General features: G+C 32.0%; 56 protein-coding genes and 2 pseudogenes (2 of these 58 cut by a window edge). 48 read left to right on the top strand and 10 right to left on the bottom strand.

Annotation, left to right across the window (positions count from 1 at the left end; all coding sequences use genetic code 11):
* The 17 genes from ACF91D_RS18815 to hfq form a co-directional block, all read left to right on the top strand.
* Positions 1 to 230, top strand: the 3' end of a protein-coding gene (locus ACF91D_RS18815; RefSeq protein WP_069793430.1) for a poly-gamma-glutamate hydrolase family protein. It extends 391 nt beyond the left edge of the window; 230 of the gene's 621 nt are visible here — the last part of the coding sequence; its start codon lies beyond the left edge, outside the window; it ends in the stop codon at positions 228 to 230.
* A 75-nt stretch (positions 231 to 305) separates the two neighbouring features.
* Positions 306 to 695, top strand: coding sequence for an RrF2 family transcriptional regulator (locus tag ACF91D_RS18810; RefSeq protein WP_039066711.1), 390 nt, complete (start codon positions 306 to 308; stop codon positions 693 to 695).
* A gap of 65 nt (positions 696 to 760) precedes the next feature.
* Positions 761 to 1,657, top strand: coding sequence for an NAD(P)/FAD-dependent oxidoreductase (locus tag ACF91D_RS18805; protein ID WP_069793431.1), 897 nt, complete (start codon positions 761 to 763; stop codon positions 1,655 to 1,657).
* Between the two features lie 108 nt (positions 1,658 to 1,765).
* Positions 1,766 to 2,062, top strand: a complete 297-nt coding sequence (locus tag ACF91D_RS18800; RefSeq protein ID WP_039066708.1) for a thiamine-binding protein — start codon at positions 1,766 to 1,768, stop codon at positions 2,060 to 2,062.
* A 475-nt stretch (positions 2,063 to 2,537) separates the two neighbouring features.
* The gene (gene miaB, locus ACF91D_RS18795; RefSeq protein ID WP_039066706.1) at positions 2,538 to 4,079 is read left to right on the top strand and encodes a tRNA (N6-isopentenyl adenosine(37)-C2)-methylthiotransferase MiaB; all 1,542 of its coding nucleotides are present in this window, start codon (positions 2,538 to 2,540) and stop codon (positions 4,077 to 4,079) included.
* Positions 4,079 to 4,438: a YlbF/YmcA family competence regulator gene (locus tag ACF91D_RS18790; protein ID WP_069793432.1), complete on the top strand. Its 360-nt coding sequence runs from the start codon at positions 4,079 to 4,081 to the stop codon at positions 4,436 to 4,438. The genes miaB and ACF91D_RS18790 overlap by 1 nt, the downstream gene beginning before the upstream one ends.
* 41 nt (positions 4,439 to 4,479) lie before the next feature.
* Positions 4,480 to 4,968, top strand: coding sequence for an energy coupling factor transporter S component ThiW (gene thiW, locus ACF91D_RS18785; protein WP_039066704.1), 489 nt, complete (start codon positions 4,480 to 4,482; stop codon positions 4,966 to 4,968).
* Positions 4,969 to 5,403: 435 nt separating this feature from the next.
* Entirely contained in the window at positions 5,404 to 8,043 is a 2,640-nt protein-coding gene (mutS, locus tag ACF91D_RS18780; RefSeq protein WP_327620627.1) for a DNA mismatch repair protein MutS, read from the top strand.
* A 12-nt stretch (positions 8,044 to 8,055) separates the two neighbouring features.
* Positions 8,056 to 10,026, top strand: a complete 1,971-nt coding sequence (mutL, locus tag ACF91D_RS18775; RefSeq protein WP_327620626.1) for a DNA mismatch repair endonuclease MutL — start codon at positions 8,056 to 8,058, stop codon at positions 10,024 to 10,026.
* Positions 10,027 to 10,037: 11 nt separating this feature from the next.
* A complete protein-coding gene (locus tag ACF91D_RS18770; RefSeq protein ID WP_069793435.1) occupies positions 10,038 to 10,571 on the top strand; it encodes a glycerol-3-phosphate responsive antiterminator in 534 nt (177 codons plus the stop codon).
* A gap of 160 nt (positions 10,572 to 10,731) precedes the next feature.
* Positions 10,732 to 11,766: a S66 family peptidase gene (locus ACF91D_RS18765; RefSeq protein ID WP_392437527.1), complete on the top strand. Its 1,035-nt coding sequence runs from the start codon at positions 10,732 to 10,734 to the stop codon at positions 11,764 to 11,766.
* Between the two features lie 171 nt (positions 11,767 to 11,937).
* Positions 11,938 to 12,756 carry an MIP/aquaporin family protein gene (locus ACF91D_RS18760; protein WP_327620624.1) on the top strand — a complete coding sequence of 273 codons (819 nt, stop codon included), beginning with the start codon at positions 11,938 to 11,940 and terminating at the stop codon, positions 12,754 to 12,756.
* A gap of 181 nt (positions 12,757 to 12,937) precedes the next feature.
* Positions 12,938 to 14,440, top strand: coding sequence for a glycerol kinase GlpK (gene glpK, locus ACF91D_RS18755; protein ID WP_039066695.1), 1,503 nt, complete (start codon positions 12,938 to 12,940; stop codon positions 14,438 to 14,440).
* Positions 14,441 to 14,584: 144 nt separating this feature from the next.
* Positions 14,585 to 16,258 (top strand): glycerol-3-phosphate dehydrogenase/oxidase, encoded by a 1,674-nt coding sequence (locus tag ACF91D_RS18750; RefSeq protein WP_327620623.1) that lies wholly within the window; start codon positions 14,585 to 14,587, stop codon positions 16,256 to 16,258.
* Positions 16,259 to 16,452: 194 nt separating this feature from the next.
* On the top strand, positions 16,453 to 17,379 hold the full coding sequence (locus tag ACF91D_RS18745) for an alpha/beta hydrolase (protein WP_327620622.1): 927 nt from the start codon (positions 16,453 to 16,455) through the stop codon (positions 17,377 to 17,379).
* Positions 17,380 to 17,398: 19 nt separating this feature from the next.
* Positions 17,399 to 18,346, top strand: a complete 948-nt coding sequence (miaA, locus tag ACF91D_RS18740) for a tRNA (adenosine(37)-N6)-dimethylallyltransferase MiaA (protein ID WP_327620621.1) — start codon at positions 17,399 to 17,401, stop codon at positions 18,344 to 18,346.
* Between the two features lies 1 nt (position 18,347).
* Positions 18,348 to 18,572: an RNA chaperone Hfq gene (gene hfq, locus ACF91D_RS18735; RefSeq protein ID WP_039066690.1), complete on the top strand. Its 225-nt coding sequence runs from the start codon at positions 18,348 to 18,350 to the stop codon at positions 18,570 to 18,572.
* Between the two features lie 470 nt (positions 18,573 to 19,042).
* Here the strand turns inward: hfq and ACF91D_RS18730 are convergent, their stop codons facing one another.
* A complete protein-coding gene (locus tag ACF91D_RS18730; protein WP_039066688.1) occupies positions 19,043 to 19,516 on the bottom strand; it encodes a glutathione peroxidase in 474 nt (157 codons plus the stop codon).
* 104 nt (positions 19,517 to 19,620) lie between these two features.
* Here ACF91D_RS18730 and hflX point away from each other — a divergent pair, with 104 nt between their 5' ends.
* The 4 genes from hflX to glnA all read left to right on the top strand — a co-directional run bounded on the left by hflX (position 19,621) and on the right by glnA (position 24,102).
* A complete protein-coding gene (gene hflX / locus ACF91D_RS18725; protein ID WP_327620620.1) occupies positions 19,621 to 20,856 on the top strand; it encodes a GTPase HflX in 1,236 nt (411 codons plus the stop codon).
* Between the two features lie 16 nt (positions 20,857 to 20,872).
* The gene (locus tag ACF91D_RS18720) at positions 20,873 to 22,111 is read left to right on the top strand and encodes a methionine gamma-lyase family protein (RefSeq protein WP_327620619.1); all 1,239 of its coding nucleotides are present in this window, start codon (positions 20,873 to 20,875) and stop codon (positions 22,109 to 22,111) included.
* Between the two features lie 261 nt (positions 22,112 to 22,372).
* Positions 22,373 to 22,741: a MerR family transcriptional regulator gene (locus ACF91D_RS18715; RefSeq protein WP_069793440.1), complete on the top strand. Its 369-nt coding sequence runs from the start codon at positions 22,373 to 22,375 to the stop codon at positions 22,739 to 22,741.
* 20 nt (positions 22,742 to 22,761) lie between these two features.
* Positions 22,762 to 24,102 (top strand): type I glutamate--ammonia ligase, encoded by a 1,341-nt coding sequence (glnA, locus tag ACF91D_RS18710; protein WP_069793441.1) that lies wholly within the window; start codon positions 22,762 to 22,764, stop codon positions 24,100 to 24,102.
* Between the two features lie 1,067 nt (positions 24,103 to 25,169).
* Here glnA and ACF91D_RS18705 read toward each other — a convergent pair.
* The gene (locus ACF91D_RS18705) at positions 25,170 to 25,349 is read right to left on the bottom strand and encodes a hypothetical protein (protein WP_069793442.1); all 180 of its coding nucleotides are present in this window, start codon (positions 25,347 to 25,349) and stop codon (positions 25,170 to 25,172) included.
* A gap of 846 nt (positions 25,350 to 26,195) precedes the next feature.
* On the opposite strand from ACF91D_RS18705, the gene ACF91D_RS18700 reads away from it, so the two are divergent.
* The 10 genes and pseudogenes from ACF91D_RS18700 to ACF91D_RS18655 all read left to right on the top strand — a co-directional run.
* A complete protein-coding gene (locus ACF91D_RS18700) occupies positions 26,196 to 26,624 on the top strand; it encodes an Ohr family peroxiredoxin (protein ID WP_039066682.1) in 429 nt (142 codons plus the stop codon).
* Between the two features lie 1,020 nt (positions 26,625 to 27,644).
* Positions 27,645 to 27,842 (top strand): hypothetical protein, encoded by a 198-nt coding sequence (locus ACF91D_RS18695; protein WP_069793443.1) that lies wholly within the window; start codon positions 27,645 to 27,647, stop codon positions 27,840 to 27,842.
* A 286-nt stretch (positions 27,843 to 28,128) separates the two neighbouring features.
* A complete protein-coding gene (locus tag ACF91D_RS18690) occupies positions 28,129 to 28,989 on the top strand; it encodes a GyrI-like domain-containing protein (RefSeq protein ID WP_327620703.1) in 861 nt (286 codons plus the stop codon).
* Positions 28,990 to 29,409: 420 nt separating this feature from the next.
* Positions 29,410 to 30,663 carry an NAD(P)H-dependent oxidoreductase gene (locus ACF91D_RS18685; protein WP_327620618.1) on the top strand — a complete coding sequence of 418 codons (1,254 nt, stop codon included), beginning with the start codon at positions 29,410 to 29,412 and terminating at the stop codon, positions 30,661 to 30,663.
* Complete coding sequence (locus tag ACF91D_RS18680; RefSeq protein WP_119585580.1) at positions 30,660 to 30,980, top strand: transcriptional regulator GutM; 321 nt, start codon at positions 30,660 to 30,662, stop codon at positions 30,978 to 30,980. Before ACF91D_RS18685 ends, ACF91D_RS18680 begins: the two co-directional genes overlap by 4 nt.
* Positions 30,977 to 31,492 (top strand): PTS glucitol/sorbitol transporter subunit IIC, encoded by a 516-nt coding sequence (gene srlA, locus ACF91D_RS18675; protein ID WP_107549151.1) that lies wholly within the window; start codon positions 30,977 to 30,979, stop codon positions 31,490 to 31,492. The genes ACF91D_RS18680 and srlA overlap by 4 nt, the downstream gene beginning before the upstream one ends.
* Positions 31,493 to 31,519: 27 nt before the next feature.
* Entirely contained in the window at positions 31,520 to 32,518 is a 999-nt protein-coding gene (gene srlE / locus ACF91D_RS18670; RefSeq protein ID WP_327620617.1) for a PTS glucitol/sorbitol transporter subunit IIB, read from the top strand.
* A 12-nt stretch (positions 32,519 to 32,530) separates the two neighbouring features.
* Positions 32,531 to 32,881, top strand: coding sequence for a PTS glucitol/sorbitol transporter subunit IIA (locus tag ACF91D_RS18665; RefSeq protein ID WP_327620616.1), 351 nt, complete (start codon positions 32,531 to 32,533; stop codon positions 32,879 to 32,881).
* Positions 32,882 to 32,889: 8 nt separating this feature from the next.
* Positions 32,890 to 33,819, top strand: a complete 930-nt coding sequence (locus tag ACF91D_RS18660; protein WP_107549148.1) for a sugar-binding transcriptional regulator — start codon at positions 32,890 to 32,892, stop codon at positions 33,817 to 33,819.
* 185 nt (positions 33,820 to 34,004) lie between these two features.
* Positions 34,005 to 34,106, top strand: a pseudogene (locus ACF91D_RS18655) (DNA-binding response regulator); the annotation flags it as partial.
* A gap of 60 nt (positions 34,107 to 34,166) precedes the next feature.
* Here ACF91D_RS18655 and ACF91D_RS18650 read toward each other — a convergent pair.
* Positions 34,167 to 34,358 (bottom strand): hypothetical protein, encoded by a 192-nt coding sequence (locus ACF91D_RS18650; protein WP_039066671.1) that lies wholly within the window; start codon positions 34,356 to 34,358, stop codon positions 34,167 to 34,169.
* A gap of 278 nt (positions 34,359 to 34,636) precedes the next feature.
* On the opposite strand from ACF91D_RS18650, the gene nucI reads away from it, so the two are divergent.
* On the top strand, positions 34,637 to 35,173 hold the full coding sequence (nucI, locus tag ACF91D_RS18645; RefSeq protein WP_039066670.1) for a thermonuclease NucI: 537 nt from the start codon (positions 34,637 to 34,639) through the stop codon (positions 35,171 to 35,173).
* A gap of 356 nt (positions 35,174 to 35,529) precedes the next feature.
* Here the strand turns inward: nucI and ACF91D_RS18640 are convergent, their stop codons facing one another.
* Entirely contained in the window at positions 35,530 to 36,393 is an 864-nt protein-coding gene (locus ACF91D_RS18640; protein WP_039066668.1) for a hypothetical protein, read from the bottom strand.
* A gap of 286 nt (positions 36,394 to 36,679) precedes the next feature.
* Between ACF91D_RS18640 and ACF91D_RS18635 the strand changes: the two genes are divergently transcribed.
* Both ACF91D_RS18635 and ACF91D_RS18630 read left to right on the top strand, forming a co-directional pair.
* On the top strand, positions 36,680 to 37,135 hold the full coding sequence (locus ACF91D_RS18635) for a sugar phosphate isomerase family (RefSeq protein ID WP_392437521.1): 456 nt from the start codon (positions 36,680 to 36,682) through the stop codon (positions 37,133 to 37,135).
* A gap of 113 nt (positions 37,136 to 37,248) precedes the next feature.
* Complete coding sequence (locus ACF91D_RS18630) at positions 37,249 to 37,842, top strand: hypothetical protein (RefSeq protein WP_119605185.1); 594 nt, start codon at positions 37,249 to 37,251, stop codon at positions 37,840 to 37,842.
* A gap of 81 nt (positions 37,843 to 37,923) precedes the next feature.
* Here the strand turns inward: ACF91D_RS18630 and ACF91D_RS18625 are convergent, their stop codons facing one another.
* Positions 37,924 to 39,291 carry an aspartate kinase gene (locus tag ACF91D_RS18625; protein WP_327620614.1) on the bottom strand — a complete coding sequence of 456 codons (1,368 nt, stop codon included), beginning with the start codon at positions 39,289 to 39,291 and terminating at the stop codon, positions 37,924 to 37,926.
* Positions 39,292 to 39,479: 188 nt separating this feature from the next.
* Here ACF91D_RS18625 and ACF91D_RS18620 point away from each other — a divergent pair, with 188 nt between their 5' ends.
* From ACF91D_RS18620 to ACF91D_RS18605, 4 genes are read left to right on the top strand one after another with little or no spacing between them, the layout of a single operon-like run.
* Positions 39,480 to 40,760 carry a homoserine dehydrogenase gene (locus ACF91D_RS18620; RefSeq protein ID WP_101051434.1) on the top strand — a complete coding sequence of 427 codons (1,281 nt, stop codon included), beginning with the start codon at positions 39,480 to 39,482 and terminating at the stop codon, positions 40,758 to 40,760.
* Between the two features lie 5 nt (positions 40,761 to 40,765).
* Positions 40,766 to 41,827 (top strand): threonine synthase, encoded by a 1,062-nt coding sequence (thrC, locus tag ACF91D_RS18615; protein ID WP_039066663.1) that lies wholly within the window; start codon positions 40,766 to 40,768, stop codon positions 41,825 to 41,827.
* A 1-nt stretch (position 41,828) separates the two neighbouring features.
* Complete coding sequence (thrB, locus tag ACF91D_RS18610; RefSeq protein WP_107549100.1) at positions 41,829 to 42,749, top strand: homoserine kinase; 921 nt, start codon at positions 41,829 to 41,831, stop codon at positions 42,747 to 42,749.
* A gap of 44 nt (positions 42,750 to 42,793) precedes the next feature.
* Positions 42,794 to 43,600 (top strand): Cof-type HAD-IIB family hydrolase, encoded by an 807-nt coding sequence (locus ACF91D_RS18605; protein ID WP_039066660.1) that lies wholly within the window; start codon positions 42,794 to 42,796, stop codon positions 43,598 to 43,600.
* Here ACF91D_RS18605 and ACF91D_RS18600 read toward each other — a convergent pair.
* The 3 genes and pseudogenes from ACF91D_RS18600 to ACF91D_RS18590 all read right to left on the bottom strand — a co-directional run.
* Positions 43,592 to 44,326: pseudogene (locus tag ACF91D_RS18600) on the bottom strand (transposase); the annotation flags it as partial. The gene ACF91D_RS18605 and the pseudogene ACF91D_RS18600 overlap by 9 nt on opposite strands.
* 489 nt (positions 44,327 to 44,815) lie before the next feature.
* The gene (locus ACF91D_RS18595; protein ID WP_107549021.1) at positions 44,816 to 45,130 is read right to left on the bottom strand and encodes a hypothetical protein; all 315 of its coding nucleotides are present in this window, start codon (positions 45,128 to 45,130) and stop codon (positions 44,816 to 44,818) included.
* Positions 45,131 to 45,403: 273 nt separating this feature from the next.
* Entirely contained in the window at positions 45,404 to 46,852 is a 1,449-nt protein-coding gene (locus tag ACF91D_RS18590; RefSeq protein ID WP_119586205.1) for an amino acid permease, read from the bottom strand.
* A gap of 223 nt (positions 46,853 to 47,075) precedes the next feature.
* On the opposite strand from ACF91D_RS18590, the gene ACF91D_RS18585 reads away from it, so the two are divergent.
* Entirely contained in the window at positions 47,076 to 48,563 is a 1,488-nt protein-coding gene (locus ACF91D_RS18585; protein ID WP_039066654.1) for a catalase, read from the top strand.
* A gap of 403 nt (positions 48,564 to 48,966) precedes the next feature.
* On the opposite strand, the gene rpmG is transcribed toward ACF91D_RS18585, so the two are convergent.
* Positions 48,967 to 49,116 carry a 50S ribosomal protein L33 gene (gene rpmG / locus ACF91D_RS18580; RefSeq protein ID WP_017724369.1) on the bottom strand — a complete coding sequence of 50 codons (150 nt, stop codon included), beginning with the start codon at positions 49,114 to 49,116 and terminating at the stop codon, positions 48,967 to 48,969.
* A gap of 153 nt (positions 49,117 to 49,269) precedes the next feature.
* Between rpmG and rpsN the strand changes: the two genes are divergently transcribed.
* The 3 genes from rpsN to ACF91D_RS18565 all read left to right on the top strand — a co-directional run bounded on the left by rpsN (position 49,270) and on the right by ACF91D_RS18565 (position 51,741).
* Positions 49,270 to 49,539 carry a 30S ribosomal protein S14 gene (rpsN, locus tag ACF91D_RS18575; protein ID WP_017724370.1) on the top strand — a complete coding sequence of 90 codons (270 nt, stop codon included), beginning with the start codon at positions 49,270 to 49,272 and terminating at the stop codon, positions 49,537 to 49,539.
* Between the two features lie 190 nt (positions 49,540 to 49,729).
* Entirely contained in the window at positions 49,730 to 50,707 is a 978-nt protein-coding gene (guaC, locus tag ACF91D_RS18570) for a GMP reductase (RefSeq protein ID WP_101051439.1), read from the top strand.
* A 95-nt stretch (positions 50,708 to 50,802) separates the two neighbouring features.
* Positions 50,803 to 51,741, top strand: coding sequence for a CAP domain-containing protein (locus ACF91D_RS18565; RefSeq protein WP_392437519.1), 939 nt, complete (start codon positions 50,803 to 50,805; stop codon positions 51,739 to 51,741).
* A gap of 196 nt (positions 51,742 to 51,937) precedes the next feature.
* Here the strand turns inward: ACF91D_RS18565 and lexA are convergent, their stop codons facing one another.
* Positions 51,938 to 52,561 (bottom strand): transcriptional repressor LexA, encoded by a 624-nt coding sequence (gene lexA, locus ACF91D_RS18560; protein WP_039066651.1) that lies wholly within the window; start codon positions 52,559 to 52,561, stop codon positions 51,938 to 51,940.
* A gap of 142 nt (positions 52,562 to 52,703) precedes the next feature.
* Between lexA and sosA the strand changes: the two genes are divergently transcribed.
* The 6 genes from sosA to ACF91D_RS18530 form a co-directional block, all read left to right on the top strand.
* Positions 52,704 to 52,937, top strand: coding sequence for a DNA damage-induced cell division inhibitor SosA (gene sosA / locus ACF91D_RS18555; RefSeq protein WP_327620613.1), 234 nt, complete (start codon positions 52,704 to 52,706; stop codon positions 52,935 to 52,937).
* 123 nt (positions 52,938 to 53,060) lie between these two features.
* Positions 53,061 to 53,309 (top strand): DUF896 domain-containing protein, encoded by a 249-nt coding sequence (locus tag ACF91D_RS18550; RefSeq protein ID WP_039066647.1) that lies wholly within the window; start codon positions 53,061 to 53,063, stop codon positions 53,307 to 53,309.
* 76 nt (positions 53,310 to 53,385) lie between these two features.
* Complete coding sequence (gene tkt / locus ACF91D_RS18545) at positions 53,386 to 55,374, top strand: transketolase (RefSeq protein WP_039066646.1); 1,989 nt, start codon at positions 53,386 to 53,388, stop codon at positions 55,372 to 55,374.
* Between the two features lie 206 nt (positions 55,375 to 55,580).
* Positions 55,581 to 55,820 (top strand): YneF family protein, encoded by a 240-nt coding sequence (locus ACF91D_RS18540; RefSeq protein WP_039066645.1) that lies wholly within the window; start codon positions 55,581 to 55,583, stop codon positions 55,818 to 55,820.
* Between the two features lie 959 nt (positions 55,821 to 56,779).
* Complete coding sequence (locus ACF91D_RS18535) at positions 56,780 to 56,965, top strand: hypothetical protein (RefSeq protein WP_039066644.1); 186 nt, start codon at positions 56,780 to 56,782, stop codon at positions 56,963 to 56,965.
* A 244-nt stretch (positions 56,966 to 57,209) separates the two neighbouring features.
* A protein-coding gene (locus tag ACF91D_RS18530) for a CcdC family protein (RefSeq protein ID WP_039066643.1) crosses the window boundary here: on the top strand, positions 57,210 to 57,671 show its 5' portion. It continues 6 nt past the right edge of the window; 462 of the gene's 468 nt are visible here — the first part of the coding sequence; its start codon is at positions 57,210 to 57,212; its stop codon lies beyond the right edge, outside the window.

Below are 57,671 nucleotides of genomic sequence, written 5' to 3'. Positions count from 1 at the left end.
ATATAAGTGTAGAGCAAGCACCAGGACATATTTCAGGTGCTCATGATGATAATATTATTAATTGTTGTAAAACAGGTGCAGGCGTACAATTAGAGTTAACTCCTGGATTAAGAAAAATGTGTTTTGACAACCAAAAATTTAATAAAAAAAGTCGTGAAGATAAGCACAATTGGAGTCAATTTATGGATAGATTTACCACTGCGATTGTGAAATCGATACAGGGCGTTTAGTAACAGCCCTTGTAATTTATCGTTAATTAAGTTATTGTAGACTTAGAATATCTACAATTAGGAAGTTGATAAAATATGAAATGTTCTAAAGCGACAGACTATGCATTACATGCGCTACTATATATGATTAAAAGCGACGGTGAATCAAGAAGGATTCCAGTGCAAGATTTAGCAACAGTACTCAAAGTCTCAACCACATATTTATCTAAAATTTTGACACGCCTTGTAAAAGTTGGCATCATATCAGCTAGTAGTGGTGCAAAAGGTGGTTATCAATTAAAGAATGGTTGGGAACACGTTTCGATTTATGATGTGATTATTACTATTGACGGCAAGCAAAGCTTATTGGAAGATAGTTTTAATCATGCTAAAGAATGTCCAATTAAACAAATTATGGACGAGGCAGAGCATAGTTTAATTACCAATTTAGAAGATAAAACATTAAAGGACTTGGCTAATAGCTAAGTTCTTACATTTTAACTTAATTATAGATATTAAAAGTCTGTAAAAGTTGTAAAGGAGTGAGTCAAATGTATTATGATGTAATTATTATTGGCGGAGGACCAGCAGGATTGAATGCTGCACTAAATTTTGGTAGAGGTATGAAGCAAACGCTAGTTATAGATGCAAATAATCCAAGAAATAGAGTTACTAATGAGTCTCATAGTTATTTAACGCAAGATGGTGTTAAGCCAACCGAATTCAAAAGAAAAGCTAAAGCAGATGTAACTAAATATAAAGATGTTACTTACTTGGAAGAGCGTGTAGAAAAAGTAGAGAAAATAGATAAAGGATTTGAAGTTAAAACACAATTTCAAACATTTAATGCAAGACAAGTATTAGTAGCAACAGGTTTAAGAGAACAAAGTCCAGATATCGCTAATTTTAATGATTTTTATGGTCAAACAGTATTTTATTGCCCTTGGTGTGATGGTTACGAAATGCGTAATAAAAAACTTGCTGTTATTTATTCAGGTGAAATGATGGTTCATATGGTCAAACTGTTAAGTAACTTTTCACAAGACCTAGTCGTGTTTACAAATGGAGAAAAAGATATCCTTCAAGAAGACAAAGTATTGTTAGATAAAAAAGGGATTAATATCTATACAGAACCAATTGTAAGACTGGTAGGAAACGATGGACAGTTAAAGGGCATTGAGTTAAACGATGAGCAAATTATTTCGGTAGAAGGTGCATTTGCTAGAATGTATTGGGATACACAATTTGATTTCCTAGATCGATTAAATGTCATCCGAGACGAAGATGGTAAATTTGAAACGGATATGTTCGGTAAAACATCTGTTGAAGGTTTATATGTAGCTGGCGAAACTAAAGATAATTTTGCTGGTCAATTATTAGATTCAGCTGCTAATGGCGGTATGGTGGCAAAAATGATGATGATGCAACAGATAGAAGAAGATTTTTGATAAACTAGCACTATAATGTTTTAATATGTTTAATCACTTATAACTATGCCTTAAACTTATAATTTGATAAACTGACAATAAATTAAATGATTAAGGGGTTGTAATAACATGAATGATACTTTAATGAGTGTTCAGATTATTCCTAAAACCGCCAATGGAGAAGATGTTATTCCATATGTAGATGAAGCAATTAAAGTCATTGACGATTCAGGCTTAACGTATAGAGTGGGGCCTTTAGAAACCACTGTTCAAGGTGAAATGAATGAGTGCTTAATTTTAATTCAAAAATTAAACGAGCGTATGGTTGAATTAGAGATACCAAGTACAATAAGCCAAATTAAGTTTTATCATGTGCCAGAAGGAATTACTATTGAGACACTTACTGGAAAATACGACGAAGTCTAATATTTAATACTCGGAGATTACACTAAAAGATCAACTGCAAATACGGTATTTGTTTATAATGTGTAGTTATATTTAGCTGATGAAAATTAATTAGAATTACATTAATGCTCTGATTTATAAATAGAATGCATGTGACAAGTGAATTAGAACTTAATTATATTTAAGGGAGTAGGAAGCGGAGCCCAGACATAATCATTTAAGAAACATATGATTTCTGTCAGGAGTTCTTTCCCACTCCTTTATTTGTATTTTATAGCGTTTAATTTTAATTTGATGATTTTATTATTGAAAATATTGTGCAAAAGTGTGATTATTTGTTAGTCTTTTTGCACTTTTGAGTCAAATTTAATATAATGTAATAATGACTATGGATTAATTTATAGAACTTTGAACGTCAAGGTTGAAAAACAATATCTTGAGGGATATTTTAAAATACTTGTTCTTAGTTTTTATGATATAGAAAGGATTTTGTAGAGTGAATGAAGAACAAAGAAAAAGTACTTCTATAGATATTTTAGCGGAACGAGATAAAAAGGAAAAAGACTATAGCAAGTATTTTGAACACGTTTATCAACCGCCAAGTTTAAAAGAAGCGCGTAAACGTGGAAAAGAAGAAATTAATTATAACCGTGATTTTCAAATAGATGAGAAATATAGAAATATGGGGCAAGGAAAAACATTTTTAATTAAAACGTATGGCTGTCAGATGAATGCTCATGATACAGAGGTAATGGCTGGTATCTTAGGTGCATTAGGCTATACACCAACAGAAGATATTAATCAGGCAGACGTAATTTTAATTAATACATGTGCAATTCGTGAAAATGCAGAAAATAAAGTATTTAGTGAAATCGGTAACTTAAAACATTTAAAAAAAGAGAAACCAGAAACAGTTATTGGTGTATGTGGATGTATGTCTCAAGAAGAATCTGTCGTAAATAAAATCTTAAAATCCTATCAAAATGTAGATATGATTTTTGGAACGCATAATATTCATCGTTTACCAGAAATACTCGAAGAAGCTTATTTATCAAAAGCGATGGTAGTAGAAGTTTGGTCAAAAGAAGGCGATGTTATTGAAAACCTTCCAAAAGTAAGAGAAGGCAATATCAAAGCATGGGTAAATATTATGTATGGTTGTGATAAATTTTGTACATACTGTATCGTTCCATTCACAAGAGGTAAGGAACGTAGTAGACGACCAGAAGATATTATTGAGGAAGTAAGAGATTTAGCACGTCAAGGGTACCAAGAAATTACATTATTAGGCCAAAACGTGAATGCCTATGGTAAAGATATAGATGGTTTGGCATATGGATTAGGTGATTTGTTAGAGGATATCTCTAAAATTGATATTCCAAGAGTCAGATTTACAACGAGTCACCCTTGGGACTTTACAGATAGAATGATTGAGGTTATTGCTAACGGTGGAAATATCGTTCCTCATGTTCATCTTCCGGTTCAATCGGGTAACAATGCTGTTCTTAAAATTATGGGGCGTAAATATACACGCGAAAGTTACTTAGACTTAGTTAATCGTATCAAGTCAAGAATCCCTAATGTTGCTTTAACTACCGATATCATCGTTGGTTATCCAAATGAAACAGATGAACAATTCGAAGAAACATTAACGCTTTACGATGAAGTTGAATTTGAACATGCATATACGTATATTTATTCTCAAAGAGATGGTACGCCGGCAGCTAAAATGAAAGATAATGTACCTTTAGACGTGAAGAAAGATAGATTACAACAATTAAATAAAAAGGTTGCATACTATTCTGAACGTGCTATGCAACAATATGAAGGCCAAGTTGTACAAGTTTTATGTGAAGGCTCAAGTAAAAAAGATGATACAGTTTTAGCTGGTTACACTTCAAAAAACAAATTAGTCAACTTCAAAGCGCCTAAATCTATGATTGGCCAAATTGTAGATGTACAAGTAGATGAAGCGAAACAATTTTCTCTTAATGGTACATTTTTAAATGTAAGTAAACAAGCGATGGTGACACCATAATGTATGAAAAAGAAGAAATATTAGCTGAAGCGGATCGTATTAGTGAACGCATTAAAGCTTTAGATACAGTTAAAGAATATCATAACGTTGAATCGCAAATACATCAAAACAAAAATATAGAACAGCGAATGAAAGAATTAAAGAAAAACCAAAAGCAATCGGTTAATTTACAAAACTACGGTAAGACACAAGCATTAAAAGCTTCTGAGGATAAAATTCAGCATATTGAAGAAGATATTAATATTTTGCCTATTGTAGAAGAGTTTAGAGAATCACAGACCGAAGCTAATGATTTATTACAAATGATGATTAGTACCATGTCAGATCGTTTAAATCAACAACTAGAAGATAAAGATTAACAGAGATCGTGGTGGGACTTGTTGGAAAGGAAATGAGCCATATGAAGACGAGAAAGTTAACGCTAACTGCAATTTTTATTGCGATAAATGTTGTGTTAAGTAGTATTATTGTAATTCCATTAGGGCCAGTTAAAGCAGCGCCAATTCAGCATTTAGTTAATGTTTTGTGTGCTGTACTTGTAGGGCCATGGTTTGGTCTTGCGCAAGCTTTTATTTCATCTATCATACGTATGATTTTTGGTACAGGAAGTTTCTTTGCCTTTCCAGGAAGTATGGTAGGTGTGTTGCTTGCTAGTGGTTTCTATTTTTATCGTAAACATATCTTTATGGCGGCAGTGGGAGAAGTAATAGGTACAGGCATTATTGGTAGTATAATGTGCATACCATTAGCATGGATTTTAGGCTTTTCAAACTTTGCTGTTAAACCTTTAATGACAGCCTTTATTGTATCGAGTGTCATAGGTGCCATCATCAGCTATATCATTTTAATGATATTGAAAAGAAAAGGTATATTAAAAAAATATTTATAATCAATCTTAATAGATAAAGTTAAGGCACTTTGTTACTAATATGATTTTGAATTGATAGATTTGCTGCTTAAGTAGATCTACTAAATCAATCATTTACAAAGTTGTCTTAATTTTTTTGTGCTCATAAGTTTTAAAGCACAGAAAGATTTAGTTAATCAGTTGGAATCTATCTATTAATTTAATAAATAGGCGAAAATCGAAAACATATGTTAAAATTTAAGAGTTAAATTAACTAAATTAGTTAAAGAAAATGAGCGGGTATGATTAAAAAAATCAATGAAAAGTATTTCAAAATGCACGATATCACATGTATATTAGCTAATTAAATGTGCCTGACTATTGATGAAAATTAATCATTATTTTAATTTATAAACCAACATAATTTAAGTAAACACAAATACATAAGAATTAAAAAAAGGACTGTGACATATTAATATGACAAATCAAACGCCAATGATGCAACAATATTTAAAAATAAAATCGCAATATCAAGATTGTCTCTTATTTTTTAGATTAGGAGATTTTTACGAAATGTTTTTCGAAGATGCTAAAGTGGCATCTAGAGTATTAGAAATAACATTAACAAAACGTGACGCTAAAAAGGAAGACCCAATACCAATGTGTGGTGTGCCTTATCATTCTGCGGATGGTTATATTGAAACTTTGATTAGTAATGGATATAAGGTAGCTATTTGTGAACAAATGGAAGACCCTAGACAGACAAAAGGCATGGTCCGTCGTGAAGTAGTGCGTATAGTTACACCAGGTACAGTGATGGATCAAGGTGGCGTCGATGAAAAGCAAAACAACTATATATTAAGTTTTATTCAAGGTGCATCGTCATATGCGTTAAGTTATTGTGATGTATCTACGGGTGAATTGAAGGCTACTCATTTTGAAGATGAAGCAACATTAATTAATGAAATTACAACAATTAACCCTAATGAAATCGTTGTTAATGAAGAGATTGGTGAAACGTTAAAACGTCAAATTAGTTTAACCACCGAGACAATCACCGTGTTATCAGATATTTCTAATGCATCCTATGAAGTTAATAATATGACTCAAACACACTTGTTTAATGCAACACAACTATTATTAGATTATATCCACCATACGCAAAAAAGAGATCTATCACATATTGAAACGGTAATTAAATACGAAGCTATTGATTTTATGAAAATGGATTTCTACGCAAAACGTAATTTAGAATTGACCGAAAGCATACGGTTAAAAACTAAAAAAGGTACTTTATTATGGTTGATGGATGAAACTAAAACACCTATGGGTGCTAGACGCTTAAAGCAATGGATCGATCGTCCGCTTATTCAGAAATCACAAATTGAGTCCCGTTTAGACACAGTTGGTCAATTTATAAATCATTTTATTGAAAGAGACACTTTACGCAGTCATTTAAATCAAGTATATGATATTGAGAGATTAGTGGGACGTGTTAGCTATGGCAACGTCAATGCACGTGATTTAATTCAGCTGAAGCACTCAATTTCAGAAATCCCAAATATTAAACATTTATTAGAAGATTTCGACGAACAAATGACTGAACAGTTTAAAGCATTAGAACCTTTAGATGATTTACTAAGATTATTAGAAGAAAGTTTAAAAGAAGAACCACCGATTTCAGTTAAAGAAGGCGGCTTGTTTAAAGTTGGCTTTAACAATGAATTAGATGGTTATTTAGAAGCTTCAAAAAATGGAAAAACATGGTTAGCAGAATTACAAGCTAAAGAACGCGAAAGAACAGGCATTAAGTCACTGAAAATTAGTTTCAATAAAGTATTTGGCTACTTTATTGAAATCACAAGAGCTAACTTACAAGGTTTTGACCCGGCTGCTTATGGCTATCACAGAAAGCAAACACTTTCTAATGCCGAACGTTTTATTACAGATGAATTGAAAGAAAAAGAGGATATTATCTTAGGCGCTGAAGACAAAGCAATTGAATTAGAATATCAACTATTTGTACAGCTTAGGGAACAAATTAAATCATATACAGAACGATTACAAAAACAAGCAAAGGTTATATCTGAACTTGATTGTTTACAAAGTTTTGCAGAAATAGCTCAGAAATACAATTACGCACGACCTACTTTTAGTGAAGATAAAACGTTAGAGCTTATTAATTCAAGACATCCAGTAGTAGAGCGCGTGATGGATCATAATGACTACGTGCCAAATGATTGTACGCTAAATCAGGATGCATTTATATATTTGATTACTGGTCCAAACATGTCGGGTAAATCAACATATATGAGACAAGTGGCTATTATTAGTATCATGGCTCAGATGGGTGCTTATGTGCCTTGCGAATCGGCAACGTTACCTGTTTTTGATCAGATTTTCACTAGAATTGGAGCGGCAGATGACCTAGTTTCAGGTAAAAGTACTTTTATGGTTGAAATGCTAGAAGCACAAAAAGCACTTGCTCATGCTACTGCAGATAGCCTGATTATTTTTGATGAAATAGGGCGTGGGACATCTACTTATGATGGTTTGGCATTAGCTCAAGCCATGATTGAATATGTTGCACATACTTCAAATGCTAAGACGTTATTTTCAACACATTACCATGAATTGACTACGCTAGATCAGTCGTTGTCATGTCTGAAAAATGTACACGTTGCAGCAAATGAATATAATGGTGAATTGATATTCCTTCATAAGGTGAAAGATGGTGCAGTTGATGATAGTTACGGTATACAAGTAGCTAAATTAGCAAACTTACCAGATGCAGTAATTGATAGAGCTCAAGTGATATTAGATGCTTTTGAACAAAGTAATAAACAAGATACTACAGTAGAATTAGAAAATAGTAGCGACGAGTCATTTAAACATTCAGTAAGTGAATCTCAAGCAACATATGAAGAGCAAACACCAAAAGTTAAATCATCTACTAATGAAGAGCAAAGTCAATTTGAACAGGCGGCATTTGATTTATTCGATACATCTGCAAAACAAAGTGAAGTTGAAAATGAAATTAAGACATTGAACTTATCTAATATGACGCCTATAGAAGCACTTGTGAAACTAAGTGAATTACAAAGACAATTGAAATAGAGGTGAAGTCAAATGGGTAAAATTAAAGAGTTACAGACATCATTAGCAAATAAAATTGCTGCTGGAGAAGTTGTTGAACGTCCAGGATCAGTAGTTAAAGAATTATTAGAGAATGCCATTGATGCCCAAGCGACCGAAATCAATATAGAAGTAGTGCAGTCTGGTGTTGAGTCTATACGTGTAGTGGATAATGGTACAGGAATTGCGATTGAGGATTTAGGTCTCGTATTTCATCGCCATGCTACGAGTAAATTAGATCAAGATGATGATTTGTTCCATATACGTACGTTAGGTTTCCGAGGAGAAGCCTTAGCAAGTATATCTTCAGTGTCGAAAGTGACACTGAAGACTTGTACAGATAATGAAGAAGGGCAAGAAATTTATGTTGAAAATGGTGAAATCCTTAATCAAAAACCAGCAAAAGCTAAACGTGGTACAGATATTTTAGTTGAATCACTATTTTATAATACACCTGCACGTCTCAAATATATTAAAAGTTTATATACTGAATTAGGTAAAATAACGGATATTGTGAATCGTATGGCAATGAGTCATTCTGATATACGTATTTCATTGATTTCTGATGGTAAAACTATCATTAAAACAAATGGCTCTGGCCGTACAAATGAAGTTATGGCTGAAATATATGGTATGAAAGTAGCTAAAGATTTAGTTCATATTACTGGAGATACGAGTGATTACCATTTAGAAGGTTATGTCGCAAAACCTGAACACTCTAGAAGTAATAAACATTATATTTCTATTTTTATAAATGGTAGATATATTAAAAACTTTTTACTTAATAAGGCAATTCAGGAAGGCTATCATACGCTATTGATGATTGGTCGATTCCCTATTTGTTACATTAATATAGAAATGGACCCTATATTAGTAGATGTCAATGTACATCCGACTAAATTAGAAGTAAGACTTTCTAAAGAAGACCAACTCTTTGAGTTAATAGTTGAAAAAATACGTGAGGCGTTTCAAGATCGTATTTTGATTCCGCAAAATGATATGGATAAAATCACTAAGAAAAATAAAGTGTTAGATAAGTTTGAACAACAAAAAATGGACTTTGAAAAGCGTAAACAACATCAGCATGAATTGCAGCAACAATCTCGCTATGATGAGATACAAGGTGATGAAATTAGTGAACCACAATCTGAAATGCAAACAAGATACAATACCAATCACACACAAAATGATGAGGTTCAATCAACCATACAAGAAACGGATTTTAATAATGATGATTATGTAAAATCGCAAAGAGCGTTATTAAATGAAATGGAAACTTTTGAACAACAATCAACGCTCCCTCATAACGACCAAGCTGACACTTTTGATCAAGGTATCGCAAACCAAGATATTAAAGGTAGTGTTAGTAAAGATGCCTCAAGACGTGTCCCTTATATGGAAGTTGTTGGCCAAGTACATGGCACATATATAATTGCCCAAAATGAACAAGGTATGTATATGATAGATCAACATGCTGCTCAAGAACGAATTAAATATGAGTATTTCAGAGATAAAATTGGCGAAGTATCAAATGAAATTCAAAATTTATTAATTCCTTTAACGTTCCACTTTTCTAAAGACGAACTGATGATTATCAACCAACATAAAGAAGAATTAGATAAAGTTGGCGTGCATTTGGAACCATTTGGTGGTAATGATTATATAGTAGATAGCTATCCAGTTTGGTTCCCAGCGTCTGAAGCGGAAGAAATTATAAAAGATATGATTGAATATGTATTGGAACATAAAAAAGTTAACGTTAAAAAAATACGTGAAGAAGCTGCAATCATGATGAGTTGTAAGCAATCCATTAAAGCCAATCATTATTTGAAAAATAATGAAATGGCTGATTTAGTTAACCAATTAAGAGAAACTGAAGATCCCTTTACTTGTCCACACGGTAGGCCGATTATTATAAACTTTTCAAACTATGAATTAGAGCGACTGTTCAAACGAATTATCTAGGAGGTTAGTGGATGAAGCCACATATTTTACCAGCTATTCGATCAATGAAAGACTTGGAGAAAATGATGCAAACAGATTATAAAGAATGCGTGTTACTAGATACACATATTGGACATGTTAAAAGCATCATGGAATTACTTAAGAAGAATAAAATTGAGACGTATATGCATATCGATTTAATTAAAGGTATGAGCCATGATGAGTTTGCATGCGAATATATCATACAAAATTATCATCCTAAAGGTATTGTTTCTACAAAAACAAAAGTAATCAATAAAGCGAAATCATTAAATACAACAACTGTTTTTCGAGTGTTTATATTAGATAGTCACGCTTTATCTCGAAGTATTGAGCTAATTAAACGCGTAGAACCTGATTATGTCGAAGTTTTACCTGGAATAGCCACTAAAGCAATTCAAATTATTAATGAAGAAACTAATACTTCTGTAATAGCTGGAGGATTGATTAATAAATTAGATGAAGTTGAAGTCGCGGTCGAAAACGGTGCTAAGTACATTACTACAAGTGATAGACATTTATGGTAAGGTGATATTGTTTTAATTAATTTAAGTTAAAACAATTGTGAATCATATTTTCAAAAATTAATAGATTAAATTTAAAAGCTAGCCATTTAAGCATAAGATAACCTCACTGCTGTATTAAATGAGCTAGCTTTTTATAGATTTATTAAAAGGGGAATAGATTATGATAAAACCGCAAAAGTTAAAACGTGGTGATACGGTTGCTATTGTATCTCTGTCGTCAGGTATCGCAGGTGATGATGTGATTCTATGGCGAACGTATCAAGGAATCCAAAGATTACAAGAAGTTTTCGATTTGAAAGTGAAAATAATGCCACATGCGTTAAAAGGTAATGCGTATATACGACAGCATCCTGAACTGCGTGCCGCAGATTTAAATGAGGCAATAAAAGATGAAGAAGTTAAAGCAATTATAAGTTGTATTGGCGGAGACGATGCGATTAGAATATGGCCCTATGTAGATTGTGAAGCAATCCAATACTATCCGAAAATTTTCACGGGGTATTCAGACTCAACAACCATACATATGATGTTTTATAAAATGGGAGTGATTAGTTTTTATGGTCCAGCCTTATTAACGGATTTTGCAGAGAATATGAGTATGGATTGTTATACGATAAAGGATATAGAAAAGAATTGGTTTAACACCGAGCCAATTGGTGAAGTGGTACCAGCGAAATACATTAGACCCTATGGATTAAGTTGGAACATTGAAAATAAAACAATTGCGAGATCAACTGTTCAACAACATGGCTATGAATTGCTTCAAGGACAAGATAAAATCAAAGGACATTTAATTGGCGGGAATTTAGAAACGCTCGTAGACATTAAAGAAACGGAATTATTTCCAAAATTAAATGATTTTGAACAGGCTATTTTATTTTTAGAAACTTCGGAAGATATGCCCTTGCCTACTGAATTTAGAGAGATGTTGTTTCAATTATTTGAAAAAGGTGTGTTTCATAGAATTAACGGTATAATATTCGGTAAACCGTTTAACAATACCTATTATGAACAATATAAAGACGTAATATTGACTTTTTTCAATATAGACCCGTTTAAGCAACTGCCTATATTATATAATTTGTCATTTGGTCATAACGAACCAAAACATATGTTACCTTATGGCGTTCAAGCAGAAATTAACTGTGAAACGAAACAATTTTTTATTACTGAAAATGCTGTTACTGATGATTAATTTGTGACAAGATTTTAACAAAATGTTTGACAACGCTTACAAAAACGTTGTAAGATGAATTCAAGTTAATAATTAGAACAGAGATGGGAGATTTCTACAGTAATTAAACCGGTGGTTCGCAACTGGCTATAATTGTAGGGGTCTCTCTATCTATTTTTAGGAGGAGTCTCTATGAGTGTATATTTTGCTGAATTCTTGGGAACAGCAATATTAGTATTATTTGGGGGTGGCGTTTGTGCCAACGTCAATTTGAAAAAAAGTGCTGGTAACGGTGCGGATTGGATTGTTATTGCATTAGGTTGGGGTCTTGCAGTTACAATGGGTGTCTATGCTACTGGTAATATTTCAGGCGCACATCTTAATCCTGCAGTAACACTTGCATTTGCTATGGACGGTGCTTTAAGTTGGAGCATGGTACCGGGATATATTATTTGCCAAATTCTAGGTGGTATCGTTGGTGGTATCGTTGTTTGGTTAATGTACTTAGCACATTGGAAACAAACAGAAGATCAAGGCGCAAAATTAGGAGTATTCTCAACTGCACCTGCAATTAAAAACTATTTTGCCAACTTCTTGAGTGAAATTATTGGTACTGCTGCCCTAACATTAGGATTACTGTTTATTGGTATGAATAAAATAGCTGATGGATTGAATCCATTAATCGTTGGTAGTTTAATTATTGCAATCGGTCTAAGTTTAGGTGGGCCAACAGGTTATGCAATTAACCCAGCACGTGACTTAGGTCCTCGTATTGCACACGCGATATTACCAATCGCTGGTAAAGGTAATTCAAATTGGGGTTATGCAATTGTACCTGTTTTAGGCCCAGTTACGGGCGGTATGATTGGTGCAGTAATCTATAGACTATTTTATAAAGGTGCATTTGATATGATGTCAGTTGTAGCAATAGTCTTATTAATAGTTACAATCGTACTTGGGGTTGTGTTAAATAAATCTAAAAGTGCAAAAGGTATCGAATCGGTTTATTAATTAAGTTTCAACAGTCCTGTTTATAAGTTAAAATATAAACAGGCTTTATAATATACAATATTAAGTAATAAAAGCATGTTTGTTGAGAATGATATTTGGCAATGTGTAAAGTAGATATGTCAACGTCAAAATTTACATATACTATGTGAAAAGCGAACATGATAAAAGGGAGATTATAATTATGGAAAAATATATCTTATCAATTGACCAAGGAACTACGAGTTCAAGAGCAATTCTTTTTGACCAAGATGGTAAAATCAAAGGTGTAGCACAACGCGAATTTAAACAATTCTTCCCTAAATCAGGTTGGGTAGAACATGATGCAAATGAAATTTGGACATCTGTTTTAGCGGTTATCGCGGAAGTTTTAAATGAAGAAAACGTCGGGGCAGACCAAATCGCTAGTATTGGTATTACTAACCAACGTGAAACAACAGTAGTATGGGATAAAGAAACATCACGTCCTATCTATCATGCAATTGTCTGGCAATCTCGTCAAACTCAAGGTATTTGCCAAGATTTAAAAGAACAAGGTCTAGAAGACAAATTCCGAGAAAAAACTGGTTTATTATTAGATCCTTACTTTGCAGGTACAAAAGTAAAATGGATTTTAGATAATGTTGAAGGCGCAAGAGAAAAAGCTGATAATGATGAACTATTGTTTGGAACAATCGATTCATGGTTAGTTTGGAAATTATCTGGCGGTAAAGCACATATTACAGATTACACAAATGCAAGTCGTACATTAATTTATAACATTCATGACTTAGAATGGGACCAAGAGTTACTTGATATCTTAGAAATTCCAAATTCCATGCTTCCTGAAGTAAAAGCATCAAGTGAAGTCTATGCAAATACTATTGATTACCATTTCTTTGGTAAAGAAGTACCGATTTCTGGTATTGCTGGTGACCAACAAGCTGCTTTATTCGGACAGGCTTGTTTTAACCGTGGTGACGTAAAAAACACTTACGGTACAGGCGGCTTCATGTTAATGAATACTGGCGAAGAAGCTGTTACATCTAAGAGTGGTTTGTTAACAACTATTGCATATGGAATAGATGGTAAAGTAAATTATGCACTTGAAGGTTCTATTTTCGTATCTGGTTCTGCAATCCAATGGTTACGTGATGGTCTTAGAATGATTAATTCTGCGCCTCAATCAGAAAATTACGCAGAACGTGTTGAATCTTCAGAAGGTGTATACGTCGTACCAGCATTTGTTGGTTTAGGCACACCTTATTGGGATGCGGAAGCACGAGGTGCAATCTTCGGCTTAACACGTGGTACAGAAAAAGAACACTTTATCCGTGCAACATTAGAATCATTATGTTATCAAACACGCGATGTGTTAGAAGCAATGGAAAAAGATTCTGCCATTACAGTGAATAATCTACGTGTCGATGGTGGCGCTGTAAAAAATAATTTCATTATGCAATTCCAAGCTGACTTATTAAATGTTGGCGTAGAACGTCCAGAAATTAATGAAACTACAGCTTTAGGTGCAGCTTACTTAGCAGGACTTGCGGTAGGATTCTGGGATAGTAAGGACGAAATTGCTAACCGTTGGAAGCTTGAAAAAGACTTTACTCCTAATATGGAAGAAAAAGAAAGAGAAAAATTATATAAAGGCTGGAAAAAAGCTGTAGAAGCAACGCAAGTCTTTAAATTAGAAGATGAATAAAAAAATAGACTAAAAGTTGTTATGTATGCTACAATAAGGGTAAGTTAATAATACAGAGATGAGAAATGAGAGATTCAGTTCGTACAATTATATATGTATGGGATGAGTCTCTCTTTTTTTATTATTTTAGGAGGCCTAGTTTTTATGAGTTTATCAACATTAAAAAGAGAACAGATCAAGAAAGATTTGAAAAATAAAGATTTTGACGTTGTAATTATTGGTGGCGGTATTACTGGAGCAGGTATTGCTTTAGATGCTAGTCAAAGAGGTATGAAAGTTGCTTTAGTAGAAATGCAAGATTTTGCACAAGGTACAAGTTCACGTTCTACTAAATTAGTACATGGTGGCTTACGTTACTTGAAACAACTCCAAGTTGGCGTTGTAGCAGAAACTGGTCGCGAACGTGCAATTGTATATGAAAATGGCCCACACGTGACAACACCTGAGCGTATGCTTTTACCAATGCATAAAGGTGGCTCAATGGGTAAATTTACTACTGCTATCGGTTTAACTATGTACGATAGATTAGCTGGTGTTAAAAAAGCAGAACGTAAAACAATGCTAAACGCTAAAGAAACTTTAGAAAAAGAACCACTTGTTAAAAAATCTGGCCTTAAAGGTGGGGGCTCTTATGTTGAGTACCGTACTGATGATGCACGTTTAACAATTGAAGTTATGAAACGCGCAGAAGAAAAAGGCGCAACAATTATTAACCATACAAAATCAATACATTTCACATATGATTCCAACGAACAAGTTAATGGTATTCAAGTAGAAGACCAAATTAACAATGAAACTTACCCTGTTAAAGCTAAAAAAGTTATCAATGCGAGTGGACCATGGGTAGACGAAGTACGTAGTGGCGACTATGCTAGAAATAATAAACAGTTACGTTTAACTAAAGGTGTTCATATTGTAATCGATCAATCTAAATTCCCATTAGGTCAAGCCGTTTATTTTGATACCGAAAAAGATGGTCGTATGATTTTTGCTATACCGCGTGAAGGTAAAGCTTATGTAGGTACTACAGATACATTCTACAACAACGATAAAGCTTCGCCACTTGCTACTCAAGAAGACAGAGACTACCTAATTGGTGCAATTAATTACATGTTCCCAGATGTAGATGTTAAAGATGAAGATATTGAATCATCATGGGCTGGAATTAGACCATTAATTCTAGAAGAAGGTAAAGACCCATCTGAAATTTCACGTAAGGATGAAGTTTGGGAAGGGAAATCTGGTCTTTTAACAATCGCTGGTGGTAAATTAACTGGTTACCGTCACATGGCATTAGAAATTGTAGACTTATTATCAAAACGCTTGAAAGAGCAATATGGTCTTAAATTTGCTAAATGTGCTACAAAACATTTACCAATTTCTGGTGGTGATGTTGGTGGCAGTAAAAACTTTGAACAATTCATTGACCAAAAAGTTAAAGAAGCTAAGTCATACCAAATAGATGAAGCAACAGCACGTCACTTTGCTTCTAAATATGGTTCTAACGTCGAAGAATTATTCAAAATAGCACAAACAGCCCAACATCAAGATACGGGATTGCCATTAGACATTTATACTGAATTAATTTATTCAATACAAAATGAAATGGTATATCGTCCAACAGACTTCTTTATTCGTCGTACAGGTAAACTTTATTTCAAAATTGATGACGTATTAAATTATAAAGAGCAAGTTATAGAAGTTATGAGTGACTTATTAGGATATACTAATATTCAAAAAGAAGCTTATACAAAAGAATTGCAAATTGCTATTGATGAAGCACAAACTGGTAACAAACAACCGGCTGTAAAAGAATAATTATCAATTATCTTGTGCTACAAAGTGTGAGAAGAAAGCAGCTACCGACTCTGATGAGTTGGTAGCTGTTTTTTATGCAATAGTCATTGTAACTAACGCCTTAACGCATAGCTTAGTATTTGATAACATAATATTTTGAGGGTATATTGTATAATATAATGAATATTAATCGTATGGTATGGGGGGCTAACGACATGAGTAAAAACGAATTTAAAATAACGGTTTCAGACGGGACAATGCTAGAAGTTAAATTGGATAAAGCTAAAAATGAAACGATTGGTATCGTACATTTACTACATGGTATGGCTGAGCATATGGATAGATACGATCTTCTTGTTGAATCGTTAAATCAGCAAGGTTACGATGTATTACGTCATAACCATAAAGGTCATGGTAAAGAGCTTGAAGAGAGTGATAGAGGACATATTGATAATATGTCTCAAGTAGCAGATGATACATATGAAATAGCACAAACAATGTGCGCGCATTATTATAATATTCCTTACATTGTAATCGGTCACTCTATGGGTTCAATTATTGCTCGCATTTTTGTTCAAAAATATCCTGATGCAGCACAAGGATTAATTTTATCAGGAACTACGCAATACCCTAAATTTAAAGCTGCATTACTAAGAATGATTTTGAAATTAATTACATTGCTTTCAGGAAAAAGACGTCGTTTAAATTGGCTAAATCGTATTATGTATAGAACATTTAACAAAGATATAGTTAATCAGCAAACAACAAGTGATTGGTTATCTAGTAATCCTGAAGAAGTGGAACAATTTATCAAAGATCCTTATACAGGTTTCTTGGTATCTAACCAATTAATCTACGAAACAATGAAACATATGTTACTGACAAGTAGTGGCAAAAATATGAAGAAGGTTAATCCAGACCTCCCAATTTTATTGATATCTGGTAAAGATGACCCGTTGAGTGAATATGGCAAAGGAATTAGAAAACTAGGCAATTTATATAAAAAAGCAGGAGTTAAGCATATTACAGTACACCTGTATAAAAATAAAAGACATGAAATACTATTTGAGCAAGATTATACAGAAACATGGCAACATATGTATGAGTGGATAGAGAGACAAATTTTAAAAAAGTACAAATAGATAAAGAGAGTTGATACGCGTGCAAAACGACAAACCATTTTTAATCGTATTAGTAGGGCCAACAGCTGTAGGTAAAACAGAATTTAGTATTGAATTAGCAAAAAAAGTGAATGGTGAGATTATTAGTGGTGATTCAATGCAAGTTTATAAACAAATGGATATTGGAACTGCTAAAATCACACAAGACGAAATGTCAGGTATCCCGCATCATATGATTGATATTTTAGAACCGGATGAAAACTTTTCCGCCTATGAATTTAAAAATAGAGCGCAAAGATTAATAAAAGAAATTACAGCCAGAGGGCATGTGCCTATTATTGCAGGGGGGACAGGACTGTATATTCAATCTCTTATCTATAATTATGATTTTGAAGATGAAACTATCTCTGAGCAGAAAAGCTTGGAAATTGAAGCGAAATTATCTGAGCTTGATCAACTTTCAAATGAGGAACTACATCAGTACTTGGCATCATTTGATGAGGTGTCAGCGCAGAACATACACCCAAATAATCGTAAAAGAGTTAGAAGAGCAATACAGTATTATTTAAAAACAAAAAAACTTTTAAGTTCTCGCAAGAAAGTGCAACAATTTACTGAAAATTATGATACATTATTATTAGGGATAGAAATGTCGCGTGACATATTATATCAAAGAATTAATAAACGCGTAGATATAATGTTGGAACGTGGATTAGTTAGTGAAGTGCAACAACTCGTTGACAATGGATATGAAACTAGTCAAAGTATGCAAGCGATAGGATATAAAGAAATTGTACCGGTCATCAAACAAGAATTGAGTTTGGATGAGGCAACTGAAAAATTAAAACAGCATTCTAGAAATTACGCTAAGCGACAAATGACCTGGTTTAAAAACAAGCTTGACGTGTTGTGGTTAGATAGAGAGAAAATGTCACTATCATTGATGTTAGAAGAGGTTTCAGTCCAAATACAGAAAAGGAGAACATAATATGAATACAACAGAGAACATCCAAGATAAATTCCTTGGGCAATTTAAGGCTGATCAGACAAAGGTAGTTGTTTTTTTAGTGAACGGTTTTCAAATGAAAGGTATTATCGAAGATTATGACAACTATTTAGTGTGCTTATTATCTCAAGGTAAACAGCATTTAATTTACAAACATGCTATAAGTACGTTTACAATTGACGATTCAAACACTAACGAAGAAGCATAAACACTACGTATTAAAAAAGCAAAATTTAATATGATACTTTATGTATAAGTAGAAGGACAGGGGTGTAAATATCTCTGTCTAAAGAATAAACGTCTGTTTCTATAAAAATATAATAGAAATTGGCGTTTATTTGTTTTTATGAAACTTTATAACGTTTTGACCATCGGAGAAAATTTATGAGTGAAAGGGCATGGGGGCAAATTATAAACTAAAGGCATGCGCGGTTATAATTATGAACTTATAAATAATAAGAGAGTTAAGCCGTTAAGGATTAACTCTCTTATTTTAAGGAGAGGTATTATTCATACCCCTGTCTCTAGTGTTATATCATAAGCATTAATTATTAAGTCTACATTAATAATTACTTTAAAGTTTAATTTATAAAACCGCATGATTAAAATGTGACATCATGTAATTATAATTATTAAAATATTAGTTTAATCGTTTAATTCTAGATATTTTGTATTGAATTAAAGTAGAGCTTCAATATCAGATTCAATTTGGTTTGGTTTTTTCTGTGGAGAGAAGCGGTTAACAACATTTCCTTTTTTATCAACTAAAAATTTTGTGAAATTCCATTTTATTTTTTCGTTGAACAACCCATTTTGCGCTTCTGTTAAAAATTTGAAAAGTGGATGTTGGTTATCTCCTTTAACATCTATTTTTTCATGCATTGGAAAAGAAACGCCATAGTTAATTTTACAGTTTTGTGTTGCTTCTTCTCCGCTACCAGGTTCTTGCCCGCCGAATTGGTTGCAAGGGAACCCTAAAACGATAAAATCTTGTTCTTTATATTTCTCGTATAATTCTTGTAAACCTTCAAACTGAGGTGTGAAACCACATTCACTAGCAGTATTCACAATCAGCATAACTTTATCTTTATAAGCATCTAATTGATACGATGTTCCATTTGGTTTTTTAACTTCTATATCATATATAGTCATTTTAATTCACCTCTTCTTATTAATTTAACACAATTTGAGTTTATAGTCTTTATATTGGCACTATGATAGAATGGCTAAGAAAACTTGGGAAAGAGGTGCATGTTATGACCCAATATCAAACGCATACAACTAAACAAAAATTAGAAACAGCAATATTGATTGGAGTTCATGCTCAAACAGACAATAATTATAATTTTGAATCTACGATGGAAGAGTTGGCATCTCTATCTAGAACATGTCGGTTGGATGTTCAAGAGCAATTTACTCAAAATAGAACAAATTTTGATAATAAGTACTACGTTGGTAAGGGTAAATTAGATGAGATAAAAGCATACGTTGAATTTCACGATATTGATGTTATCGTGGCAAATGATGAATTGACCACTGCGCAATCTAAGACACTTAATGGTAATTTAAACGTGAAAATTATTGATAGAACACAGCTTATATTAGAAATATTTGCTTTAAGAGCGCGTAGTAAAGAAGGAAAATTACAAGTAGAACTAGCTCAATTAGATTATTTAATGCCTAGATTACAAGGACATGGGCGTAGTTTGTCACGTTTAGGTGGCGGTATCGGTACAAGAGGTCCTGGTGAAACAAAGCTTGAAATGGATCGTCGACACATAAGGACAAGAATGAATGAAATCAAGCATCAGTTAGAAACCGTAGTAGAACATCGTGAACGTTATCGTAATAAACGTGAACAAAATCACGTTTTTCAAGTTGCGCTTGTTGGTTATACAAATGCTGGTAAATCATCATGGTTTAACGCGTTAGCTAAAGAAACAACATACGAAAAGAACTTATTGTTTGCAACGCTTGATCCTAAAACGAGACAAATTCAAATTAACGATGGCTTTAATCTCATTATTTCTGATACGGTTGGTTTTATACAAAAATTACCAACAACGCTCATTGCTGCTTTTAAATCTACTTTGGAAGAAGCCAAAAATGCAGACTTACTATTACATGTAGTAGATAGTAGTCATCCAGAATACAGAGGCCAATATGATACGGTGAACCAAATTATTGGTGATTTAGAAATGGGGCAAATCCCTCAAGCAATTATTTTTAATAAAAAAGATTTACACGAAGGGACATTGCCAACAACAAATAAACCACATGTGTTCGTTTCAAGTAAAGAACAAGAAGATGTAGAAAAGGTTAAAGAACTTTTATATAATGAAGTGAAAAAAGTATTAACTTATTATGAAGAGTATGTGCCTAGTTCAGATGCCGATCGTTTATATTACTTAAAACAACACACATTGGTATCTGAATTGAATTTTAATGACGCAACTGCGACTTATGAAGTGAAAGGCTATAAAAAAGAGTAGAAGGAAGTAATGATTAATGGAAGAGATGAAACAACTGATTGCAGAAACTGAAGAAACATTAATACCTTATTTTAAAAACATTGAAGATGTTGCCTATGAGAATCAAGAAAAGGTTTTAAATGCTTTTCATGCAGTCAAAGCAACAGAAAACGACTTACAAGGTACGACAGGTTATGGTTATGATGACATAGGTCGAGACCACCTTGAAGCAATTTATGCACACACTTTTAAAGCGGAAGATGCCATTGTAAGACCTCAAATTATTTCTGGTACGCACGCGATTACAATTGCCTTACAGAGTGTTTTGAAATATGGAGATGAACTTTTATATATTACAGGCGACCCATATGATACATTGTTAGAAGTAATTGGTATTAATGGTAATGGGATAGAAAGTTTAAAAGAACACGGTGTTGCATACAGTAAAGTGGATTTAAAACAAGGTGACATTGATATTGACGCTGTTTTAAATAATATTAAACCTCAAACTAAAGTCATTGCGATTCAACGTTCTAAAGGTTATGATCAACGACCATCTATTGATTTAGCAAAAATTGAAAGAGCTATTAATCAAATCAAAGCGAAACATCCGGAAGTGATTGTCTTTGTTGATAATTGTTATGGAGAATTTGTTGAGAAACGTGAACCTATTGAATGTGGTGCAGACTTAATAGCAGGATCGTTGATTAAAAATCCAGGAGGCGGGTTAGCCAAAATAGGCGGCTATATCGCAGGTAAAAAAACGTTAGTCGAAAGATGTGGTTATCGATTAACTGCGCCAGGAATAGGTAAAGAAGCAGGTGCTTCCTTAAATTCACTTCAAGAAATGTATCAAGGATTCTTTCTTGCACCTCACGTAGTGAGTCAAAGTTTAAAGGGCGCGTTCTTTACCAGTTTATTATTAGAAAAAATGGATATGCGTACGACACCACGTTATGATGTTGCTAGAACTGACTTAATACAAACTGTGTCATTTGATACAAAAGAGCAAATGATTCTATTTTGTCAAAGTATTCAACAAGCTTCTCCAATAAATGCACATTTCAGTCCAGAGCCTGCATACATGCCAGGCTATGAAGATGATGTAATTATGGCAGCAGGCACCTTTGTACAAGGATCTTCTATAGAATTATCAGCAGATGGTCCGATAAGACCACCATACGAAGTTTATGTGCAAGGTGGTTTAACATATGAACATGTTAAATTAGCTGTATCAAGAGCGGCACAAAAATTAAGAACGCAACAACTTGTATAGATAATAACTTTAACCATATATTTTATTTTGCGATGAACTGAAATTGAGCGTTAATTTTAGTAATCATAGATAAAATATATGGTGTTTTTTTGAAAAAATTTAAGGAATTTTCTAAAAATTTATTTGAGTAATGGATAGTGATAGTGTTGAGAGTAGTTATATCAACGGATTGGAGTATATGTTAGAAAACCTTACATATCTTTGAATTAATTTAGATATTATGCTAAATTTATTACAAGTTCAAAAATAGAGGTGATCGAATTGAAGTCAAATGATACATTAAGACGAAGTATGCCGGTTTTCCCTATGAGTGTTGTAACAAAATTAAGCGAATTGACTGCAAGGCAAATTCGTTACTATGAAACACATGAACTGCTTAAACCACATAGGTCAGAGGGGAACAAAAGACTTTTTTCATTAAATGATTTGGAACGACTTTTAGAAATTAAAAACTTGATTGAAAAAGGTTTTAATATAAAAGGAATTAAACAAATTATAAAAAATGATCAAGATCACCTTACTGATGATGAACAAGAAACAAGAAAACAAATGATAGTTGAAGCCACTCAGAAACCACAGCGAGAAGCAATTCCGATAAACCGTGGAGATTTATCACGTTTTATCAAATAAAATAATGGGGGACATTTACAATGCCAAAACGTTCATTTACCAAAGAAGATATTTATAAGTTTGCTAAAGAAGAAAATGTAAGATACCTAAGATTACAATTTACTGATATTTTAGGTGTTATTAAAAACGTTGAAGTACCAGTTAGCCAATTAGAAAAAGTTTTAGATAACGAAATGATGTTTGATGGTTCTTCAATTGAAGGATTTGTACGTATCGAAGAATCTGATATGTATTTATACCCAGATTTAGATACATGGGTTATTTTCCCATGGACTGCTGGACAAGGTAAAGTTGCTCGTTTAATTTGTGACGTGTATAAAACAGATGGTACACCGTTTGAAGGTGATCCTCGTGCGAACTTAAAGCGTGTATTAAATGAAATGAAAGATTTAGGGTTCTCAGAATTAAACTTAGGGCCTGAACCTGAATTTTTCTTATTTAAATTAGATGAAAAAGGTGAACCAACATTAGAATTAAATGATGATGGTGGATATTTTGACTTAGCGCCAACAGATTTAGGTGAGAATTGTCGTCGTGACATCGTATTAGAATTAGAAGACATGGGCTTTGATATTGAAGCGAGTCACCATGAAGTTGCACCAGGGCAACATGAAATTGACTTCAAATATGCAGATGCAATTACAGCATGTGATAATATCCAAACATTTAAACTTGTTGTAAAAACAATTGCACGTCAGCATAATCTACATGCAACGTTTATGCCAAAACCATTATTTGGTGTGAATGGTAGCGGAATGCACTTTAACATGTCATTGTTTAAAGGAAAAGAGAACGCGTTCTATGATCCAGATGGTGATATGCAAATGACTAAAGATGCATTCCACTTTGTTGCAGGTATCTTGAAAAATGCACGTGGATTTACAGGCGTATGTAACCCGCTAGTAAACTCTTATAAACGATTAGTTCCAGGTTATGAAGCACCTTGTTATATTGCATGGAGTGGTAAAAACCGTTCTCCATTAATCCGTGTACCATCATCTCGTGGATTATCCACACGTGTAGAAGTGCGCTCAGTCGACCCAGCAGCAAATCCATACTTAGCATTAGCAGCAATCTTACAAGCTGGTTTAGATGGTATTAAAAACAAATTAGAAGTACCAGAACCAGTTAACCAAAATATTTATGAAATGAACCGTGAAGAACGTGAAGCAGTTGGCATTGAAGATTTACCTTCAACTTTATATACAGCAATTAAAGCTATGAAGAACAACGAGCCAATCAAAGAAGCGCTTGGTAATCATATTTATAATCAATTCATAAATTCTAAATCAATTGAATGGGATTACTACAGAACTCAAGTTTCTGAATGGGAAAGAGAACAATATATGAAACAATACTAGGTGCTAAACAAAGGGGTTAAACACTAGGTATATAAACAACTCGTGTCATTCTAATAGGATGACACGAGTTGTTTTTTGCATCTATTTTTATTTTGTTGAGCGTTTATGGGGCAGGATGGGTGCAGAAAATTTTAAAATATTTCTTTAATACGTTTGTTGTAACCAAGAAAGTTAAAAATCAAGAAAAAATATTAAAAGACTTTAATATAAAATGAGGGGTATATGTAAATTAAGTAATAGACGGTGTAAATTGGGGAGTTAAGTATATTGGTAATAGATTTCCTGATGGCTAACCATAAGGCGCACAATATGAGATATTTTTTATTGAATTCAATAAAAATATTGGTGTGTTCATCCAAAAAGGCATGCCAAAGATTTTATTAATTATAAATGGCCGAAAAAATCCCAAGTTACTAAAGGAAAAAAACAAATACTAGGAACGATTTTTTATAAAATTAATATAAGTATAATGTTTGAAAAGAATTTGAAGAGCTATATTATAAATGCACTCCCGAATCTTATTCTCATTCAAACCTTTGCACCTCCTACTATTATTTTAGGCTCCTCAACTTTTAATAATAAGGGGGGGTGGTGTGTGAGTAAAAACTACATTTATATGAAGTAACTTGTTTAAGTAAGGTTAATTTGAAAGATATCGTGTAGATAAAATAAACCACCTAGGTGAATAGGTAGGTTGCTTGTTCTGCACTCACTTTAACAAAACAATGAGTTTGGTGCAGAAGTGGGTGCAAGAATGTGAATTACAGTAAAATTCTATGAGTTTAAAACGTTTATAGTAAGTACTTTTATAATTATAAAATGTGTATATTCAACTTGATTTATTCTAAAGTATTTTATTTAATGAAATAAACTTTATATCCATAGGCTCTATGCCGCAAGATATAGGGATAAGTTTTGTAGGGAAAATTACGCTTCGCTAAGTAGTGGGGCGTTTGTTATTTATAATAAGTTTCCAATAAAAGAATCAGGGTATATAACTATCAAGCGACGTAGAACGCTTCACAAACTATAATAAATTAGCCTATCTGCTTAGATAGGCTGTTTTTTTATTTATTTAAAAATTCATTAAGTGTGGAATTATTGTTTTCTTTTTCAACTATATCCTCTATATTTTTAGCAGCATCTTCTTTTTCGCTTATAACTTCATCTTCTATCAAGCTCTCAACCCTATTTTTTACTTCTTTTTTATTCCAACCTATTTTGTCGAGTTCTTTTTTATAGTTCATATATAACCTCCTTGATTATATAATTTCTAGAATAATCAATTATATTACATATATAAAGATAAAGATATTAAAGTGATCCCCCTGTAGAAAGCTTTTTAGCTTATTCAATAAATATGATGATATAAATTTTATGAAAAGATTATAAATATACGCTTGAATCTTATGCTCAATTACATTTTTGACCTCTCTATTATTTTAGTTATTCGATTTTTAATGATAAGAGGGGATTTTAACTTATCATTTTTCTAATTAATAGGTTAATAATTGGCTTGATTAGTTATTTGATTAGTTATTTGATTAGTTATATAAAGTGTAATAATAAGATTTTTAAAATACAGTTATAATCTGCGGTACTATTGTCGCTTTTCCATGTATATACATTTTAAAATTTATTTACTTTAATGGATTTGAAAAAGAATTGAAAGGTTATATTAAAGGTACTACTCCAAAAAATATATGCATTCAAACCTCCACATACTATTTATTATGTTAGTCCCTAAACTTTTAATAATGATGGAGGGGTTTTTGGTGTGTGAAAAATGAGGCATTTATTATGAAGAGACTGTTTTAAGTTGAGTTAATATTTAAAATGTATAACGATTCTATAATTAAATTTCGTTGTTTTTATAGATTGATAAATACAAACTAAAGAGAGGTATATATACAAAGTAAACGGTCACACGCAAACACTAGATTTATTTGAATAAAATTGTTGTTTATTTGATTTGACTTTATTTAGATAATCTTTTAATTTTTAATATTTTAAAATCAATGATATATTATTAATGAATTGAGATTAATTCATTAATACAAGCATAATTTATTAAGTTAAAAGGAGCGATTGGAATGGTAAAACCATTATATGAAGTTACTGTAATTAGCAATGGCGGCAGAGATGGCAAGGTTTTTAGTGAAGACAATACGTTTTATCAAGATTTAGCTGTCCCGAAAGAAATGGGAGGTAATGGAGTTACTGAATCAAATCCAGAGCAACTGTTTGCAGCTGGATATAGCTCATGTTTCAACAATGCACTTATGCATATTTTAAAAAATGATGGTAAAGGATCAATTGAACCAGAAGTACGCGCAACAGCGTATTTATTACCGGACAAAACAGACGGTGGCGTTAAATTAGCTGCTGAATTAGATGTAACAGTCAAAGATCTTAACCAGGAAGAAGCAGAATTATATGTTAAAAAAGCACATAATTATTGTCCGTATTCAAAAGCATTGAAAGAAACAATAGATATTGAAATTAATGTAAGTGTTAATTAAAAAGCAACGTTATAAACTATCTATAAATATGTGATATGTTTAGTACGATGGTTTTAGAATTAGTATGTCAGATTAAAAGAGATGGTTTTTTATTTAGGGGGTTTCCCTAATATATGTAGTTGACATGACAATGGTAAACTATATATAGAACTCCCTAGTTCGAAAATAGATTATCAAAAGCCATTTTAATCTTAGGCACTCCTTAAAATAAGCACTTTAATCGTATTAAAGTTGTATATTTAGGGAGTGTTTTATATTTATTAAAGTAGATTATTTTGAATGCCGTATATAAGATTGTTTTATTGAAATATTTTTCAAAGCGAAATATATAATGATTAATGGGATTGAATAAAATTACTGGCAGATTGTTTTTTTATAACCCTTTACTATAAAGAGAGAAATATATTCCTAATTATTATGAAATGGAATGATTGAATTTAAAGTGAAAGTAGATAGTATAGAAGCTACATATAAATTAAGACAAAATCCAAGTAGAAAAGAAAGGGAAAATATAATAAAAATTTAAGAAAATCGGAGAGCTTTTAAGTTCACAATTGGCTGATGTAATAGAAGGTTAACAGTAATTAAAAAACTATTGCACGAAATAAAGATTTATATAACTAGTATTGAAAATTGATTTTTATGGATAAAAAAAGATTGAAATAACTCAGTTTAAGTTACTGTGCTATTTCAATCAAATAGCTCAATTTTCATATAAGCTATTAACCAAATATTGCGTGCGAAAATGGTATCAAATATAATATAAATAAAGTAAGACATACTGTGAAATAGATAATGAACGCACGCACTTCTTTTGTTTTAAAGAAAATAATCACCTCAATCATACTTAGTGAACTTTAATTTTAAAATAAGCGGTATGTTGCGTCAATATAGAGCTATATTAAGCATAAATTATTTTATTAAATTACGCGCATAGCTATGTTTTATTGTTTGAATGTCATTCTCCTAAATAGTATGATATAAACAATATAAATTTAATATTCTAAAGGGGATGGCAATATGCAAGAAGTTAAATTATCTACGTTAAAAGCAACATCGTTAAAGGAATTAGAAACAAGTATTAATGCTTATTTACAAGATGATGAAGTTGCTGGTTATAAACTATTGAACTCTACAGTGCGAGAAATTGAAGAACGTACTTTTTCAGCGAATGAACAAGAATTTCATGCAATCTTAACTTTTATAAAAGAACTTTAATATTTAGACTAAGACGTTTTGATATACTCCCTTTAAAGTAGACACTGAGAAAGTGAAAACTTTAAAGGGAGTTTTTTATTTAGGTTATCAACTATGCGTATATTAGCATAAGTATCGTATATGAAACTAAAAAAGTCGGAATCGATTTAAGATTAGATTTTACTTTCATTGATAATAAACAGAGTTCTAAATTTAAAGTAATCAAATATAACCGATATATTTTATATTTGAATAGTCGAGTGAAATTTTTAAAAATTGATTACTATGTATTTGAAAGGTGATGGAAATGATTATAAATAAATTAAATGAGTCTATAGATTATATAGATAATAATTTAACTAATAATTTAAATTTAGCTGAAATATCAAATTATATCGGCATACCTGAACAACATTACAGAAATTTATTTATATTTTTGTCTGAGATGAGTTTGTCGGAATATATAAAGAAGAGAAAATTATATTTTGCCAATAAAGAATTACTAAATAAGTATTCAGTTACGGCTGTAGCAATAAAATATGGTTATTCAATAGATGGCTTTACAAGAGCGTTTAAAGCTTGGAGTGGTTACTTACCATCGCAAGTTTATGAACATCAAATTTTAATATCATTTCCTAAACTTTCATTTTCTATTAATACCAAAGGAGGAATAAACATGAAAACAAGAATCGTAGAGCAACCTGAATTTAATATTGTCGGCGTTCAAAAACGAGTGTCTATGCAATTTGAAGGAGTTAATGAGGAAATTGTAGAATTGGCAAAGAGTATTACAAATTCACAAAAAGAAGAAATGCATCAACTACAAAATTTAGAACCTAAAGAAATTGTAAACGTATCATATGATGCTGACGAATCGTTTACAAAAGAACAAGGCAAATTGACACATATGATTGGTATTGTAACTACTGAAAGTGATCCAAGTGAGCAATTAGAAATTTTAAACTTTAATGAAAGTAAATGGATTGTTTTTGAAAATGAAGGCGAGTATCCAAGCGTTTTACAGGATACTTACGCTAAAATTTATTCTGAGTGGCTACCTGATTCAGAGTACGAATTATCTGATTTACCTATGTTTTCATTTACTAAATTTAAAAATAATGAACAAGATTTTGCATATAGTGAAATATGGGTGGCCATAAATAATTAGTGGTTTCATTAAATTTTATTTTCTGATTCAAAATGAACTGTATGTGATTTAATAGACACTTAAATAATAGAGAAAATATAGCTAATCTCATAATAGGTATGAGGTTAGCTATATTTATTAACGGTATATTTATTATGTAAACAAGATTACTATTAATAAAAATAATTAATGACATTTGTCATCGTAAAGTTGTGACATCACACACTAATTTTATTCATCAGAATCATATGAAAGATTATTAAATTATAAATTCAAGATATAATCATGATTAGCTAAAGATTAAAAAATAAAAAAGCCTAAATTTATTAATTTGATATACAAATTCTTTGAAAAATTAAATAATATCATTGACAGAAAACGCTTTCTGAATTATTATTCACATAAGTTCTAATACAGAACATTTGGAAAGGGGTAATATATATGTCATTATATTCAGATTTATTAATAAAAGAAGAAAAAACAGATTTTATTCGTGTTGGTGTTATAGGTGCTGGACAAATGGGACGAGGTTTAGTTAGTCAAATTTCTCAAATTCCAGGAATGATTGCCGGAGGCGTGTGTGATATCGACCAAAAAAATATAGATTATGCTATTGAAGGTTATCAAAAATTCAATAAACATAACCATGATATTAAAGCTTCTACAAGTTTTGAAGAAGTAATTAACAGTGAGTATGTAGATGTAGTAGTCGATGCAACAGGAGTTCCTGAAATCGGAGCGCAAATTATGCAATTATCACTTGAAGCTAATAAGCATTTAGTCCTTTTAAACGTAGAAGTTGATATTACTGTAGGTTCAATTATGAAGAAAAAATTCGAAGAAAAAGGCTTAGTTTATACTGGATCAGCAGGTGATGAACCAGGCGTTCTTGTAGAATTATATGAATTTGCGAAATCGATGGGGTTAGAAGTAGTAGTAGCTGGTAAAGGGAAAAATAATAAACTACAACCGTATGCAAATCCAGATACATGTTTAGAAGAAGCTCAATCAAAACATATGAATCCAAAAATGTTAGCTGCATTCCAAGATGGAACAAAAACAATGGCAGAAATGAACTTATTAAGTAATGCTATTGGTTACGATGTTGATATCGATGGAATGCATGGTGTTGAAGCTAATTTAGATGATGTAAATGAAAAATTAAATTTAAAATCTGAAGGTGGCGTTTTAAATAACCTTCATGTTGTTGAATATGTAGATGGTTTAGCTCCAGGTGTTTTTGTAATTGTAAAATCTGATAATGAAATTGTAGATGAGGAATTGAGATACTTATTAAAAGTAGACCAAAGTCATAATAACCATTATACGCTATATAGACCTTATCATTTAGCAAGCATAGAAACGCCTAATACAATTGCAAAAGCTGTAATGTATAATGACTATTCAATTAAACCTATTGAAGGACCAGTATCAGAAACAGTAGCTAGAGCAAAACGTGATATCAAGCAAGGCGAGGAAATTGATGGTATTGGTGGTTATTCAGTTAGAGGTGAAATTACTAGCCATCAAAATATGAAAGATACTAACGCTTTCCCTATTGGTATTATCACAAAAGGGACTACGGCTACAAAAGACATCAAAAAAGATGAAATATTAACTTATGATAACACTGACTTGAACAAAGACTCTGTGATTTATAAATTAAGACAAGAACAAGATAAGGTTTTTAAATGAGTTTAATTGTAAACATCCTTATTATTGTTATGATGCTACAGCTTGTTTTGGGAATAGTTCAAGTCAAAGCAATAAATAAAAAAATACAAAACATTAAATCTCAATATTCAAAAACACATAAAATTAATATTTCTGTTGAAAAGAAATTTAAAATTTTTAAAGTTATTATCATTTCAGTATGGCATGAAGAAAATTTAATAAGTGTTTATACAATACAAAGTTACTTATATAAATTGAAAGTCAGACAAGATGAGAATGTTAAAAATACAAAGGTACATGAAAATATTAATATGTACCTAAGGGGTGAAGTATCATGAACATAATAGAATGGTTTGGTAAACATTTTATTGGTTTGTTTGAAGAAGGCGGTAAACAGTTCACTGAACTGTTTACCAGTATTGTACCAACACTCGTTGTTTTACTGACATTTACTTATGCAATGATTAAATTTATTGGAGAAGAACGAGTAACAAAAGCCATTCAATTAACATCTAAGTATACACTAACAAGATATACAATTATGCCTATGCTATCAATCTTACTTTTAACCAACCCAATGGCTTATACATTTGGTAAGTTCGTAGATGAAAAGAAAAAGCCAGCATTTTTCGATTCATTAGTAACATTCCTACATCCGGTTACTGCACTTTTTCCATATGCAAATGCTGGTGAACTCTTCGTTTATCTTGGTATTGCTAATGGTATACAAAAAGCCGGTTTAGATACATCAGAATTAGCCGTGAGATATTTTTTAATAGCCATAGTAATTATGTTAATCAGAGGTTTTATTACAGAAAGAATAACTGCTTATCTATACAAAAAAATGTAAACGCTTTATAACGAGGGGTGAATTAAAATGTATAAGTCTGTTAAAGTAACTAAAGGTAACGGTGGATGGGGTAAAGGATTTACAATAGCTCCAACAGAAGAAAAAAATGTTATTTTATCAGTAACTGGGGGAGGTATTCATCCAGTTGCGCAAAAAATAGCTGATCTAACAGGAGCAGAGGCAGTAGATGGATTTAAAAACACAATCAAAGATAACAGAGTAGCTGCGGCAATTATAGATTGCGGTGGGACAGCAAGAATTGGTGTATATCCTATGAAAGGTATACTAACTGTAGATTTACTTCCGACCTCTCCTAGTGGACCTTTAGCGAAACATATAAATGAAGAAAATTTTGTTTCGGGTGTTAAAGTAGCTAATATCGAATTAGAAAATGATACAACAGAAAGTGAAGATGTTAAAGAGTCAACAGAAGTGGAAAGTATTAATGAAAATAATACTGAAGAAACTGATAGTCAAAATGAACAAGAAAATAAGAAAAAAGAATCATTATTAATACGTTTTTCTAAAGGAATTGGTAATGTTACTGGCACGTTTTATCAAGCTGGTAGAGATTCTATTGATATGTTAATAAAAAACATATTACCATTTATGGCTTTTATTAGTATGTTAATTGGTATTATAAATTACACAGGAATCGGTGAATGGTTAGCAAAATTAATGAGCCCGTTAGCTGGATCGTTAATTGGTCTTTTGATATTAGTATTCATATGTACTATACCTATATTGTCGCCAATATTAGGACCTGGAGCTGTTATTTCTCAAGTGATTGGTGTGCTAATTGGTACACAAATTGGAGCTGGAAACGTTCCTCCAGAATTTGCCCTACCTGCTTTATTCGCCATCACAGGTCAAGTAGGTGCTGATTTCATTCCAGTTGGGTTATCACTGGGTGAAGCTGAAGAGAAAACAGTTGAAGTCGGTGTCCCTGCTGTACTCTATAGTAGAATGATAACGGGTGTGCTAGCAGTATTAATTGCATATTTTGCTAGTTTTGGATTATATTAAGGAGAGATAATTATGTATAAAACAATTATAAAAGATTTTGGTAGTATAGCACCGGTATTTAAAGAAGATAATTTATTTGTGTTATTCGGAACTTCAGCTCCAGATGAATTAAAAGATATTTCATATATTCATGAAACAGAAGAAGTAAGTGATGATTTTAGCTTGAATAGTACTTCTATTTTTAAAATTAATGATATTGAATTTAGGGTTGATAAAGTAGGATCAGAAGCCCATAATAATCTAATGACTCTAGGGCATATATCAGTTTATTTAAATAAAGAAGATATTTTACCCGGAGCAGTAGCAATAAGTGGTAATGAGTTACCAGATTTAGATAAAGGAGATATTTTAACATTTGAGTAGGGATAACGATGTCAATTTTAGATGATACTAGAGTGATGATAAAAATTTGTAAATTGTATTATCATCAAGAATTAAGCCAAAGTAAAATAGCAGAAATAATGGGCGTGAGTCGGCCTACAGTATCTAAGTATCTAACTCACGCAAAGCAAAAAGGGATTGTTGAAATTAAAATAAATGAAAATGATTTATTAGAATTAGAATCTCAGCTTGAAGAAGAATATGATTTAGAAGAAGTTATATGCGTGAAAGAAACAAAACAATTAAAAACTAAACTAGGTCTTGCAGGTAGTAATTATTTACTTAGAAAGCTTGGTAATAATGATATTGTTGCTGTTTCAGCAGGGACAACAATGGATCAAGTAGTTAAAAATACTAATAGTAATAATAAATATTCTAATGTTTTGTTTGTACCTTTGGTTGGTGGTATGGGGAATGCTTCAATGGACATACATGCTAATCATATTGCAGATAGTTTTAGCAAATGCTTTGGAGCCCATAATATGTTACTTCACGCACCTGTAGTTGTTGACGACATAGAATTTAAACACTTTATGATGAAACAAAAATTTGTTAGTAAAGTTACTGAAAAAATGAAGCAAGCAACAATAGCGATAGTTGGTATAGGAGCTAATCCTGAACAATCAACAATGGTAGCTTCATATCGTGATGAACTTAGTTTCAAAGACATCAAAAATAAAGCTATTGGAGATATTATGTATAATTTCATTGATGAAAATGGCGAAAAAATTAATTGTGAATGGAATAACCGTATTATTTCTTTAGACATTGAAGAGTATAAAAAAATCCCATTGAAAATAGGAATAGCTGGGGGTAAAAATAAAGAAAAAGCTATTAAAGCAGCTTTAAATAATAATCTTATTGATGTCTTAGTTACAGACGAAAATACAGGTGTTGAATTATTAAAAAATAATGATTGAATATTGTATAGGTTTTTATAAGGAAGCAATGATAGAGCATATTTATTAAATTTATATATAGTGGATTTAATGAATGTGGTCTTTTTAAAATGTATGATTATTGATAAGGATTCAAGGATAAAAATAACAATATTTTATGAGAAATGATACAATTGATAAATTTGTTATTATTTAATCAAGACATTAACAGCACGATTAGAAACTATACTTCGATTATTATCGACAAGTTAGAAGCTGAAAATCGTTATGATGCATGGCATATTGCTAAACATAAAGGATGGATATAAAATTGCTTAATACCAAAGCAGATAAAAAACTGCCGACATTTTATTATGCGGCAGTTAAATTTATTTATGCTTATTTTTAGTGACAATTGCTTGGATTACAAATACGATGAAACCAACTAAGAGGCCTAAGCAAATAGCTACGACTGCTGATACCATTAGTGGTAATTGAAATTGATATTGTAACACCATACCGATAATTATAGCTATGACAACTGCGATAATCGTTATCATGTTCTCTTTAAATATACTCAACTTGTTCACTCCTATTCATCAAGTATTATAGCATGAGTTATTTGAATAGATAAATAAAATCAAATATATTTCATTGAACTTCTATTTTACAATATTTGGGTGATAATATTGTAAAAATAGTTTTTTGTCATAATTAATTTTTTTATACAATAGATGTTATATATGACGTAAATAGCCTAATAATGTGTTTCCCCCATAGAAAACACATTTGTAATATTGACGCATTGCTCTTTTTTCTATATGATGATTTGGACAATTAAAAAGAAGTGGGTGCAACAGTGAAATCGAAAAAGAAAATGACATCGTTGATTGCAATAGTAATTGTATTGGGTGTATTAGCATTTCAATTTATTAATCATACGGGACCATTTCAAGAGAATGGTAGTAGTGACACATCTTCAGGCCCTGATAATTCGGAAAAGGTTCATGTTGACCGTGTTGTAGATGGAGACACTTTAGTGGCTAAAAACAGTGACAATGAACAATTGAAGGTAAGGTTAATAGGTATGGATACGCCAGAAACTGTTAAACCTAATACGCCTGTAGAGCCTTACGGTAAAGAAGCTTCCGATTATTCTAAGAAACATTTAACGAATAAAGATATTTATTTAGAATATGATAAAGAAAAAGAAGATCGTTATGGAAGAACATTAGCATATGTATGGCTCGATGATAAAACAATGTTTAATGAAGAATTGGTGAAAAAAGGATTAGCTAGAGAAAAATATTTTTCTCCAAATGGAAAGTATAGAGAGGTATTTAAAAAAGCTGAAACACAGGCTAAAAATAATCAAATAAACCTTTGGAGTAAATAAACTTATTTTAAGTAGCTGATATACCTTTGTATTACTTAGCAGATAGATAAAGTATAAAACAGACCTGACTGTCGACAAAGTTTCCGACTTTGTTGGCAGTTTTTTTGTGCACGTTTTCCCCGAGCACAGCCTTAGTCTGTAATCTTTCCACAGAAATCGTCCCAAATTACTTCCATATTACACTAAAAAGATTATAATATATAAATTAAACATTGGTGGTATTTATTATGTTAAATAAATCAATTGATAAAAGTGGTAACTTTGGACTGAAAGATCAGTGATATTTTGAAAATAACTATACAAGTATAAATAAATAGACCTTAGGCGAACTATCACCTAAGATCTATTTTGTTAAATTAGCTAAAACGTGCGACTAATTTATCATATTGTTCTTTAGTTAATACGTCATTTTTTAAATGTAAAGTTTCTTTTATAATTTCTTGTAAAGAAGATTTAGAAGAAACAGTTTCAACGTAATTATTTCTAATTGCTGGGCCATCAATTAAATTCACACTACCATCTGTGAAGTATACGAGACCAACGTTTGGAATTTGTTGATTTAAACGTTCTTGGATTTTTGCTTCTAATGCTTGAGTGTTTTTAGAAGCTTGCTCATAAGGATCATAATTGTAAAAGTCATAAATGACAGAATTTTCTTTAATACGTTCTATAAATGTATAGGTCGTAGAACGAGATGATTGAAACTGGCCATGAAATTGGTTGGCAATATATCTTCCTACAATTTGATGCACAGAATTCTCATTTTCAATTTCAGTTTGCTCTGCTGAATCAGAAGTAAAGTGATAGAAAGTCTTCTGCTTCCAATTTTTTACATTAATATTAAAGATTCCTTTTTCAGTAAAAACAATATAATCAAAAGCTCTTGCATATTCAAATAATGGGTGCTTAACAGCTAAATTACCAGTAGCAATAATATCGAAATATGCTATAACACCTTGCTCTTTTTGTTCATTTAAAATGACTGTTAAATCTTGTTTAGCTTTTCTGAGACCATGGTGATGCGTGTCATTATTTGAACCTATATCCAACATTTTGTTTTTTAGATTTGTATTTTCACGAGTAACTGTACTTATTTTAGTTACTAATTGATCCTTAGCATAAGTTTCGGTTTCAAGCTTATTCTGCATAACACGATGATCTATAAATACTATAATAATAAGTAGTACAATTATTATTAGTAATATAAGTGGTAAAAACATGAATATCATCCTAATCTTATTAAATTTTTTAACATAGCTCATTTTACGCTTTTATTTAATTTTCTACAAATGCTATTAACCAATTCATTTATAGTTACTTTAATTATATTCATATTAATATATTATAACCAACCTGTACATAATATATATTTGTAAATTAATTCCTTTCGTATCTTTTGAGTACTTAAGTGGTATTTTTTTAAATAGATAACGGTTTAACTTAAGAGGATTAATAGCTATAATAAATTATACGCAATATAAAATGAGGAAGATGGTGAACAGTGATTTGAGTACAATAAAAGAATATCTCGAGCATATTACTCGAACAATTAAACATGAGGATATTATAGCTTTTGATAATCATCCTTTTGCATATAAAATTTTAGATGAACTTTCCTCCTATGATATCAAAATATCTGTAATCAGTTACTCTACAGATATAATTAAATATGTATCTAAATATACAAATTTCAATATTATTGTACCTAATGGCGTAGTTGATAGTGCATTTCATATCATTGTTGGTTCAGATGTAGTACAAACTTTTTCCAAATATCGTATTCGATATTATTTCATCACTGCACCGTTTATATTAGGTAATGATTTATACCAGACGATACCTGCTATTGCTGACATTCAAAAAATACTTAACACAAATGCTAACGATATTTTTCTATTAAATAGGCCAGATGTTTTAGATAACCATTCGCATCATGATTATACCTTGGTAGGTAGTTTTTAAAAATATTTTGTGTTTTATTTCACGTTTTTGTATTTAATACATTGAAATATTTAAGGACAAACTATATAATATTAATTATTGGAAACGCTTACTTTTTGTCAGGAGGTGCACATTTGGAAAATGAAAAAAATAAATCAATAAGGCGAATTGTTGAAATTTTAAACATAAATGTACCAAATTTAATTAAATATAATGGTGAAATAGCAAAGCAACTGTTTTTACATGATTCATTTAATTTAGATAATAAAGTGGACATTAGTGTAGAGAGAAAGTTTTTAGGGGAAGTCTTGAAATATATTCCAAATGAATACCGAACATTATTGCATGATACTTCTCATAGTACTTCTGATTATACAGCAGTAGATTTCTCAAAAATAACTCACGCAAATATATATGATGGTGATACATTGATTATGACTATAATTGTATATGATGTTAAAGATGAAGAGTGGATGTTTAGATGGAACCACAATATAAGGTTACCAGAGAAAAATATTTATTTTCATTCTATCAAATGGGACGTAGATTATATTAAACCAGAAATCGTGTTAATGTATGAACTATTAGATCCAATAGATTACCATCAACTTCCAAATTATAGAAATGTAATTGATTCACTAAGTTATTATCAATTTGTAATATTGAGGTTGGTTGTCGGTGATGAACGTATTAATCAAGCACTTATTTCAGAGAAAAAAGCAATATAAAATCCTTCAAATCATTCGTCAGTCCTGATAGGGAGACAAAATGGATTTGAAGGATTTTTGATTGTTAATAAATATGCAATGCTATACTTTTAAGCACTTCCCGTTATAACAATATTCATAAGTTGATTTCACAGCTTTATCTGCATCTGCTACATCAATACCAAACATAATGGAAATCTCCGAAGCTCCTTGATTCATCATTTTTAAATTAATTTTAGATTCTGCTAATGCATGCGTAATTGTGTTAGCCGTACCAACGATTCTGTGCATGCCTTCGCCGACGATCATTAGGATGGCTAAATCGTGTTCTACACTTAATTCATCAACGTCACATTTATCGCGAATATCGTTAAGTACTTGCTCTTCTCTGTTGTGGATTTCTTTAGAACGCATAATGATACTGATGCTATCAATACCTGAAGGCATATGGTCAAAAGAAATATTATAATCTTCTAACACGCCTAATATTTTACGAGTAAATCCCACTTGCCTGTTCATTAAATACTTTTTGATATTTAATACAGTAAAGCCTTTGTCACAACTAATACCACTCACTATATTATTAGAATTAATTTCTCTGTCATGACGTATAAATGTCCCTGTATCATTTGGGCGATTTGTGTTTTTTATAACGACAGGGATTCTATCTTTATGTAGTGGCTGTAAGGCTTCATCATGGAAGACGCCAAATCCTGCATAAGACAGTTCTCGCATTTCTCTATAAGTGATTTCATCTATGACTTCAGGATTTTTAACAATTGTCGGATTTGCTCTAAAAATACCTGAAACATCAGTAAAGTTTTCGTATAAGTCAGCTCGCACACCTCTTGCAACTATGGCGCCAGTAATGTCAGAACCACCACGAGGAAACGTCACTATATAATTTTGTCTTGAAACACCAAAAAATCCTGGGATGATTAATTTTTCATCATATGCTCTTAAATTATATAGTGCTTCATATGATTGGTCTAAAATTTGTGCATTTTGAGGCAAGTCAGTAACTTGAATGCCCGCTTCTCCAGGAGATATATAGCGAGTTGGTATACCTTGACTATTGTTATACTCTGCAATTAATTGTGCATTGAAATTTTCACCACATGAAAGTAAAGCGTCTAATAAACGTGAAGGTTTATCTTTTAATGTAGCAATGAAATTTTCTAATGTTTGATCAATAGTAGTTAATAAGTTATCACTCATTTTTAATTCATAAATAATATCAGCATAACGCTGAATAATTTCTTCTTTTTTAGAAATGTAATCTAAATCATCAATAACTTTTTCGTATAAGCGAATAAGTAAATCAGTTGTTTTAACATCTTCTTTATGTCGCTTACCTGGTGCTGAGACGATGGTAATTTTCCGATCCTCGTCGGAATTAACGATATTTAATACTTTCTTGATTTGATCTGCAGTAGATACAGAACTTCCTCCAAACTTGGCAACTTTCATGAGACATACAACCTTTCTAAAAAATCAGAAAATTTTGTTTAGTTTTTATTACGAGAGTGATAGGATAGATATAGGATCTAAATTTTCACCTTTACAAAAATAATGAATGAATTTATACTATACCATATTCAAGTATTTTTCAACTGTACATCTGTATTTTTTAGAAGAACAATCGGAGGAATGAAATTATGAAGGAATTAAATGTAGCCTTACTAGGGTTAGGAACTGTAGGTTCTGGTGTAGTAAAAATTATTGAAGAAAATAGTGAACAAATAAAAGAAACAATGAATAAAAACATTAATATTCGACACATATTGGTTCGAGATAAATCAAGACAACGTCCAATCAATGTGTCGAATTATAATTTAACTGAAGACATTGATGAAATTTTGAACGATGATTCAATCGATATTATAGTGGAAGTCATGGGCGGTATTGAGCCAACGGTGGATTGGTTGAAGCGCGCATTAAGTCAAAAGAAACACGTTGTGACTGCAAATAAAGATTTATTAGCGGTACATTTAAATGTATTGGAAGACTTAGCACAAGAAAATGATGTAGCTTTGAAATATGAAGCTAGTGTCGCAGGTGGTATACCAATTGTAAACGCAATTAACAATGGATTAAATGCTAATAATATTAGTAAATTTATGGGCATTTTAAACGGCACATCTAATTTTATTTTAAGTAAAATGACAAAAGAAGAAACATCATTCGAAGACGCGTTAGATGAAGCTAAAAGATTAGGTTTTGCAGAAGCGGACCCTACAGATGATGTTGAAGGTATCGACGCTGCTAGAAAAGTTGTCATTACTTCATACTTATCATTTAACCAAGTGATTAACTTAGATGACGTGGTAAGACATGGTATTAGTGATGTTGAGCCTGCAGATATTAAAGTTGCTGATGAACTTGGCTATAAGATTAAACTGATTGGTAAAGGAACATATGAGCATGGTCAAGTACAAGCTTCTGTTTCACCTACACTTATAAACAAAACCCATCAATTAGCTGCTGTTGAAGATGAATTTAATGCAATTTATGTGATTGGTGATGCAGTGGGAGAAACAATGTTTTATGGAAAAGGCGCTGGTAGTCTAGCAACCGGAAGTGCAGTTGTCAGTGACTTGTTAAACGTAACATTAAACTTCGACACGAATTTACACACTTTACCACCACATTTTGAATTGAAAACTGAAAAAACCAAAGCAATTATGGATGATGGAGATACGATTTCAATTAAGGAGAAAGAAAGTTACTATGTTGTCGTGCAAACAGATGGTGAAGATGTGAATAAAGTAGAAACTTTACTTAAAGGTGAATTACCTTTCCATAAATCGTTAGCGGTAACTGAACGTGACGCTCATACAGTAGGTATCGCAGTTATCGGAATTGATGAAAATCCAGAAGCATCAATTACAGATTCAGGTTATATCGTTAAGAAAATATATCCAGTAGAAGGGGTTTAATTAATATGAAGAATTGGAAAGGTTTAGTAGAAGAATTTAAAAATTATTTACCAGTAACTGAAAAAACACCAACATTATCATTAAATGAAGGTCATACACCATTAATTTATTGCGAAAATATGTCAAAAATGCTTGGTATTGAGTTACATGTTAAATATGAAGGTGCCAATCCAACTGGTTCATTCAAAGATAGAGGTATGGTCATGGCAATGGCCAAAGCGAAAGAGGAAGGTAAGAAAATTGTAATCTGTGCTTCAACTGGTAACACATCAGCTTCAGCAGCTGCATATGCGGCACGTGCTGGACTAAAAGCAATCGTAGTTATTCCTGAAGGTAAAATTGCTTTAGGAAAATTATCACAAGCTGTGATGTACGGCGCTGAAATTGTATCAATTGAAGGTAATTTTGATGAAGCTTTAGAAATTGTTCAAGAAATTGCTAAAAATGGAGAAATTGCGCTAGTTAACTCAGTAAATCCATATCGTATTGAAGGTCAAAAAACAAGTGCTTTCGAGGTAATTCAACAATTAGATGGCGTAGCACCGGACATTTTATCTATTCCAGTAGGTAATGCCGGAAATATTTCTGCATACTGGAAAGGTTTTAAAGATTACCATGAAGCAAATGGTACGCAACTACCTCAAATGTTTGGTTTTCAAGCTGAAGGAGCTTCACCAATCGTTCAAAATAAAGTAGTAAAAAACCCTGATACAGTGGCAACAGCAATCAGAATTGGTAATCCTGCAAGTTGGGATAAAGCGACTGCTGCACTTGAAGAATCCAATGGACAAATTGATAGTGTTACTGACGAAGAAATTTTAGAAGCATATCAATTGATGGCACGTAACGAAGGTGTGTTTAGTGAACCAGCTAGTAACGCTTCGATTGCTGGACTTATCAAATTACATCGAGCAGGTAAATTACCTCAAGGCAAAAAAGTAGTTTCTGTGTTAACAGGTAATGGTTTGAAAGATCCAGATACTGCAATTTCCTTGTTAGATAATCCAATTAAACCATTGCCAAATGATAGAGAAAGTATTCTAGAATATATCAAAGGGGCACTTTAGCATGAGCGAAAGGTTACATTTGAAAATCCCGGCATCTACTGCAAATTTAGGTGTCGGATTTGATTCAATTGGTATGGCTTTAAATAAATTTTTATACTTAGATGTAAAAATAAGTGATAATGGTTATTGGTCGTTTAATCATATTGGTCCTAATGTAGAAGGATTACCCACAGATAATAGCCACTATATTTACCAAATTGCACAAAAGGTTGCGCATAAATATAACGTGGTTTTACCTTCATTAGAAGTAGAAATGAGAAGTGAGATTCCTTTAGCTAGAGGGTTAGGTTCTTCGGCATCTGCATTAGTAGGTGCCTTATACATAGCAAACTATTTTGGTGATATTGAATTATCGAAATATGAATTATTGCAACTAGCTACTGAGTTTGAAGGTCACCCAGATAATGTCGCGCCGACGATTTACGGTGGTTTAGTGTTAGGGTACTATAATCCAGAAACTAAAGTAACTGATGTTTCTTACATTGATACACCTAAAGTAGATATCATTATCACAGTGCCTTCTTATGAATTAAGAACAATTGATTCAAGAAATGCTTTACCTGATACGTTTTCACATAAAAAGGCTGTTCAAAATAGTGCAATTAGCAACACGATGATTAGTGCGCTAATTCAACATAATTATGTACTAGCTGGAAAAATGATGGAACAAGATGGATTTCATGAACCTTATAGACAAGATTTAATTCCTGAATTTCAGGCTATTAAAGGACTGGCAAAACAGTATTTAGCATACGCTACAGTGATAAGTGGTGCAGGTCCAACAGTACTTACAATGATTGGTCCAGAACGTAGTGGTGAATTGGTTAGAGAATTAAAAAGAACATTTGAAAATTGTCGTTCAGAGTTAGTGACAATTAATGAAACAGGTGTCGAACTTAAAGTATTGTACCAACGTCAATAATTTGTTGTAATATAGAGTGAAGACGTTGAAGGGAGACAAGCAACATGAGTGAATATAAAATGATAGTAATGGATATGGATGATACATTGATGAACCATGAAAATCAAATGAGTCCTGAAACAGAAAGCTATTTAATTGATATACAAAAGCAAGGATACAATGTTGTATTAGCATCAGGACGCCCTACAGAAGGTATGTTACCGACTGCTAAAACTTTACAATTAGACAAATTCCAAAGTTATGTAATTAGTTATAATGGTGGGAAAACTGTAAATGTTAATACAGAAGAGGTAGAAGTAAGTCGTACTGTTTCTAAAGAAAACTTTGATTTTATAGTCGATTATTGTAGAGAAAATGGCTTGTTTGTATTAACTTATCAAGACGGATTTATTGTTTACGAAGGTGAACACGAGTATATGAATATTGAATCAGAACTAACTGGGTTACCTATGAAACGTGTAGATGACTTAAAGAATTTTATTCAAGAAGATGTGCCTAAAGTTATGGGCATTGATTATGTACCTACGATTACAGGTCTTAATAAAGATTTGGCCGGTCATTTTAATGAAGAAATTGATGTTACTACAAGTAAACCTTATTTCTTAGAATTTATGGCTAGTGGTGTATCAAAAGGAAATGCTGTTACCGATTTATGTAAAAAAGCACAAGTTGACCTATCAGAAGTGATTGCTTTTGGTGATAGTGCCAATGATATCTCTATGTTAAAGGTTGTTGGCCACGCTGTAGCTATGGGAAATGCTAACGATGATGTTAAAAAGGTTGCTGATGAGGTAACTTTAAGCAACAGTGATAACGGGATACCCCATGCTTTAAGAAATATATTAAAATAAAAAATAGACAGTCTGGGACATAAAGTTCTTAGACAAGTGAAAAAAGGCAATTTCTATTGAAATAATATAGAAATTGTCTTTTTCATTATTGTTTTGATTATAGTTAGCTCGTTGAGCAACTACTTTTCTTATATTAAGTGTCATTAATACAAATCCAAGTTCTCTTTTGACTTTATTTATGCCTCTAACCGACATTCGAGTGAAACCCAAAATAGCCTTCATAAATCCAAAAACAGGTTCTACATCAATTTTTCTTTGTTTGTAGATTTCTTTTGTTTCTGGTTCTGAAAGCTTTTGATTGATTTGGGCTTTGAAATATTCCCAGTTATAATTTCTCGTTATTTTTTTATTAGATTTTGAATTTGATTTCATACAATTGTTCTTCAGTGGACATTCTGAACAATTATCGCATTCATATAATTTAAAATCTCTCCTAAATCCATATTTATCATAGCGATAGGCATACTTTTTAAAACCAAGTCTTTTATGATTCGGGCATATAAATTCATCATTGATTTCCTCATATTTCCAATTTTGAGTATTAAAAATGTCACTTTTATATTTGTTGGTTTTATCTTTAATAAACATGCCATAAGTTATGAGCGGTGTTCTATTAAATTCATCTATAATTGCCATATAATTAGGTTCACTACCATAACCATCATCAGCTACGATATATTCAGGTAAATGACCGTAGGTCTCTTTAATTAAAGTTAAAAAAGGCACCTCTCGTTAATTTAGTTTAGTTGTGTTTATTAAATTATACGAAAGGGCCTTATTTTTTTAAAGTGTTTTAATGTAAAATTACATATGAATGAGACGTATTTTGGCGAGACTCTTGAGGGAACAGGACAAGCTGAAGACTACAGGCTGAAGCTGTCCCCTAAGAAAGCGAGCCAACAATACGAAGTATTGAATACAAAGGAAGCACTCAGATGAATTAAATCATCTGAGTGCTGTTTTTCTGGGATTTATGTCCCAACCTCTCTATTTTATAGATAATGGATTTATACTAACTTTATAAAGTAATTTAAGGTAACCTTTCTATAAAAGATAGTTTATTTGGTATACAATCAATAAAGTCGTTTTGATTAATATGCTTTTTCAGTAAAAAAGTGTTATTTACTATGCTTAAATCAATGTAATCTGTGTCATTATAATAGTTCGTTATAGGAAGATGATTGATGAGTTGCGCATCTTGATGTATGCTTTAGATCACTTTGCAGTATGCGTCCATTCATTTTTGCCACGATGTCGCTTGACGTGTGCATATACATGGTCTGCAGCATAATCTAAGTTAGTATAAACAGTTATTGCAAAAGCAGATTGATTTTCTTCAAAGTCTTCTTGTAAGAATAGGTCTTTTAAATGTTCAAAAAGGCTTTCCATTTGTGAATGATCTAAACTACTATACTCTCTTAAAGTACGTTTAATCAAGCGTTGATGCCTATCCTCAAGTGATTGCACAACTATAACGAAGCGTTCTTCAGTTTGTAAAATATCGTCAAATAAATTCGTTTGTCCAATCATATTCTCCACCTCTAAATTACGTCATTGTTTTTTACCATTATACTATACTTCTATATAACTGAAAATAACAGAGTCTTATGTATTTCGAAAGAATTGATAAAAAGATTGTGGTATTAATCTGATAAATCTATGCATTTTTAAATAAAGTTGCTATATAACATAAAAAAACAGAGATACGATATCAACGATTTAAAAATGCGTTCGTATCCCTGTTTTTATGATTTTGAAATATTATATTTCAGTTGTTAGTGTGCTAGTTATATTAAGGATTTTCTATCCATTTAAATCATGACGTTTTAAGTCAATTTCTTCGAGTTTTACAATTTTAGTTTTTCTAATGAATTTATGTACTAAATATATTAAAACTAGAATGACAATAGGTACTATATTTCTAAATAATGCACCAATATCTCCTGATAATACCGCACCGAAAGAATTTCCGCCAAATAAGAATAATAAGGCAAGGATTACAATGATAGGGCCCAAAGGATAAAATGGCGCTTTATAAGGCAGTATATCTTTAGGATCTTTGTTTTGCTTTTTAATTGCTAAGCGAAGTCTAATCTGAGCTAAAATACTAGCTGCCCAAATAACAATAACTAATGAACCTATAATATTAAGTAATGTAAACACAATATCTGATTTGAATTGAGCTAATATAATCACAGCTAATACAATAATGAAAGTTGTGAATAAGGCAACTATAGGTAATTTTGTTGTTTTGTTTAATTTCGCTAAGAATCTTGGCGCTTGTTTGTCTTCGGCCATTGAGTACAACATTCTACTAGTCGTATAGATACCTGAATTAGCTGCTGACAATAATGAAGTTAGGATAACCGCATTAATCACAGATGCTGCAAAAGCAATTCCCACACGGTCAAAGACAATCGTAAATGGACTTTGAGATACTGATTCGCTTTCATTTAGTAATAAAGGATCAGTATAAGGTATGATTGCTGAAATAACAGCAATAGATAATACATAGAATAATAATATTCTCCAAAAAACTTGTTTGATTGCTTTAGGCATTGAACGATCAGGGTTAGATGATTCACCTGCAGTTACTGCTACTACTTCTGTACCACCAACTGAAAATCCTGCAACGAGTAGTACACCTAAGAAACCTGAAAAACCACCAACGAACGGCGCTTCGCCTGCAGTGTAATTAGATAGTCCATAAGTTTTACCACCTAAAATGCCAACAATAGTTAGAACGCCGATGGCAATAAAGACGATAATCGTTATTACTTTAATTAATGATAACCAAAATTCAGTTTCACCAAATGCTTTAACTGAAAATATATTTAATAAGAAAAGTAAGCATAAAAAGATAATACTCCAGGTCACTGGACTGAAAAATTGGAACGTGTCCCAATAATTAAGTACACTTGCAGAAATAATAATATCCACACTTGTAACGAGTAACCATATTGCCCAATATAGCCATCCCATCGTGAACCCTAACGACTTATCTACAAATCGAGTAGAATAAGAACTAAAAGACCCTGAAACAGGGTAAAATGTAGCTAATTCACCAATGGAGGACATTAAGAAATACAACATTACTCCTATGATTAAATAAGCTAATATAGCACCACCAGGACCAGCTTGGGAAATTACATTACCAGTAGCAACAAAAAGACCGGTACCGATGGCGCCGCCAATTGCTATCATCGAAATATGTCGAGAGTTTAAACCACGATTCATATTATTTTGTGCCATAATAAGTCTCCTAATAGTTAATTAAAATTTATATACATTCCATTTTAATGCTTTTGACAGACACAAGCAATGCTTTTTATGAGCCAAAGTCACAAAATGTTTAAATATTGTGAAAATAGTCTAATTAATTAATGGTCGAAATGTTGCTTTTAAAAACACTTTACATTAAAATGAATACTAGGTAATAATAATTATTATTTAGAGAGAATGAGGGGGAAATGTGATGAGCAACAATAAAAAATTAACTAGCCTATTTGGCGCGCCAGTTTCTGATAGAGAAAATAGTATGACTGCAGGACCAAGAGGCCCACTAGTAATGCAAGATTGGTATTTTTTAGAACAAATGGCTCACTTTGATAGAGAGGTGATTCCAGAACGACGTATGCACGCAAAAGGATCAGGTGCATTTGGTACTTTTACAGTTACTAATGATATAACGCAATATACTTCAGCGAGTATTTTCTCTGAAGTTGGTAAACAAACTGAAATGTTTGCACGTTTTTCAACAGTAGCAGGTGAGCGAGGAGCAGCGGATGCAGAACGTGACATTCGTGGATTCGCTTTAAAGTTCTATACAGATGAAGGGAATTGGGATTTAGTTGGTAATAATACGCCTGTATTCTTCTTCAGAGATCCTAAATTATTCGCGAGTTTAAATCATGCAGTTAAACGTGATCCAAGAACAAATATGCGTAGTGCGCAAAATAATTGGGATTTTTGGACGTCATTACCTGAAGCGTTACATCAAGTTACAATTTTGATGTCTGATCGTGGTATTCCAAAAGGCTATAGAAACATGCATGGTTTTGGTTCTCATACTTATTCAATGTATAATGATAAAGGTGAACGTGTATGGGTTAAATTCCATCATAGAACACAACAAGGCATTGAAAACTTACAACCTGATGAAGCAGCGAAAATTATTGCAGACGACAGAGAATCATCACAACGTGATTTATTCGAAGCAATTGAAAATAAAGATTATCCAAAATGGAAGATGTACATCCAAGTTATGACGGAGGAACAAGCGAGAAATCATAAAGATAACCCATTTGATTTAACAAAAGTGTGGTATAAAGGCGATTATCCTTTAATTGAAGTAGGAGAATGGGAACTTAACCGTAATCCTGATAACTACTTCCAAGACGTGGAACAAGCCGCATTTGCACCTACTAATATTATCCCTGGTTTAGATTTTTCACCAGATAAAATGTTACAAGGTCGTTTATTCTCTTATGGCGATGCGCAACGTTATAGATTAGGTGTGAACCATTGGCAAATACCAGTAAACCAACCAAAAGGTGTCGGCGTTGAAAATATTTGTCCATTTAGTAGAGATGGGCAAATGAGAATTTTAGATAACAACCAAGGCGGAGGCACTCACTATTATCCAAATAGTGATGGTTCATTTGAAGATCAACCTGAATTCAAAAAACCTGGATTAAAAGTTGAAGGCGAAGCCTATGAATATGATTTCAGACAAGACGACGATAACTACTTTGAACAACCAGGACGCTTATTTAGATTACAATCTAAAGAACAACAAGAACGTATTTTTGAAAATACTGCAAATGAGATGCAAGGTACGACATTAGAAGTACAACATCGTCATATCCGTCACTGTTACAAAGCGGATAGTGAATATGGTAAAGGCGTAGCAAAAGCTTTAGGTATTGACATTAATGACGTAGATTTAGAAATTAAAGATTAATAATGTAGAAAAACAATGAGGTACGAATACTTTTAAAATAAGTGTTCCCAATCCTTTTGAAAATGATGATTAGTATAGAAGTATTTACTTACATGTGGAAAAGAGGCTCGTGATGGGTCTCTTCAGAACATAGACAAAACAAACCTTAGGTGAACCATGAATTGATCCTAGATAGTGGGAATGAAATAAAAACACTTTCGTTGAATTCATTTAAAATGAATCATACGGAGGTGTTTTTTTTCTATGAAAATAAATAATGCCAACCACAATTATAAAAATGTAGCTGGCAATCATAAGTCATCATAATTTAATAAAGATAATTCTAGTACTATAAGCTAAATATCATTACAACAGACTGTTGCGTTTAAATTGTCGTATTTAAAAGATAATTTTAGCGGAGAAATTATTTTGTTTCACGATGTAACGTATATTTATTTAATCTAGGGCAGAATTTTTTTAATTCAATACGCTCAGGATTATTACGTTTATTTTTTGTAGAAATATAGTTACGATCGCCACATTCTGTACATGCTAATGTAATATTTACGCGCAAAGTTAACACCTCTTTCTTAACAGGAATGATTACGTTTTAAAATTCTAGCACATAAAGAACATAATTTCAAATACTTTTAAGTTGAAAAATATGATGAGTATGTTAGTATATAAAACGTAATTATTACGATTTATAATAAGGAGAGTTAAAATAATGGCAAAGAAATCAAAAATAGCTAAAGAACAAAAAAGAGAACAATTAGTTGAAGCATATTATGAGTTACGTAAAGAACTAAAAGCTAAAGGTGATTATGAGGCTTTAAGAAAATTACCAAGAGATTCATCACCTACAAGGTTAACACGTCGTTGTAAAGTTACAGGAAGACCAAGAGGCGTGTATCGTAAATTTGGAATGTCACGTATAGCCTTACGTGAACATGCGCATAAAGGGCAAATTCCAGGTGTGAAAAAAGCAAGTTGGTAATTTACGACCTAAGTCCATTTACATTTAGTTTAAAACAATGTATATTATCTATTGGTAAAGATGAATAAAAAGTTATTGTTCGGGAATTATAGTGAATATATCTAATATTCTCTATATATTTATTGAATACATCATGAAAATCTTACCATTAAATAATTGTTTTATTAAAAATGTTAGGGGTTTGTTAACGGTGAAAATTTTTGATTATGAAGATATCCAACTAATACCGAATAAATGTATTGTAAATAGTCGTTCTGAATGCAATACTACTGTCCAATTTGGGCCGAAGAGCTTTAAATTACCAGTTGTTCCAGCAAATATGCAAACAGTGATGAATGAAGAGTTAGCTGAATGGTTTGCTGAAAATGATTATTTCTATATAATGCATAGATTTGATGAAGCGGCACGTATCCCATTTACGAAGAGAATGCATGAAAAAGGTTTGATTGCATCAATTTCTGTAGGTGTTAAAGAACGGGAATTCGATTTTGTAGAGCAATTAGCTAATGAAAAAGTAATTCCAGATTATATTACAATTGATATTGCACATGGTCATTCAGATTCTGTAATCAATATGATTAAACATATTAAACAACATATTCCTGAAGTATTTGTAATTGCAGGTAATGTTGGTACTCCAGAAGGTGTACGCGAATTAGAAAACGCTGGTGCAGACGCTACCAAAGTTGGTATTGGACCAGGAAGAGTTTGTATAACTAAGATTAAAACAGGATTTGGTACAGGCGGTTGGCAATTATCAGCATTAAATCACTGTAGTAAAGCGGCAAGAAAACCAATTATTGCTGATGGTGGTATTAGAACGCACGGTGATATTGCGAAATCTATACGCTTTGGCGCATCTATGGTAATGGTAGGATCGCTATTTGCTGCACATGAAGAATCACCTGGCGAAACAGTTGAATTAGATGGTAAATTATATAAAGAGTATTTCGGCAGCGCTTCTGAATTCCAAAAAGGAGAGCATAAAAATGTAGAAGGTAAAAAAATGTTTGTTGAACACAAAGGTTCATTATCTAATACATTAATAGAAATGCAACAAGACTTACAAAGTTCAATTTCATATGCAGGTGGTACTGACCTTAAATCGTTAAGAAAAGTTGATTATGTAATTGTAAGAAACTCAATTTTTAACGGTGATAGAGACTAAAATATTAGTAGGTGTAAAATATCAGAAAATTATTCTTGTATGTACTTGCTTTCTTAGTGATTATTCTAGTCCTACCTATCAAAGAGCCAGCACCGATGATTACAGTACAACAACAATTGAAAAATAAAGTTGCCGATTGGTCTTCATCAAAAACAACAAGTGATGGTGCGTTGAAAGTACCCAGCAAACAAGAATTTGCAGTTAATAACATACAAATGAATATGACTAAGGATGCTGTAGAAGAAAAGCTAGGAAGCGCGCAACGTGTCACATCTAATGAATATGGTACAAATTGGCACACATATTATTCGGATGATTATAGAGGATTTGTGATGATTAGTTATATAGATGAAAAAGTAAATGCACTATATAGTAACCAAAACGTCATATCGTCTAAATCAAAAATTAAATATGGCACACCAAAAGAGACGGTAAGAGAACGTATAGGTAAACCGATTACTGATAAGCAAAAAGGAAATGTGAAGTTTGATGTTCAAGATGATGAATTTGATAATTTTCACAAAGATAAAATATATACAACAGCTTTTTATGATAAACATGAGAACAATAACTTAACAGCACTTTTACAAGTTAGTGAAAAAATGGAGAACCGATTACAACAACAATATGGCGCACCATCGGAAGGACTAGCTCAAAGCTTTGAATTACAAAACTTTGATTTAGTAAATGCGGAACGAGTACAGCATGAGTTAGAGCCACTTAAATACTCTTCTAGTATTTCTGATACTGCCAGAAAACACAGTGAAGATATGGCTAAGCATAATTATTTTGATCATAATAATTTATCAGGTAATACACCATTTGATCGTATGGAAGCAGACGGACACGATTTTAATGCAGCAGGTGAAAACTTAGCATATGGTCAAACAAGTAGTATTTATGCTCACCAAGGGCTAATGAATTCATTAGGACACAGAAAAAATATTCTTAAAAAAGAATTTGATACACTTGGTGTAGGTGTCGACTTTAATAAAGACCGCCAGCCTTATTGGACAGAAAATTATACTGGATAATGTTTATTATTTATTTTGTGAGGGTATCTGTTATCATGTGAGGATGAAAAGTTATGACAACAAACAAAAAAGATAAAACAGAAGATATACTTGAAAAAGTAAAAGACATTTTAGAGAAAAAAGACGAAAAAAAAGAGGGTGCGCGATAAGCGCATCCTCTTTTTTTTGAGAGTGTTATCATTGGTATAAATATCAATTACATTTCTCTAAATAATCCAACTACTTTTCCTAATACAGTTACATTATCAAGATAAATTGGTTCCATGGTGCTATTTTCAGGTTGTAAGCGATAACGATTTTTTTCTTTATAGAAACGTTTAACAGTCGCTTCGTTCTCTTCTGTCATTGCAACAATGATATCGCCGTTTTCTGCGATAGTCTGACTTCTTACAATAACTTTATCACCGTCAAGAATGCCAGCTTCAATCATACTCTCTCCTACAACATTTAAAATGAATATATCGCTATTATGGGTTGAAGTAAAATGTTCAGGTAGTGGGAAGTATTCTTCGACATTTTCGACTGCAGAAATAGGTACACCCGCAGTTACTTTCCCTATCACAGGAACATGAATTGTTTCTTCCATATTAATTGATTCACCTAACTGCTCTGACACAATCTCAATAGCGCGTGGTTTAGTTGGGTCTCTTCTAATATAACCTTTTTCTTCTAGTCTAGATAGATGCCCGTGAACTGTAGAACTAGAGGCTAATCCAACAGCTTCCCCAATCTCTCTAACACTTGGTGGATACCCTTTGGATTGAACGGTTTGCTTGATATATTCAAAAATTTCATTTTGTCGTTTAGTTAACTCTCTCATAATAGGCACTCCCTAATTTAATTTAGGTCAATTATAGCATGCTTATAGCATTTTTACAAACGTTTGTTCGTTTGGATGTTGACATAGAACAGACGTTCTGATAAAGTAACTATACAAACAAACGTTCTAGGAGTGGTTAGGAATGATGAAGAAATATAACTCGCAAATAAAGTCTTATGTTATAGTGCTAACGGTGACAATGATACTTTGTGCCTTATTTATATTAAGCGCACATAATAGTGCAAATTCAGAACAGATGTACGAAATGACTGACCATCAAATGACAAGTCAATCGGTAAATAGCGAACAGAATAAGAATGAAGCTAAATTACAAAGCGAACAAACTTCACAACAAGTGGTGGCAGCTGTTCACTAATAGTTTTAGTGACATAGACGCCGTTTAATATAAATATTTATATAGTGATTTTTTGAGCGAAACAATTTAGTTTCGTTCATTTTTTTGTTATATTTTTTATATAAATAATATCGGAGGTTTATTATGGCTGATAAAGACGGTGTAGATTTACAACGCATAAATGAATTAGCAAAAAAGAAAAAAGAAAAAGGTTTAACTGAAAAAGAAGCTAAAGAACAATCCAAATTGAGAAAAGCTTACTTAGATTCATTTAGAGAAAAATTTAAGCAGCAAATTGAAAATACAAGAGTCATAGATCCTGAAGGAAACGATGTTACTCCTGATAAAGTGAAAAATATATTAGATTCTAAAAATAAAGAAGATAAAAACTAAATCAATTTTTTGTTAAAAAGATACCAAATAAGGTATAATGAGATAGAAACTTGCTAGAAGAAAGGAAGTCATTTAGATGAATAAAGAAAAAGATCAATTAGCGGTAGATACGATTAGAGCGCTAAGTATCGATGCAGTTGAACAAGCAAATTCAGGACACCCTGGATTACCAATGGGTGCTGCTCCTATGGCATACACGTTATGGACACGCCACTTGAATTTTAATCCCCAATCAAAAAATTTCTTTGATAGAGATCGTTTTGTATTATCAGCTGGACATGGTTCTGCGCTATTATATAGCTTATTACATGTTTCAGGTAGCTTAGAATTAGAAGAATTAAAAGAATTCAGACAATGGGGTTCTAAAACGCCAGGACATCCAGAGTTTAAACACACTGATGGTGTAGAAGTTACAACTGGTCCACTTGGACAAGGTTTCGCTATGTCTGTTGGTATGGCTATGGCTGAAAAGCATCTAGCAGGTAAATTTAATAAAGAAGATGCTAAAGTTGTTGACCATTACACATATGTAATCGCTTCAGATGGTGATTTAATGGAAGGTGTTTCTCACGAAGCAGCTTCATTAGCAGGACATAACCAATTAGACAAATTGATTGTTTTATATGATTCAAATGATATCTCATTAGACGGAGATTTAAATAAAGCCTTTTCTGAAGATGTTAAAGGCCGTTTTGAAGCCTATGGTTGGAAACACATTTTAGTTGAAGAGGGTAATGATTTAGACGCAATTGATAAAGCGATTGAAGAAGCTAAATCTCAAGATGTACCAACAATTATTGAAATTAAAACAATTATTGGTTATGGTGCGCCTAATAAACAAGCTTCACATGGTGTTCACGGTGCGCCTCTTGGTGAAGATGAAAGAAAATTAGCGCTTGAGAATTACGGTTTAGACCCTGAAAAACGTTTCAATGTTCCAGAAGAAGTTTATGAAATTTTCCAACAAAGTATGTTGAAACGTGCTAACGAAAAAGAAGAAGCATGGAATAAACTTGTTGAAGAATATAGTAATAAATATCCTGAATTAGCTGAAGAATTTAAATTGGCTATCAGTGGTAAATTACCAGAAAACTATAGAGATGAGCTACCACACTTTGAAGCTGGGCATAGTGGCGCTTCACGTGCTGACTCTGGTGAAGTAATTCAAACTTTAAGCAAAACTGTACCGTCATTCTTTGGTGGTTCAGCTGACTTAGCTGGTTCAAATAAATCAAATGTAAAAGATGCAACAGATTTTGATAAAGATACACCAGAAGGTAAAAATATTTGGTTTGGTGTTCGTGAATTTGCAATGGGAGCTGCAGTAAATGGTATGGCTGCGCATGGTGGTTTACACCCATACGGTGCAACTTTCTTCGTATTTAGCGACTACCTAAAACCAGCTTTACGTCTTTCATCAATCATGGGATTAAACTCAACATTTATCTTTACGCATGATTCAATTGCAGTTGGTGAAGATGGTCCAACACATGAACCAATTGAACAACTAGCTGGTTTACGTGCTATTCCAAACATGAATGTTATTCGCCCAGCAGATGGTAACGAAACTCGTGTAGCTTGGGAAGTAGCATTAGAATCTGAAGATACACCAACTTCACTTGTTTTAACTCGTCAAAATCTTACTACTATGGATTTACCAAAAGAAACAGTAGAAGAGGGTGTACGTAAAGGTGCTTATGTAGTATTTGAATCCGATAAAGCGCCAGAATTCTTATTATTAGCTACTGGTTCTGAAGTTAACTTAGCAGTCGAAGCGGCTAAAGACTTAGAAGCACAAGGTAAAGGTGTACGCGTTGTATCTATGCCAAACTGGAATGCATTCGATCAACAAACTGCTGAATATAAAGAATCAGTAATGCCATCATCAATTACTAAACGTGTAGCTATTGAAATGGCTTCACCACTTGGTTGGCATAAGTATGTAGGTACTGAAGGTAAAGTTATCGGTATCGACGGTTTCGGTGCTAGTGCGCCTGGAGACTTAGTTGTTGAAAAATATGGCTTCACAAAAGAAAATGTATTGAATCAAATTCAAACATTTTAATTTATGTAACTAAGCTTAATTTGTTGGTATGAGAGCCTAGGTTCTCATACCAATTTTTATTTTTGATAACAAAATATACTTATATTTACAAAGTTATTTTTTAATTGGTATAATACATAAGTCGAAACGTTATATTAATTGAGTTGCTCTTGAAAAGGGGCGCTAATTTTAGTAAAATTCATTAGGATAGGAAAGTGGGTGAAACAATGGCAACTTGGTTAGCAATATTATTAATCGTGTTAGCACTAATTCTAGGATTAGTCGGTGGATTTTTCCTTGCAAGAAAATATATGATGGATTATCTTAAAAAGAACCCACCAATTAATGAAGAGATGCTACGTATGATGATGATGCAAATGGGTCAAAAACCATCTCAAAAGAAAATTAATCAAATGATGACGATGATGAATAAAAATCAACAAGAACAAATGAAAAAACCTAAATAAGGTGTTATTAAAGGGCTGACAGCTACTTGTATTAAGTAGTTATCAGCTCTTATTTTTTAAGGTTATATAATTTATATACATTATGGTTGAATTAGCTGCTTATAAGAAAGATTCAATTATTCACTGAATTATCGTATATTAATTTATATAAAACATTTTCAGCACACCTAAACTATAGGTGTAATTTTAGTCTATATATCAAAAATTTACAACCAAATGAAGAAGTTAACCAATTATTAGAAAATATAAAACAATTGATCTTGAAAAATATGACGCCAATCAAAAGGCAAAAGCAGTAGCAAGAAAAACGTTTAACGTTTTAAATTAAAATCATAGTAGGTACTGGTGCTATTACTCTAATATCAAATTTAATTGGTGGACCTGTCGCGGATAGTCTTGGAGTTTTTGCAAGTTCACTAGCATTTACCAATGTAGATACAAGTAAAAGAATTTACATCGCTCCTAGCATTTTACATTGTTTCAATGCCTGAAAATATGATTGAGAAAATTGTGTTTTAGGCTATATAGGTTATTATTATCATATTTTATATTAGGAAAAGAGAATATGAAAAGTAAGTGATTCGTTTATAGGGGAATGATGTAATTTTTGAAGTTAATAAAAGTGCTCAAATTTTGAATTTATAAGGATTTGGGTGCTTATTTATCTAAATTAATAACGAAATATTATAATCATCATACATAGACAGTTAAAAAATCATTTTACTGTTCTATTTTACGTTAATCAATATTTTACGATTATATTTTAAATAATGTTACTTAAATGTAGTTGTATAAAGAAAAGTAAATAATAAAACTTTGTTTTAATGATTTTGTATTTGAAAGTATTGGTATTAAGTTTATATAATAATATAGCTGTATTAATTTATTGAAATATTCAGAAAATAATTGATTCTCAAATGTGATTTGTTATAATGTATATATAAGGGAGGTATCGATAAGTGAAGGATGCTTATGACATGGAAGATAAAGAAGTACTTGATCGACTAGCAAATATGCATATTAACTTTCCGACCGATGAAGCATTTAAGAAATATCATAATGCGATGCAAATTCATGATATGAATTATCTTAGATACACTTTAAATGATGCATTATCGGCATGTAACCAAACACATGCTTATTAAATAAAAGTACGATAAGGTGAGCTTTTAAAAAGGCTTATCTTATCGTACTTTTATTTGTATTTATAATGATATTTGAATGAACTATGTTTATTTTTTAGCAATGTAAAAAATGCTAAGATATAATATATATGCTAATGATTAATAGTAAATAAAAATGAGCGTACAAATACTGATTATTATTAATTTAAATGATATACTAACCAAAGTGAATATCATCTTGTAGAAACTTAAAGTAGGTGTAAGCATGTTGTATTTAATATTTTCAATTGTATTTGCATTTCTAATGGGAATTGGTGTTATAATTGTTCGGATGAAAGCACAACATTTTCCAGTAAATGAAAAGAAAATTATATTACCTCCTTTTTTTATGGCAACGGGCGCATTAATGTACGTTGTTCCATACTTTAGATTAACTGGTTTTGAAATAATAGAATGTATTATTCTGGGTGTTTTATTTTCTACAATTTTAATTTGGACATCCAGGTTTGAAACACAAGGTAGTGAAATTTATATGAAACGTTCAAAAGCCTTTCCTATAATTCTTATAACGTTACTTTTAGTACGTACTATTATTAAAATATTTATAAGTAATCAGATAGATCCTGGAGAAATTGCGGGAATGTTTTTCTTGCTTGCATTTTGTATGATTGTACCTTGGCGTTTAGCGATGTTATACAAATATAAAAAAGTGAAAAGAACTTTAATA

This window comes from Staphylococcus sp. 231237_7MaSpsaltlick, assembly GCF_043107035.1.
Note: the sequence above shows the minus strand (reverse complement) of the source record. Positions and strands in the feature narration are given on the sequence as shown.

What these genes read in the sequence shown, in the direction of transcription:
- ACF91D_RS18810 (WP_039066711.1), top strand. Translation starts at nt 306, where the DNA reads ATGAAATGTTCTAAAGCGACAGACTATGCATTACATGCGCTACTATAT.
- ACF91D_RS18805 (WP_069793431.1), top strand. Translation starts at nt 761, where the DNA reads ATGTATTATGATGTAATTATTATTGGCGGAGGACCAGCAGGATTGAAT.
- ACF91D_RS18800 (WP_039066708.1), top strand. Translation starts at nt 1,766, where the DNA reads ATGAATGATACTTTAATGAGTGTTCAGATTATTCCTAAAACCGCCAAT.
- ACF91D_RS18790 (WP_069793432.1), top strand. Translation starts at nt 4,079, where the DNA reads ATGTATGAAAAAGAAGAAATATTAGCTGAAGCGGATCGTATTAGTGAA.
- thiW (WP_039066704.1), top strand. Translation starts at nt 4,480, where the DNA reads ATGAAGACGAGAAAGTTAACGCTAACTGCAATTTTTATTGCGATAAAT.
- mutS (WP_327620627.1), top strand. Translation starts at nt 5,404, where the DNA reads ATGACAAATCAAACGCCAATGATGCAACAATATTTAAAAATAAAATCG.
- mutL (WP_327620626.1), top strand. Translation starts at nt 8,056, where the DNA reads ATGGGTAAAATTAAAGAGTTACAGACATCATTAGCAAATAAAATTGCT.
- ACF91D_RS18770 (WP_069793435.1), top strand. Translation starts at nt 10,038, where the DNA reads ATGAAGCCACATATTTTACCAGCTATTCGATCAATGAAAGACTTGGAG.
- ACF91D_RS18765 (WP_392437527.1), top strand. Translation starts at nt 10,732, where the DNA reads ATGATAAAACCGCAAAAGTTAAAACGTGGTGATACGGTTGCTATTGTA.
- ACF91D_RS18760 (WP_327620624.1), top strand. Translation starts at nt 11,938, where the DNA reads ATGAGTGTATATTTTGCTGAATTCTTGGGAACAGCAATATTAGTATTA.
- glpK (WP_039066695.1), top strand. Translation starts at nt 12,938, where the DNA reads ATGGAAAAATATATCTTATCAATTGACCAAGGAACTACGAGTTCAAGA.
- ACF91D_RS18750 (WP_327620623.1), top strand. Translation starts at nt 14,585, where the DNA reads ATGAGTTTATCAACATTAAAAAGAGAACAGATCAAGAAAGATTTGAAA.
- ACF91D_RS18745 (WP_327620622.1), top strand. Translation starts at nt 16,453, where the DNA reads ATGAGTAAAAACGAATTTAAAATAACGGTTTCAGACGGGACAATGCTA.
- hfq (WP_039066690.1), top strand. Translation starts at nt 18,348, where the DNA reads ATGAATACAACAGAGAACATCCAAGATAAATTCCTTGGGCAATTTAAG.
- ACF91D_RS18730 (WP_039066688.1), bottom strand. Translation starts at nt 19,516, where the DNA reads ATGACTATATATGATATAGAAGTTAAAAAACCAAATGGAACATCGTAT.
- hflX (WP_327620620.1), top strand. Translation starts at nt 19,621, where the DNA reads ATGACCCAATATCAAACGCATACAACTAAACAAAAATTAGAAACAGCA.
- ACF91D_RS18720 (WP_327620619.1), top strand. Translation starts at nt 20,873, where the DNA reads ATGGAAGAGATGAAACAACTGATTGCAGAAACTGAAGAAACATTAATA.
- glnA (WP_069793441.1), top strand. Translation starts at nt 22,762, where the DNA reads ATGCCAAAACGTTCATTTACCAAAGAAGATATTTATAAGTTTGCTAAA.
- ACF91D_RS18705 (WP_069793442.1), bottom strand. Translation starts at nt 25,349, where the DNA reads ATGAACTATAAAAAAGAACTCGACAAAATAGGTTGGAATAAAAAAGAA.
- ACF91D_RS18700 (WP_039066682.1), top strand. Translation starts at nt 26,196, where the DNA reads ATGGTAAAACCATTATATGAAGTTACTGTAATTAGCAATGGCGGCAGA.
- ACF91D_RS18695 (WP_069793443.1), top strand. Translation starts at nt 27,645, where the DNA reads ATGCAAGAAGTTAAATTATCTACGTTAAAAGCAACATCGTTAAAGGAA.
- ACF91D_RS18690 (WP_327620703.1), top strand. Translation starts at nt 28,129, where the DNA reads ATGATTATAAATAAATTAAATGAGTCTATAGATTATATAGATAATAAT.
- ACF91D_RS18685 (WP_327620618.1), top strand. Translation starts at nt 29,410, where the DNA reads ATGTCATTATATTCAGATTTATTAATAAAAGAAGAAAAAACAGATTTT.
- ACF91D_RS18680 (WP_119585580.1), top strand. Translation starts at nt 30,660, where the DNA reads ATGAGTTTAATTGTAAACATCCTTATTATTGTTATGATGCTACAGCTT.
- srlA (WP_107549151.1), top strand. Translation starts at nt 30,977, where the DNA reads ATGAACATAATAGAATGGTTTGGTAAACATTTTATTGGTTTGTTTGAA.
- srlE (WP_327620617.1), top strand. Translation starts at nt 31,520, where the DNA reads ATGTATAAGTCTGTTAAAGTAACTAAAGGTAACGGTGGATGGGGTAAA.
- ACF91D_RS18665 (WP_327620616.1), top strand. Translation starts at nt 32,531, where the DNA reads ATGTATAAAACAATTATAAAAGATTTTGGTAGTATAGCACCGGTATTT.
- ACF91D_RS18660 (WP_107549148.1), top strand. Translation starts at nt 32,890, where the DNA reads ATGTCAATTTTAGATGATACTAGAGTGATGATAAAAATTTGTAAATTG.
- ACF91D_RS18640 (WP_039066668.1), bottom strand. Translation starts at nt 36,393, where the DNA reads ATGTTTTTACCACTTATATTACTAATAATAATTGTACTACTTATTATT.
- ACF91D_RS18625 (WP_327620614.1), bottom strand. Translation starts at nt 39,291, where the DNA reads ATGAAAGTTGCCAAGTTTGGAGGAAGTTCTGTATCTACTGCAGATCAA.
- ACF91D_RS18620 (WP_101051434.1), top strand. Translation starts at nt 39,480, where the DNA reads ATGAAGGAATTAAATGTAGCCTTACTAGGGTTAGGAACTGTAGGTTCT.
- thrC (WP_039066663.1), top strand. Translation starts at nt 40,766, where the DNA reads ATGAAGAATTGGAAAGGTTTAGTAGAAGAATTTAAAAATTATTTACCA.
- thrB (WP_107549100.1), top strand. Translation starts at nt 41,829, where the DNA reads ATGAGCGAAAGGTTACATTTGAAAATCCCGGCATCTACTGCAAATTTA.
- ACF91D_RS18605 (WP_039066660.1), top strand. Translation starts at nt 42,794, where the DNA reads ATGAGTGAATATAAAATGATAGTAATGGATATGGATGATACATTGATG.
- ACF91D_RS18595 (WP_107549021.1), bottom strand. Translation starts at nt 45,130, where the DNA reads ATGATTGGACAAACGAATTTATTTGACGATATTTTACAAACTGAAGAA.
- ACF91D_RS18590 (WP_119586205.1), bottom strand. Translation starts at nt 46,852, where the DNA reads ATGGCACAAAATAATATGAATCGTGGTTTAAACTCTCGACATATTTCG.
- ACF91D_RS18585 (WP_039066654.1), top strand. Translation starts at nt 47,076, where the DNA reads ATGAGCAACAATAAAAAATTAACTAGCCTATTTGGCGCGCCAGTTTCT.
- rpsN (WP_017724370.1), top strand. Translation starts at nt 49,270, where the DNA reads ATGGCAAAGAAATCAAAAATAGCTAAAGAACAAAAAAGAGAACAATTA.
- ACF91D_RS18565 (WP_392437519.1), top strand. Translation starts at nt 50,803, where the DNA reads ATGATTACAGTACAACAACAATTGAAAAATAAAGTTGCCGATTGGTCT.
- lexA (WP_039066651.1), bottom strand. Translation starts at nt 52,561, where the DNA reads ATGAGAGAGTTAACTAAACGACAAAATGAAATTTTTGAATATATCAAG.
- sosA (WP_327620613.1), top strand. Translation starts at nt 52,704, where the DNA reads ATGATGAAGAAATATAACTCGCAAATAAAGTCTTATGTTATAGTGCTA.
- ACF91D_RS18550 (WP_039066647.1), top strand. Translation starts at nt 53,061, where the DNA reads ATGGCTGATAAAGACGGTGTAGATTTACAACGCATAAATGAATTAGCA.
- tkt (WP_039066646.1), top strand. Translation starts at nt 53,386, where the DNA reads ATGAATAAAGAAAAAGATCAATTAGCGGTAGATACGATTAGAGCGCTA.
- ACF91D_RS18540 (WP_039066645.1), top strand. Translation starts at nt 55,581, where the DNA reads ATGGCAACTTGGTTAGCAATATTATTAATCGTGTTAGCACTAATTCTA.